The following is a 57,671-nucleotide window of genomic DNA, read 5'->3' as shown; positions in this document are numbered from 1 at the left end:
CATTCAAACGAAACCATAAAGCTGACATCTTTATCTAGCAAGGGAGGATGCGGTTGCAAAATCGGTCCGGCTGATTTAAAAGAAGTCATAGGAAACCTCCCGCTAGCGGAACGTAATCCAAATTTGCTTGTGGGCATCGAAACAAGCGATGATGCAGGTGTATTTCGAATAAGCGACGATTTGGCATTGGTTCAAACCGTAGATTTTTTTACTCCAATCGTAGATGACCCTTATTCTTTCGGACAGATTGCAGCGGCTAACGCAATAAGCGATATTTATGCAATGGGCGGGAAGCCATTAACGGTATTAAACATTGTTGCTTTTCCCATTGCAACGCTAGACAAGCACATTTTAACAGATATTTTACGTGGAGCAGCAGATAAGGTGAAAGAAGCGGGAGCTACCCTTGTAGGCGGACATTCCATTGACGATAAGGAGCCTAAGTTTGGACTTGCAGTAACGGGTTTGATTCATCCCGATCAAATTAAAACCAATGCAGGCGCTAAGCCTGGTGACAAGCTGATTTTGACAAAGCCAATTGGTGTAGGCATTATGACAACCTCGATTAAGAAGGAACAATTAAGTGTGGAGGAAATCGAGCGTGTTACTCGAGTCATGGCTACATTGAATAAGACGGCGGCAGAAATTATGAATAAATATGAAATACATGCTTGTACTGATGTAACGGGTTTTGGCTTAATCGGACATGCACTGGAAATGGCTAAAGGCAGTGATGTAGGAATAACGATTGTAAACGAAGCGGTACCCAAATTGCCTCGTGTCAGGGAGCTTGCAGAAAATGGATTTGTTCCTGGCGGCACGAAGAACAATTTTAAGCATGTTGAAAATGATGTTATTTTCCCGCAAGCGATGGATCAAGTTGATCGATGGATTCTATGTGATGCGGTGACCTCAGGCGGTTTATTCATTGCAGTTGCGGCAGACCAGTCTGAGCAAATGCTGAATGAGCTTAAGCAAGCAGGTGTGGAAGCTAGTATTGTTGGAGAAGCAACAGAAAGTAATGCTGGCCAAATTGTTGTTATATAAGATAAACCATTAAGGAGTCATTAAATTATGTTTCAAGACATCACAATCGAGGAATGTTCAAAGCTTCGGAAACAGGGAGAACTTGTTCTTATAGATGTAAGATCCCCATCCGAATACAATGAAGCATCAATTCCTGGCAGTCTTAACATTCCCATATTTAACGATCAAGAACGGGCTGAAATTGGAACACTCTACAAGCAAGTAAGTGTACAAGCTGCTAAAGAAAGAGGCTTGGAAATCGTATCAGCAAAGCTTCCAACGTTCATCAAAACGTTTGCTGGCATATCCGAAAATAAGGCTGTCTTTTGTTGGCGCGGTGGCATGAGAAGTAAAACAACGGCGACTGTACTATCTCTTATGGGAATTAGGGTCTATCGAATAACTGGAGGATATCGCGCATATCGTCAATATGTTGTTGAACGATTGAATGATATCTGCTACGAGCCTCAGTCATTCATCATACACGGAAATACAGGCAGTGGAAAAACCGCTATCCTGCATAAAATGAAACAAAATGGCCATCCTGTTTTGGATTTAGAAGGGCTGGCTGGTCATAGAGGGTCGATTTTTGGTGGAATAGGTTTAAAAGCGCATAATCAAAAAACGTTTGATTCGTTACTGCTTGATAATATACATGAGAATGAGAAATTTTCCTATGTATTGTTTGAAGCGGAAAGCCGCCGAATTGGCAATATTACGGTTCCGGACCTCATGATGGAGTTGAGAGCAAAAGGGCATCACATTAGCTTGGAGATGACTCTTGAAGCCCGTGTTAATCAAATCATCGAAGACTACAAGCCTTGGGAAAATATAGATGAGTGTATGAGGTCATTCCGAAAGATTAAATCCCGTATTCATACCCCTGTTGCAGCGGAAATAGAAGCATGCTTGATAAGTGAAAAGTATCATGCTGCTGTCGAGCTGCTGCTCACTTATTATTATGATCCAAGGTATTCGCATTCGACGAGCGAACATGATGAACAAATCTCTTCTATTGTGAGGGCAGCAAATACGGCTGAGGCAACGATCAAGATTGAACAGATAGTAAATTCGTTAATGGAACGAAAATCGATGGAGCAATAGCAAATGAAAGGCTGCCGCAAATGATTGCAGGCGAGGGTGCAAAGGAGAAAGCTATGAACCAGATTTATTTGGACTACAACGCAAGTACGCCAATCGCTCCAGAAGTTCTTGCAGAAATGTATCCATATCTGCAAGGAAACTACGGCAATCCTTCATCTAGTCATTGGGCGTCCGTTTCGACAAAGGAAGCTATTTTGGAGGCGCGCATAAAAGTTGCTGCTTTACTCCGTTGTTTTCCAGACGAGGTGATCTTTACTAGCGGGGGAAGCGAATCCAATAATCATGCCTTAAAGGGCGTATTCTTTGCTCATAAAGAAAAGGGTAATCATATCATTACGACAACAGTTGAGCATCCAGCCATTTTGAATCCTTGTTCATTTCTAGAGCGCTTGGGAGCAGAAGTTACCTATATAAACGTAGATGAAGCTGGCCGCATATTGCCGGAAGCTATTGAATCAGCCATTAACGAGCGAACGATTCTAATCTCGGTTATGCATGCGAATAATGAAGTTGGGACGATTCAGCCCCTCGGTGAAATAGCCGAAATAGCAAAAAAACATGGCATATTGTTCCATACGGATGCTGCACAATCCGTTGGCAAAATCCCGGTTCATGTTGATCAATTAGGTGTCGACTTGGCAACGATAGCGGGACATAAACTATATGCTCCGAAAGGAATTGGGGCATTGTATGTGCGAAGGGGAACCAAGATAGAACCCTATAGTCATGGAGCCGGTCATGAACATGGCATGCGCGCAGGAACAGAAAATGTTCCTTACATCGTTGCATTGGGAAAAGCCGCAGAAATGGCAATGCTCATGCAAGATAACAATGAAATGAGTAGATTAAGCGAGTACTTCTTAGAGCGATTGGTTGCGAAATTTGGTCATCTTATCAAGCTGAATGGTCATCCGACTAACCGATTGCCTAACACCTTGAATATAAGCTTTATAGGCTTAGATGCTAATGAAATTCTGAACAAGATTCCCAAAATCGCAGCGTCCACTGGATCAGCCTGTCATGCCGGTATGACAACAATCTCCCCAGTATTAAAAGCAATGCAGATCGATGAAACTGTGGCCCGAGGCGCTATTAGATTTAGTCTAGGAAAGTATACGAATAAGAATGATATTGATCAAGCAATTATGCTATTGGAAGAAGCCATTATCGTCTAAGCTGATGCAGGAAATGCTCTAAACACTTACTATCGTGCACAATCGCTTGACTTGGAGTTAACTCCAAGGAGTACACTACAGCTGAAGGAAACAATATCTATTTGAAAGTGAGGAACGATTAAATGGAATATGTGAAACTCGGTAATACAGGCTTGGATGTATCTCGGCTATGTCTTGGCTGTATGAGCTTTGGTGTAGCGGAGCGGTGGGTGCATCCTTGGGTACTTGATGAAGCGAGCAGCCGTCCAATCATAAAAAAAGCATTGGATTTAGGCATCAACTTTTTTGATACTGCGAACGTATATTCAGACGGAACAAGCGAAGAAATTGTGGGTCAAGCTTTAAAGGATTATGCCAATCGAGATGAAATCGTCCTGGCGACAAAGGTTCATTTTCGGATGCAGCAAGGCCCAAACGGTGCTGGTCTTTCTCGAAAGGCAATCATGAGTGAAATAGATAAGAGCCTTAAGCGACTCGGAACGGATTATGTAGACCTTTATCAAATTCATCGCTGGGATTACAATACACCCATAGAAGAAACGATGGAAGCATTACATGATGTTGTGAAGGCTGGAAAGGCAAGATACATTGGCGCTTCAGCCATGTACGCATGGCAGTTCCTAAAGGCATTGCATGTAGCTGAAAAAAATGGATGGACTCGGTTCGTATCGATGCAAAATCATTTAAATCTCATCTACCGTGAAGAAGAGAGAGAAATGCTTCCGCTTTGTAAGGAAGAAAAAATTGGCGTCATTCCTTATAGCCCGCTCGCCTCAGGTAGATTGACACGTGATTGGTCAGAAACAACGCATCGTTTCGAAACCGATCAAGTTCAAAAATCTAAATACGATGCGACTGCAAATACTGACCGATTAATTGTAGAGCGGGTTGCAGCCATTGCCGAAAGACATGGTGTTCCCCGTGCTCAGATCGCGTTAGCCTGGGTACTACATAAAGAACCAGTAACCGCACCAATTATTGGCGCTACAAAAATGTCGCATCTCGAAGATGCAGCAGCTGCAATTTCCATTAAGCTAACGCCAGAAGAAATTGCATCGCTGGAAGAGCCGTATGTTCCACATCCAGTCGTTGGGCCTATTACGATGTAATGAGTGTTTAATATAAGGAACAACAAGAACGCCCGATCGATTTTTTCGGGCGTTCTTGATCTTAAATTAGGGAGTGAAATCTGCATGTTGATAGCCGAAGCAAGCGCGAAATTTGATTTATCACCGGACACTCTCCGCTATTATGAACGGGTCGGGCTTATTCCACGGGTGAACCGGAATAAAAGCGGAATCAGGGATTATACGGAGGAAGACTGCAGATGGGTTGAATATATCAAATGCATGCGTGGTGTAGGTCTTCCTATTGAGATTTTGATTGAATATGTTGCGTTGTATCAACAGGGTGATGAAACCATCGGAGCTAGGAAAGAGCTTTTAATCGAGCAGCATAAACTGCTAGCCAAAAAAATGGAAGAGATGAAAAAAGGATTGGAACGTATGGATGATAAAATTGCAAGATATGAACAGACAATATTAAAAAAAGAAAAAATGTTAAGTAGATCTAAGACACAATAGTCCATCCCCCCTCGTTTTATTGACATTGATTCATGTAGGGCTTCACATAAATATTCGGTTAATAGAAAAATTCAGATGAATGTGATAATTTATTAATTATGACTTGCATTTGAAAAGGTGGTTTGTAAACGTTATGGAGCTCGTTTTTCCAAAGGTAGAGACTGTGGAAGAAGTCTCGGCTTTAGCGCAATTGGCATCGGAAATTTGGAATGAATATTTTGTAAGCATTATAACAAAAGAACAAATTGATTATATGGTGGATAAATTCCAATCGGATCATGCGATTACGAATCAAATTGAAAATCAAGGTTATGAATATTTTTTCATGAATATACATGGCCATAATATCGGCTACTTGGGGATAAAACAAGAAGAAGACAAGTTGTTTTTAAGCAAGTTTTATATACGCAAAGAGCATCGCGGAAAAGGTTATGCAAGTCAGGCTATGGCGTTCTTGGAAGCGATATGCAAAGATCGAGGGTTAGGTATGATATGGCTCACGGTAAATCGTTATAATGATACAACGATTGCTGTGTATGAGAAAAAAGGGTTTAAATCAGTTCGTACTCAGGTGGCTGATATAGGTAATGGTTTTGTGATGGATGATTTTATAATGGAAAAAGAAATTGGATTGGAAGAAGTCGAGTAACAAGGGGGGTTTGGTGAATGGAGAAGTTTGAGTTCATGTTGAACAAATATGCTGAATTAGTCATTAAGGTTGGTGTGAACGTTCAAGTGGGGCAAGTGCTTATCGTACATGCTCCGATTGAAACGGCTGAACTAACCCGATTAATTGTAGCAAAAGCTTATGAGGCAGGAGCCAAATATGTCATTGTAGAGTGGGATGACGATGCGATTACTCGCGTTCGGTATGAGAAGGCATCAGATGATTCCTTCGACTATTATCCACAGTGGCTTGCCGACAGTATGGTGCATTTTGCTGAAGAAGGCGGAGCTATACTGCATATTAAAGTGCCTAATCCAGAGCTGTTTCGCGGCATCGATTCTGCAAAAGTATCGGCTGCGGTCAAGTCCGCGGCTGTCGCGCGAGAAGAATATTCAAAGTATACGCGGAACAGCAAAATTAGCTGGTCGCTGATCAAGGCGCCAACTCGCGCATGGGCGGATAAAGTGTATGCCGATCTTCCGGAGGAGCAGCGTGCGGATGCGATGTGGGAAGCTATTTTCCACATGGTGCGAGTAAATACAGATGATCCTATTGCCGCTTGGCGTGAGCACATTAATCATTTGAAAACAAGCCAGGACCTTCTTAATGCGAAACGCTATAAGAGTCTGCATTATCGCGCGCCGGGAACGGATCTGCGAGTACAACTGCCTGAAGGACATATTTGGCGTGGCGGCGGCGGGGAAAATGAGAAAGGTGTTTATTTTGTTGCGAATATGCCAACTGAAGAAGTGTACACCATGCCTCATCGTACCGGTGTGAACGGCACGGTAAAAAGCACATTGCCTCTCAATTTGAACGGCAGGTTAGTTGAAGGAATCACGTTTACGTTCAAAGACGGCAAAGTGGTGGCTTATGATGCCGAATCGGGACTTGAACATTTAACTTCATTGCTCGAAACGGATGAAGGTGCATCCTATCTCGGAGAGATGGCATTAGTGCAACATGATTCGCCAATATCGAACTTGAATAGAGTATTTTATAATACAGGCATTGACGAGAATGCTTCCTGTCATTTTGCACTGGGAAGTGCTTATCCTGTCAACCTGGAAGGTGGAACGAAGCTCTCCAAAGAGGAACTACTGGAGCGAGGCGCTAACGTAAGCCTTACACATGTTGACTTCATGATTGGTTGCGCCGATCTCGATATTGATGGAGAACTGCCTGACGGCACAATCGAGCCTGTCTTTCGTCAAGGGAATTGGGCTTATTAAATGTAAATTATGGAAAAGTTACTGAGTCGTGTGCTCTTGAAGCGCTATAGAGAAAGGTTAGCATATCAATTGATGTGCTAACCTTTTTTTGTTAATTACAGTGTTACCTTAGAATAAGAGGAACCAGAAGCCCGCGCCTCTACCATGGAAAAACCCGACCATAAAAGCTCGGGTTTTTATTTGTTGTACGCCAAAAATTGGCGTGAACTATAGCATTTAAATTCAAAAGATGGCTCGCATGGTTGAACTATCTATTGCGTCTAAATAAAATCTTGGTATGATTCCTTTATGAATGTTAACGGCAAAAGCCCTCCGTTAAGAAGTTGAACAATCTGATCCGAGTCTCTGTTATTTTGGTTATATTAATTAGCATCGAGAAGTTTTCCTAGATGGTGAAGAAGGGGATATCCTATGAAATTGCAGGCTGCCGGCAAAGCGAAGTGGTTCGTCTATCAGAAAATTGTCATCGTATTTATCGTGTTTCTTGTTCCCCTCATTTCGATGAATATTTGGGTCAATTACAAGGGCATGTCGTTTTCGAAAAATACAATGCTGGATTCCGCCGAAGCGGGAGCATCCTTTTATGCGAAGCAGCTGGACAAGGAAATGTATTTTATTCGCAATCAGCAATTAGGCTTTATTAACGGTGAAGATTTGCAAAAGCTTAGCTTCAGGGGAGGAAGCCTTGGGAAATATGATGAGGTTAGACTCATTGAGCAAGTGAAGGATCGATTGAGCTTTCTTATGAATTCGAGCGAGTACGTACTTAATGCAGGCGTTTATATTGCTTCAGAGGGTAAAACCATCTCGATTTCGAATGGCGTTACCAACACGCCAAATGATGAATACGAGCTTATTTCTAAGCTTATAGGCGTTGCAATCAAGCCCTCTTTTTACCTAGATGGTGATCGGATCTTCTTTATTGAGACGGCAAATAATGATGGCATTTGGTCGTATATCGAAATCTCTAAAGTGAAGCTGCTCGAAGAGCTGCATACCATTACTACCCTTTATCAGGAGTCAGAGGTTTTGCTTGGGAGTGAGGGTTTGGGGAGTGTGTTTGCGACGACGCAAGATGAGCAAGCTATTTCTGTACAGCAGCAGCTGGTTAAATTACCTAATGAGCAAGATGACAATATGTCCAAAATGGAGAAGGTAAACGGCATCCGTTATTTTGTTATCCATAATTTTGTAAGCTCTTTAAATCTGTCATTAATTATGTATGTGAATCAGAACGAGATCACTAGATCATTAAGCCAGTTTTATACGCTGTATTATCTGCTGTTCAGCATTACCATTATCATTCTTTTGCTTTATTCATTCTCCGTTAACGTCATGATCCATCGCCCATTGTCCAATCTAGGCAAGGCGTTTCGTATGATAGAAACAGATAATCTGAACTTAGTTATCGAATCTAAGACAAAGGATGAATTTCATTATTTATTTCAAAGCTTTAATCGGATGGCACATCGCTTGAAGGTTTCCATAAAGGAAAACTATGAACAAAAGATAGCGCTGCAGCACTCGGAATTAAAGCAGCTGCAATCTCAAATTAACCCTCATTTTTTATACAACAGCTTTTTTAACATTTATATGATGTGTAAAGTAGGCGATTCGGATAGTGCGGCAGAGCTCTCCCAAAAGCTGGGAAGCTATTATCAATACATTACAAGAAGCGGTTCTGATGAAGTGCTGCTTAATAAGGAATTTCAGCATGCGCTCGATTATTGCGAGATTCAATGTATTCGCTTTTCCAACCGTATTTCGTATGAATACACGGAGATTTCAGATCAATTGCATACCGTTTACGTTCCAAGACTTATCATTCAGCCGATCGTAGAGAATGTATTTGATCATGCCTTTGAAGATGGTACGATGAACGGAGTTGTCTATATTGGAGCCAGTTATCAAGATGATATCGTACGCATCACCGTAGAGGACAACGGCAGTTTATTAACAGATGATAAAATGGAGCAGTTGCAGGAGCAGCTTGCAGTCAAAACGAAGCAGATTGAGAAAACGGGATTAATTAACGTCAGCAATCGGCTAAAATTAATTTATGGAACGGACAGCGGCTTATTTGTCTCCCGAAGCCAATACGGCGGATTAAAAGTGGAGCTTATCATACATCTTGAGAATAAGGGGGCACAATAATGTACCGATTGTTAATAGTAGATGACGAGCCTGTCATTGTGAATGGCCTAGTGCAGCTTTTTCAGGGAAACAAAGACTTTGAGCTGGATATATGCAAAGCCTATTCCTCTGGTGAGGCGCTTGAAATAGCAAAAAAAACGAAACTGGATATTTTGATCAGCGATATTCGTATGCCTCAGAAGAATGGCCTGCAATTGGTCGATGAGATGGTATATTATTGGCCCGCATGCCGAGTCATTTTTCTTACAGGGTATAGCGAATTTGATTACGTATACGAAGCGTTAAAGAAAAACGTAGAAAACTATATTTTGAAAACAGAAGGCATTGAGCCTATTTTCCAAGCGGTAAAAGAGGTAATAGGCAAGCTGGAAGAAGAGAAAAGCGTTAAGCTGCAGCAGGAGAAGGCGCAAAGGCATATTCAAATCGCCGAACCTTATCTCAAAAAAGAAATGATGGAAGCTATGCTTGGCGGAGAGCCGCTTCCTTCTCTATTGACGGAGTCCATTTATGCAGAAGTGGAATTTGGCATTGCTGCTGAGCGCCCCGCATTCTTCCTGGTAGGACAAGTGGATCGGCTTGAGGTTCAAAATTTAAAGGTGCTGGAATCGGTGCAGAGGATTTTTGACAATCATTTGCCGGCTTCCATAGCGAGAGAGAAAGCTATCTACAATGGCAGCTCACTTCTATGGATTCTTCAAGCGGATGAGGAATTATTGGGACGTTTTCTAGGGAATCAGCCAGATGAGAATACGAAGGAGCAAGGCATCGCATCCTATATGAAAGGCATTCTTGAGCTTGTACAGAATGAATGCGTTGAGGTTCTCTCGGCTTCGGTTTCATTCGGCATTTCTGGAAATTTGTTAGGAAAGTGGAATACGCTCCATCATCAGGTGGAAGCTGTTCGTGCAATGATTCAGAAAAGAGCGGCATTTGGCCAAAAAATGGTTATTGTTGATTACGAAAAATCGAATGCTTGTGAAACCGATATGAGCGGAGAGATGAAGCAAGAAGAATTTAAACAATTGCTTATCGAACAAATTCATCAATATGTTCATAACAATCTGTCCAAGGATGTGTCTCTAACGGCTATTGCGGACGAGGTGCATTTTAATCCATCCTATTTGTCTCGCTATTATAAGCAGATCACAGGACATAATCTATTAGAGTACATTCAATCTACAAAAATGACCGTTGCCATCGATCTGATGATGAATACTTCCTTGAAATTAAATGAAATTGCGAGTAAGGCGGGTTTTGACTCGGCTTCGTATTTTACGACTTTTTTCAAAAAAATGACGGGTCTTTCACCTCAAGAGTATCGAAATTCGCAATAAGTAAAAAATTCAAAAGCGATGTAAAAAAAGTGAAATTGAAACCGCTTTCCCTCTCGAAATATAATAAACACAGGGATCAGGGCTACTAACATTATCAAAAGGGGGAAGTGTTCCATATGAAAAATTATAAAACAATGAAGATGATTTTGTTGTTATCGCTGTCTGCTTCAGCCATTACAGCATGCTCCAGCCAAGGAAATGACAAAGGAAACACATCCACATCTAAACCGTCAACAGAGAACAACCAGACTGAAGCCACTCCGCCAGATCCATTCGGTAAATACGCTGAACCGGTTACGGTTACAGAAGTGCTTGGATTTAATCCGCCTGAGGATTCAAGAACGCCAAAAGGAATTACACCAGATCAGAATGCTTACTTTAAAGATTTAAAAGAGATGATGAACATTGAAGTGAAATATAAATGGACCGTGCCTTCCAGCCAATTTGAACAAAAGTTCTCACTTGCGATGGCATCGGGCGACCTGCCTGATATTTTGGAGCTGGACCCGAAAAACTTCGAGAAGCTGAAAAAGCAAGATATGCTCGCTGATCTGACAGAAGCATATGAGCAATATGCATCGCCAACACTTAAGAAATATATGGAATCGGATGGCGGCTTTGCAATGAAGACTTATAACGCAGACGGCAAACAGCTGGCCATTCCAGCTTTTGAAGATCCATTCCTATCCACGCAATTGCTTTGGATTCGGAAGGATTGGCTGGATAATTTGAACTTGCAAGCGCCTACGACAATCGATGAGCTGGAGAAGGTTGCAGAAGCATTTGTGAAAAACGATCCGGATCAAAACAAGCAAAATGATACTTATGGTATTTCATTGCAGAAAACGTTGTTTTTCTGGGGCTTTGATGTAAGAGGATTATTTAACGGATTCGGAGCTTACCCATCCATTGGTGATGCTCAGACGGCTTGGATCAAAAATGGTGAAGATAAACTAATACCGGGTCTTATTCAACCTGAGGTGAAGACGGCGCTTAGCAAGCTGCAGTCTTGGTACCAAAATGGCATTCTCAATAAAGAGTTTGCGCTGAAGGATGAGAACAAAGCAGTAGAAGATCTTACTTCGGGCAAGGTAGGTATTTCCTACGGAGAATGGTGGTACCCGAACTGGCCGCTTAATTTAAATATTGACAAAGATCCGAAGGCTGAATGGATTGCTGTTCAAATTCCAGGGCTGGACGGTCCAGCAAAATCACTCGTTCCGAAAATTCGCGCTGGCAAGGTTTTCGCTGTAAACAAAAAAGCGAAAAATCCAGAAGCTGCAATTAAAATGATCAACTTTTATATCGAAATGGGCAACAAGCAATATTTAGAGAAAAACAAAGCCGAGAATGGTTATGTATACAACTGGTTTAATCCACGTATCTACAACCCGGCTCAAATTGAAACCATCTATACAGAAGTGAACAAAGCGCTCGACGCTAAACAAACTGAAATTACGCTGGATGACGAGAACTACAAGAATGTAGCGGATGTATTCAAAGCAGGAACTGATTTCCTCGCAGGCAATACAAAGGATGCTTCCAAAGGCGTCAACTGGGGCCAATATTACAGCCGTGCAGCAAAAGATGGCGGCTGGGGAACGACGCGTAAAATTAAAGAAAGCGGAGCGTTTGTAAACAATGAATTCTACGGCCTTCCTACAAAAACACAAGTAGAGAAGGGCGCTCAGCTGGATAAGCTCATGCAGGAATCCTTTACAAAAATCATTATGGGCGCTTCCATTGATGAATTTGATAAGTTCGTTGCAAGCTGGAAATCGCTAGGCGGCGATGATATTACAGCAGAAGTTAATGCATGGTACGGCGAGCAAGCGAAAAATTAAATCTTAAATCAATCAAAAGCGGGAGAGACGAGTCGAGGAGTCGACAACTCCTCCCGCTTTAAAATTAGCAGCTGGTTAGGAGGGTCATCTATGAGAACGCTGAAAAAAGAATATGTACTACATTTGATGTTACTGCCCGGTGTTATCGCTACTTTGATCTATGCATACGGTCCTATGGCTGGCCTAGTGATGGCTTTTCAACAATTTGAACCATTATCCGGTTTTTTTAAATCTGAATTCGTAGGCTTTGACAATTTCCGTTACGTATTTGCGTTGCCGGATTTTGGTCAAGTGCTTTGGAATACGATCATTATTGCGATTTTCAAAATGATCCTGTTTTTGCTTGTTCCTCTTATTCTTGCGTTATTGCTAAATGAAGTGACAAGAAAATGGTTCTCACGTTTCATTCAATCTGCCATCTTCCTTCCGTTCTTTCTGTCATGGACCGTGCTTGGCGGAGTCGTCATTGAATTGTTCTCGCTGAGCGGACCTGTTAATGGCTTGTTAACCGAAATGGGATTTCAGCCGATTATGTTTATGCTCGACAATGACTGGTTCCGAGGCATTGTCATTGGATCAGATGTGTGGAAAGGCATGGGCTACAATATGATTGTTATGCTCGCTGCCATTGTGGGCATCAATGCAACGCTATATGAAGCAGCAGAGGTTGATGGAGCAGGCAAGTGGAAGCAAGTGATGCACATTACGCTTCCAGGCATTTCCCCCATACTCATTTTGCTAGGCGTATTAAGCTTAGGCGGAATTCTAAATGCTGGCTTCGAACAAATTCTAATTATGTATAACCCGACCGTTTATGAAGGCGCAGATATCATTGATACATTCGTTTATCGACTAGGGATGTTCAGCCAGCAATTCGGACCGGCAGCGGCAATCGGCCTTTTTAAATCGGTCATTTCATTAGGGTTAGTATCCATTACCTACTATGCGGCTTATAAACTTAACAACTACAGAATATTCTAGAACGGAGGTAATACAGTGATACACAAACCATCAATCAGTAGAAAGCTTTTTGTCGTGTTCAATACGTTGTTGTTAACAGCGATCACGCTGCTTGGCATTATCCCGTTTATTCATTTACTCTCCATCTCACTTAGCTCGAATACGGCTGCGATGGCAGGAGAAGTTAAGCTTTGGCCTGTCGGCTTCTCTTTGGATGCCTATCAATACTTGGGGGAGAAGGTTGAGTTCTTCCGATCATTATGGGTATCCGTACAGCGGGTCGTGCTTGGGACGGCTGTTAATATGCTGCTTGTATTTATTACCGCTTTTCCGCTTGCGAAATCTAATCATCAGTTTAAATTTAGAACTCCTTATGTATGGTTCTTTGCGATAACGATGTTTTTCGGCGGCGGGTTGATTCCTACGTATATCATTGTCAAAGATACAGGCATCATTGATTCGATTTGGGCGCTCGTTTTGCCGGGTGCTTTGAATGTATGGAATATGGTGCTCATGTTGAATTTCTTCAGATCCATTCCTAGAGAACTGGATGAGGCAGCGACAATTGACGGTGCGGGACACTGGCGTGTGCTTTGGCAAATTTATTTGCCTGTATCGCTTCCTTCGATTGCAACGATTGGCTTGTTCACGATTGTTGGGCATTGGAACTCTTGGTTTGATGGCATTCTTTACTTGAATTCACCAGAAAAGTACCCATTGCAAACGTATCTGTCTACATTAATTATGTCGATTAATGCCCAAATGTCTTCCATGTCTATTGAGCAGCTTAAAGTGATGGACAACTTAAGCGAGAAGACACTTCGAAATGCGCAAATCTTTATGGGTGCTTTGCCCATTATGCTCGTATATCCGTTTCTGCAAAAGTATTTTGTTAAAGGCATGACCGTAGGAAGCGTCAAGGAATAGATAGACTTACAACATCGAGGAGAGATTAATTATGAAAAAAGTAACGGTTGCCATAATTGGAGCGGGCTTGCGGGGTGTCAACTATTTGGAATATGCTCTTGCTCATCCCAATGAGCTGCAAGTTGTAGCTGTTGCAGAGCCGGTTGCAGAGCGCAGGGAGAGCTTCCAAGCTAGACATAACATTGCAGATAATATGTGTTTTGAGAACTGGGATGATTTTTTCGCTATGCCAAAACTAGCCGATGCCGTACTCATCTGCACGCAAGATAAACAGCATTTCGATCCGACAATGAAAGCACTTGAGGCAGGTTATCATGTGCTGCTTGAGAAGCCGATGTCTCCCGATGCCAAAGAATGTTTGCTTATGGGAGAAAAGGCGTCTCAGTTAAATCGAGTGTTTTCGATATGTCATGTGCTTCGTTATACGAATTTCTTCTCTACCATTAAAGAATTATTAGAAAAAGAAACAATTGGTAAATTAATGTCTATCACGCATAATGAAAATGTAGGGTTCTGGCATCAAGCGCATAGCTTCGTAAGAGGAAATTGGAGCCGGAAAGAGGATTCCAGTCCAATGATTCTAGCGAAGTCCTGTCATGATCTGGACATCTTGCTCTGGTTGGCTGGTTCGGAATGTGTTCGTGTATCCTCCTTTGGCTCACTTTCACACTTTACATCTGATCAAGCGCCGGCAGGAGCACCGTTACGCTGCTTGGACGGGTGTCCAGTGGCAGACGAATGTCTCTACTACGCGCCTAATTACTATTTAACAGAGGATACCAATTGGCCAACTTCGGCAATTAGTAATGATCTGAGCTATAGTGCGCGTTATAAGGCGCTTGAGGAAGGACCTTACGGCAGATGCGTCTATCATTGTGACAACGATGTTGTTGACCACCAGGTTGTGAATTTGGAGTTTGCGAATTCCGTCACTGCAGCATTTACGATGAGCGCATTTACTAGAGATGTCAGCCGCACAATCAAGCTTATGGGAACCAAAGGTGAAATCCGCGGCGCCATGGAGAAAAATGAAATTGAAGTGATCCATTTTGGCAGCGGCAAGATTGAGAGAATCTCATTTGAAGACATGGGAGGTCATGTTGGCCACGGCGGCGGTGATATGGGTTTACTCAAGGATTTCTTAAAGCTGGTAAGAGAAGATGGCAAGAGTGAGGGGCTTACCTCGGCAAGTCAATCCGTTCAAAGCCATTTAATGGCCTTCGCGGCGGAGCAATCAAGAGTGGATGGAAACAGCATCAATCTCAAAGATTTTGCAGAAAGCATTCTAATTTAAAGAGGTGCAAGATGTATGAATAATCCAGTTCAATTTGAGACGAAACTACTAAGCTCGTTGACAAAAGTATTCGCAGATGAGACGCCAACCGAACAAGCCTTTCAAAGCGCTTCTGCGCTTTTCGGCGAGACCTATTCCTTCCAAGTCGCATACACCTCAGATACGCTCTTAAAAAATATAAATGTAAACATCGACTCCGACCTTGCAGACCGTATTTTGATTAGATCTGTTGGTCTGGCTCCTTCGGAGATGCCATGTTTTCAAAATCCAGATGATAACGTCCTGCGCACGACACCGGGACTATATCCAGATCCATTATATGAGCTGAATCAACAATCCATTAATGCAGTACCTGAGCAGTGGCGTTCCATTTGGGTGAGCGTGGAGCTTGATGAATCTGTCGCTGCGGGTGTTCATTCCATTCAATTCTCCTTCCAATCAGAGGAAGGGGAGTCCTTAGCGGTATCCGATACATTTCAATTGACAGTCATCCCTGCGGCATTGCCCACGCAGCAGTTAATTCACACGGAATGGTTTCATGTGGATTGTATTGCAACGCAGTATGGTGTCGAAGTTTTTAGTGAAGCGCATTGGAAGCTTCTGGAACGTTATGTGGACGCAATGGTCAAGCATGGCATGAACATGGTATTGACACCACTTTTTACACCGCCGCTCGATACCTTTGTTGGAGGAGAACGTCCAACTGTCCAATTGGTGAAAGTTGACGTGGAGGGAGATACTTATACATTTGGCTTTGATCAGCTTACGCGGTGGGTAACGATGTGCAAGAAGCTGGACGTGAAGTACTTTGAGTTTTCACACTTGTTTACGCAATGGGGAGCAAAGTGCGCTCCAAAGATTATGGGAACGGTACATGGAGAAGAGAAAAAGCTATTCGGCTGGGAGACGGATGCATCCTCTGAAGCTTATCGCAGCTTCTTGGATCAATTCCTGCCGAGCCTTGATCGTTACTTGAAAGAAAATGGACTAGCTCAGCAAAGCTGGTTCCATATTTCGGATGAGCCGGACCTCAGTCAATTGGAATCCTATCAGGCTGCCAGCCAAATCGTGCGTAAGCATTTGTCTGATTATCCTATTATGGACGCGCTGTCTGATTTGGATATGTATGAGCGGGGCCTAGTGCAAAGACCGATTCCGGGAAACAATCATATCGAACCGTTTCTGGAGTATGGCGTTCCGGATTTATGGACTTATTATTGCTGTGCGCAGCATCAAGAAGTATCCAATCGTTTTTTTAACATGCCTTCCTCTAGAAACCGGATTATTGGGCTTCAGTTGTATAAGTTTGGATTGAAGGGCTTCCTGCATTGGGGCTTTAATTTCTGGTATTCGCAGTACTCCATCGATCAGAAGCTGGATCCCTATCGGTCAACGGATGCAAAGCTTGCGTTTCCTTCGGGAGATTCCTTCTTGGTTTATCCTGGCGAAGAGGGTCCAATCGAGTCAATTCGCTTGGAAGTTCTCTATGAGGCGATGCAAGACTTGCGCGCACTCGAGCTGCTAGAGCAGAAGATTGGCAAAGAACAGACGATAAAGCTGTTGGAAGAGGGTTTGCAAGAACCATTGACGTTCTCTGTTTATCCAAAAGGCAGTGGGGAATGGCTGTTAGCGGCAAGAGAGAGAATCAATCAGGCTATAGCGAGTCATTATGCTTAATGATTTAACTATTTTATAAGGCGGGAAATAGATGACTACATTTAATTATTCAGGATCTTCATTTTATTATAATGATCAGCCGATACGTCTTCTCTCAGGAGCTTTTCATTATTTTCGAACTGTACCTGAGCATTGGCAAGATCGACTTGCAAAATTAAAAGCATGCGGGCTCAATACCGTGGAAACGTATGTCCCATGGAATCTTCACGAGCCGAAGAAAGGCCAATTTTATTTTGAAGGCATGGCGGATATCGTTCGTTTTATTGAGCTGGCTGGAGAAATCGGGCTGCATGTTATTGTTCGCCCGGCGCCTTATATTTGTGCGGAATGGGAATTTGGCGGATTGCCAGCTTGGCTGCTGGCGGACCCTGATATGCGTCTGCGCTGCTATCATAAGCCGTTTCTAGATCATGTAGATGCTTATTATGATGTGCTGCTTCCGAAATTAAAACCGCTCCTATGCACGAGTGGCGGGCCGATTATCGCGATGCAGGTCGAGAATGAATATGGAAGCTACAGCAATGACAAACGCTACTTAATTCATCAAAAAGAAAGCATGATTGCTCGTGGAATAGACGTTCTGCTATTTACTTCCGATGGACCTGAAGATGCGATGCTGCAAGGCGGTATGATCGATGGTGTTCTGGCAACGGTGAATTTTGGTTCTCGGCCAGCAGAAGCATTCGAGAAGCTTAAGCAATATCAACCGGATGCGCCATCTATGTGTATGGAATATTGGAACGGTTGGTTTGATCATTGGGGGGAGGAGCATCATACCCGTCCCGCTGAGGATGTCGCAAGTGTGCTTGATGAAATGCTTAGTCTGAACGGGTCCGTTAATTTCTATATGTTCCATGGCGGAACAAACTTTGGTTTCTACAACGGAGCGAACGGCCATACGGCGGAAAGCTATGAACCTACGGTGACTAGCTATGATTATGACGCCTTGCTAAATGAATCCGGTGAACCGACCGCTAAATATTATGCGGTGCGCGATATTATCTCCAAATATGTGGATGTACCTGCATGTGAATTGCCAGCTCCGATCGCTAAGAAAGCGTATGGACAAGTGAAAATGACCGAGCAAGCTTCATTAGCGGCTAATTTGGACAACATCTCTGCACCTATTTATACGGCATACCCTGAGACAATGGAAAAGATGGGGCAGGATTACGGATTTATTCATTATCGTACGTTTATTAGCGGACCCCGTCCTAAAGATCAGTTTTTCTTGCAAGACGTGCATGACCGCGCACAAATTTTCCTTAACGGACAGCCGGCTGGTGTTCTGGACCGCGTTCATACCGATGTGAAGATAGAATTTGAAGTGCCTGCTGAAGGAGTAGAGGTCTCTATCCTTGTTGAGAATTTAGGCCGAGTTAATTATGGGCCTTATATGAAAGACCGGAAAGGGATTACCGAAGGGGTACGTTTTGGGCGCCAGTTCTTATCGGATTGGACGACGTACACGTTACCGCTAACGGACTTATCGGGTCTGCAATTCGGGAGCATCACGGAACAAACAGGTCCGAGCTTCTTCCGAGGAACGTTAATTGTGGATGAGCCATGTGATACTTTCCTCAGTCTGGAAGGTTGGACCAAAGGTGTCGTGTTCATCAATGGTTTCAATCTGGGTCGTTATTGGGATATTGGACCGCAGAAGAGATTGTATGTGCCAGGTCCATTATTGAAGCAAGGCGATAATGAGATTATTATCTTTGAATTGCATGAAACGACGGATAGTACCGTTAGCTTCTTGGATCAACCTGATTTAGGCTCTTAAAATAAGACAACTATAACTTGAATTGGATAACCAGTATATATTGAACGGAAATAAATGACTTGGGCAAGAGCGTAGGCACAAATGTGCTTGCGCCCTTATTCATAATTTCAACAGGCTGCCATTACCTCAACTTCAATAATGACTCCCTGCCGAGCAGCCAAAGAAGCTTTAAGCAGGGGGGATATTCAGACTATCGAGCACGCCGGAATTCATTTGACATTATCAAGTTCAGAGCATCAAGGATATAAGGTTGTGTATCATGAGAATCCGCTCCACAGCCTTGTTAATTCAGCTAATGAATTTTTTACAGATATCGCATTTTTAGAGTCCAATGCTGATCTGGATGAGGTTAGGCTTGAAATGCGAGCTCAAATTACTTATGCGATTTCTCAAGGGATTAGATGAACTGAAGCAATTAACAAACTGTTGTATGGAAAGGGAAATTGAATTCCGCTTACTCTGTGATTTGGATATAAAGCAGCTCTTCCTAAAGGAAAACATCAAGCTCATTTCGTGGAAGGACATTCGTGACCTACAACGTTCAATTAATGGGTAACTGCGTATTGCTTAACTGTGATCATTCCATAAATAAAGTTGAAGCCCGATAGCTTGGTTCTAGAGTCTATCGGGCCTCATAATGAGATTATTTACAGTGTTTATGAAGGAAGACGAAGCAAACTAGATGCTGCTTATTCTAGTTTTGGCTGCGTTGTTTCTCCTGCTTTTCCAAGTAATTGCGCATCCGGCGCATATTTTCTGGTGCGTCCATAGGGTCAGCGGCTATCATTTCAATGATACAGAGTCTTTCTGCACATTCCCTCTCCGCTTGGATTATAGCCTGATCAAGCTCTCCATAGGTACGTACTGTCACGGCAAACGCATCGCCTCCAAACACTTCGGCAAGCTTAGTGTATGACCAGCGCGGAATTTCGTTATATTGTTGATTCTCTGTTTTGACATTTAAATATTTCTCGATGGTGTAACCATCGTTGTTCAAGATGAAGATAATAGGCTTGCATTCATAATAGAGCATGGTGCTGATCTCTTGGGCTGTCAACTGCAAGGAGCCGTCACCTGTAAATAACAAGACCCGCCGATCAGGTGCAGCGATATTGGCACCGTATGCGGAAGGTGTGGCATAACCGATCGCCTCCCAGCCACCTTGCGCAATGTATGTTGCATTGTGCGGCAGTCTCACCTGCGCCATCCCGTTGTAAAACGTGCCGGTCTCGGCGACCACAATATCCCCTTCCTTCAGCAACTTCTGAAAACGCGGGTAATAATTGGCCGCAGTTAGTGGGTCTCCGGCACTGCCAGTTATTTGGTCGTATGGGAATGTCGTTTTTTCCGTTAAACCTTGGCCTATGTATCCAATATTCTGCACCGCAAGCAGCATGTCGGCTGCGAACACATTCGGATATTCCGCTTCTGCGACCTTGACCATGTCCGGTTGAATATTGATTGTCACGAGCGGGTTTAGCTTCGCAGTGAAGTTTGCGGTATTATTGTCCGCCCATACCATGCCTACCGCAATGACACAGTCTGCATTTTCGACTGCGGTTTGGACTTCAGAACTTCCAAATGAACCTTCGAACATCCCAATATAATTCGGATGGGTTTCGTCAAATGCCCCTTTGCCGAACATCATTGTTGCAACAGGTACGTTCATCGCGTCGGCTAGCTGCCGAACTGCTGTTACGAGGTCGAAACGCATGGTTTTGACATCAACCAAAATGACCGGCCGATGGGCACGCCCCAGCAGTTGGCGGGCATATTCCGTTGCTGTCTGAAGAGTTTTCAAATTGGACATTGGACGCTGGGGTACCGGCTCACTTCGTGTCATGATCGGCATGGTCACTAAATCATCAGCCACAACGAGGTACACTGGCTTTTTCTTTTCCTTCGCAATACGAATGGCGGCAGGAATTTCAATCTCAGCGTTTTCCGGTGTCAGTACTGCAGTATAAGCCGTAATCTGCTTGTACACTTTGTGGAAGACGTCAAAATTCCCATCCATTAGAGTGTGATGCATCAGCTTATGCTCCTTTTGATCCTTATCGGGAGGCGCACCTACGATATGAATTAGCGGCACATGCTCGCTGTTAGCTCCCGCTATCGCATTGCAAGCACTAAGCTCTCCGACTCCGAAAGTCGTAATAAGAGCGGATATGCCTTTAACTCTTGCATAACCATCCGCCGCATAACCTGAGTTTAATTCGTTCCGTCCACTCATAAACCGGATGCCTTTATAGCGCTCCAGCGTATCCAATAGTGTAAAGTTATAGTCTCCAGCAACGCCAAAAATTTCGGTAATGCCCTCCAGCTGTAGACAATCGAACAAGTACTGGCCTACTGTTTTTTGAGTCGTGCCAGTTTGCAGGTTAGCGCTGCCCGCCGCTGTCATCGTTTTCATTTTCCGCTCACTCCCAGTTCTTATCAGTCTGATCCTGTATAAGATTCCCATTTCATTGGACTGGTTATTCACTAAGGGTTTGTTCTCGTATGCAGTGTGCATGTTGTAGCATGTTGTGTGATTGGTTTGGGCGTGAACCGATAGTATGGTGTAAATAAGCGCAGAAGTGCACTTGTTTTTAACGAATGAGATGGAAATGATGAAAATAGGAGTACAAATGCATCTAGTTGAGCAGATTTGAGAAGGAGTTGGTTAAATAAGTGCATTTATGCGCTTATATGAAGCCGCTGCTGACAGATGTGCTCATTTAGAGAGCATGCTTTCAATCAGCTATTGTATTAAGAGATATCATCTTAGTATTCAGGTGATATTCTGCGATTGAGAGTTTAGGTGTAAGAATAGGCAGCCGAACTTTAGTTAATTTTAGACAAATGCAATTGGTTGGCCACACGCCGAAATTTGATAAACGAAAAAACTCTCCACGGAATGATATAACCGAAAGCTACTAGCATGAATAAAGCTGTTTTGCCTTGAGGATCCAAGTCGGACAATTCTTGACGCAGAGCAAACCGTATGAACACAATACCTATGAAAGCTGCGATAAATCCCCAGTTTTTTTTGGAATAAATCAAATTGTCTTCTCTCACTTCATAATTAGTCGTCCAAATCAATGGGATGGAAAAGATAACGCCAAGCCCGAAGGCTATTCCAAATGCCCAAGCCGGCTCATTCACGTTCGGGTTGAAAATTAAAGAAAGGCCAGGGATTATGAATAACAGAGGAATCAGCAATCGAATCCCGTTCCCCCGTATTGGACGGTACATGCTTCTCGTCCTTCTCCACAAAACTAAAACGGCTATAAAAGCGATCATCATATAAAAAGTGTTTCCGTTCATTTTCTCGCTCACCTCATCGATTTGATACTTTTATCTTAAGTGTTTTGGCATGCCTTATTTAGTGATAAAGGTAATTTTCTTGATATGACGATAGTCATTTTATGKGGGAGCCATTTGGAGTATATTTCTTAACTCAGCGTGTGATGGTGTTTTATGGCTGTTTCTGGCTATTTTTCATCATCAGAAGTAAAATCATTGCGAGAGAGCTAAACTACTGGATAAAGCGAAATTCCGATAGAAATCTCGGTTGAGAATGGGTGATCGATCGGTAACAGTAAGATAAGCGAGGGGCTGATTGGATAAACGATGAAAAAATCTGTTGAATTAATCTCTGTTTTTTATCAGCTGCATAATAAGTTTCCATATTTACATTCGTATCATTATTCTCGCAACTTTAATGAAAACGGCAGTATAGAGCAAAGCTTCAAGATTATTTTATGTGACTATCCTTATTACGAGGATGATAAAAAGTTAGCTATAACTTTTTCTAACGTAATCGATTTGAAAATAGGGAATACCGGAGGCATTGTTGGATTATTTATTGACATTGCAGATATATCAAATTACCAATGGGAAGGTATGAAATATAAGGTTAAAGAAGAAGAGGAAGAAACTTTTACGTTTTATTGTAAATCATTTGAATTTGAAGTTTTTTAGAAACATAATTTCGAATGTCCTAAGTATCTCAGCCTAAAATTACAAACAAGCTGACACCGCTTCACCGGGGTCAGCTTGTTTTCATTTCTTTTAACTGTTACTTTGCCTTTTCTGTTAGCATTTTCACGGCACGAATCATTAATCTGCCGTAAATGTTAAGTCTATCAATGAGTCTATTATTACAGGTTAAGGAGAACAATGTAAGGTTATAAAAAATTGTTTTTCAAGATGAATTAATTTTTGAATCAGTTTTAGTCTGGCAGCTCAGATACGAATCAGAATCTGGAGCAGATTCTGGAATCAAAGCCGGATCTAATCCTGCTTCAACAGTATTTTACCGATCAGGCGGGATACGATGAACTTAGTAAAATTGCTCCAACGCTTCCTTTTACTCCGGATGATTGGAAAACCAATATAACTGAAATCGGAAAAATATTGGGGCTGGAGGAAAAATCAGAGGCGGTAATTCAGGCGTATGAGGATAAAATAAATGAAGCTAAAGCAACGATATCTTCTGCTGTTGGAGCGGACAACAAGGTAGTCTTTATTCGTCCATCAGTCAAGGATCTGCAGGTGTTTTTCCCTAGCTTTAACAAACTGATCTATGAGCAATTGGGTTTAGTTCCTGACACGAGTATTGCAGCGTTTCAGAAGGAATCATCCGATAATTGGGGAATGAATACGTCGCTGGAGAAGCTGCCTACGATTACGGCAGATTACATATTTGCCATTTATGGTGGATCGATCGACACAGCGGAGGATTTCGCGAAAGAGGAAGCTGCTTCAGCGGAAGTTGAGAAGCTTAGTGTTTGGAAGTCGATGCCTGCTGTCAAGGAAAATCATGTGTTCAAAGTATCGGCTAGACATTGGATGTCTTCGGGACCAATTGCTGAGGGCAGAGCCATTGACGATGTAGTGGCTGCGGTTACGAATAAATAATAAAATGAGTTCCTCGAATCAAAGGTCGCTTAACTGAAGCGGCCTTTGATTTTGTTCAATTACATGACGTTATTATCCGCTGAACCATCATGTATTAGAGTTACTCTACGCTTTTCCTCATATCCATGAATCTTATTCCTTGTCTGGAGCTTCCTGCTATTCTAGTTTCCAGTTTGACCCCTGGTTCTACAACCCCATAGCTTTATCCGTGCCGAGCATGCTAATTCTTGTCAGCTGAAGAGCCATGTAATTAGCGCTGTATTTCACTCCGTTGTCATACCACTTCTCTACTACCCCAATAATAGAAGAGCAGAGATAATCCAAAAGAACGTCCATGGGAATAAGCATCTTTTGTTCGAGCTTGAAATGGGAGATGATAATGAACTGGCTTTCTCTAATAACCTCCAGCATACGGCTTCGAACTGCATTATCCTCAATTCGCTTGAACATAATCGTGTAAAATCCTGCATGAGTTTGAAGATGATCGAACAACGTGACGAAATAAGGATGAGGACTGTCTATCGTATTAGAAAGTACGGAATGGCTTACTCTAGAGGCTTCAAGCTCTTCGGATAGCAAGGTTAGCTTCTCTTCAATAACGGCATGAAGGAGATCGAATTTATCTTTGTAATGGGCATAAAAGGTTGATCGATTAATTTCGGCATGTTCCGTTAAATCGGCTACAGAAATATCAGGAAATCCTTTTACTCTTAGAAGGGAAACGAAAGCTTCCGTTATGACCTTCCGTGAGCGGATAATTCTACGGTCTTCTTTCGATGGCTGCAGCATGTTTTTAACCTCCTTCAGATAACAAACAAAATGGTCATATATGTTGTTTAACCAACAAATAGAAGTCCATGTTTAAGCGAGCAATTTCCATGAATTTAATTCATACCAGTAATAAAAAGGTGGAATAGATATATTCTATTGTTGTTTGTTTTTGAGTAATCAAACATAGATCGTTGTTTTGTTGTTTAAAGGACATAAGAACTAAAATTGATGGTTGAAAACATTGAAGAAATTGGATAATATCACAACATGAATAAAAACATAGTATTCTTATCGGAAAAAGAAGTCAAGGAGAATCCGTTCAATGACAACGAGAGGTGAAAAGTTTCTAAAAAGCCTTAAGGATGGTCGGAAGATTTGGCTTGAAGGCCAAGCGGTGGATGATTTGCCCACACACCCCGCATTTCAAGGCACGCTCAAAACCATCACAGGACTATTTGATTTGCTGGATGATCCGCATCGCAGAGATGAAGTTGGATACTTGCAGCCATCATTAGGCCGATATGTTCACAGTTCGTTTCTAGTCCCTTATTCGAAGGAAGATATTTTAACAAGAAGCAAAGCTTTTACCTGTTGGGCGAAAGAAACAAATGGCATTATGAGCCGTTTATCCGATTACGGAAGGTCCATGATTACGGGATGGTACGCGGATAGAGCGGAAATCAGCAAGAGGGATTCGGGATTCCAAGCGAAGATCGAGAAGTATTACGAATCGGCCAGAGATAACGACTTGTTCCTTACGACGGCTATACTGGACCCGCAGATCGATCGTTCCCGTGAACTGAGCGATGAGCGTATTTCAGAAAGATTCCTTCATGTTGTGAAGGAAACGAGCGAAGGCATTATTGTGCGCGGAGCGAAAATGATTGCGACAGGAGCGCCGTATACTCACGATTTCATTATTTTCTCCTTTTTGCAGCTGAAGAAGGAGAACAAGGAGCATTCGCATGTACTCATTGTTCCGGCAAATTCGAAAGGGCTGCATATTGTTTGCCGGGAATCGTTCGCAGATTCGAGAGAAAAGGAACATATTTTGAGCTCCCGATATGAGGAAATGGACGCCGTGCTGTTTTTCGACGATGTTCTGATTCCGTGGGAACGCGTATTGCTTTATGGCGACTCAGAATCTGTATTGAGTCTGCGGAACAACAAAACGGCGAATTCGCTCGCTTTCCATCAAACGGTTGTGAGGTCCGTCGCAAAGCTTGAATTCGTAACAGGACTTGCTTTCGCAATATCGGAATCCATTGGGGTAACTGGCTTTCTACACATTCAGGAGAAGCTTGGCGAGCTGCTAACGCAAGTCGATACGATGCGCGCGCTGGTGATCGCTTCTGAGACAAAGTCTGCGCAAAATGCTTCGGGAGTTTGGTTGCCTGAGATTTCCTTCATCGATACGGCAAGGAATATTGGAACGAAGATTTATCCGAGAGCGATTGAGATTCTGCAGCAAGTCGGAGGAGGAGGGTTCGTTCAAACCCCGTCCAGTATGGAAGACTTCTATGGTCCGATCTCCAAATTCATGCATCTGTATTTCGAAGGCGCCTCTGTCAGCTCGGAGAAAAAGGTAAAGCTGTTCAAGCTGGCATGGGATTTAATCGGCAGTCCGCTCGGCTCGCGCCATGAATTGTATGAACGTTTCTACGCAGGCGATCCCGTTCGCTCGTACGCGAATCAGTATTTGAACACAAATAAAAGCAGTTATATCGATCCGATTTGGAAGCTATTACAGGAAACGAGCAAGGGATAGATGATCAAGATGATCAACCTATATCAAAATACAAGCCGATTAGACCACTAAAGGCACCTTTCTCCAGCTACATGGGACAGGTGTCTTTTCTATTTGAGAGGAGATTGAATATTTTGGAAGTTTTCTGGTTTATTCCCACACACGGCGACGGACATTTTCTAGGCACTAGCGAAGGTGCTAGAGCGGTTAACTACGCATACACCAAACAAATCGCTCAAGCAGCTGATGAGCTGGGTTTTGGCGGCGTACTTCTTCCGACGGGCCGCTCATGCGAGGATGCATGGGTTGTCGCTTCAACGTTAGTTCCTGCTACGGAGAAGCTGAAGTTTTTAGTTGCTGTAAGACCGGGCTTGATGTCTCCTACTTTGGCGGCAAGAATGGCGGCAACGTTGGATCGCTTCTCCAATGGGCGGCTGCTTATCAACGTTGTGACCGGCGGCGATAAGGCCGAGCTTGAAGGAGACGGTGTTTTCCTAGATCACTCCGACCGCTACGGTTTAACTGGTGAGTTTCTCGAAGTATGGAAACGAGTGCTGCAAGGAGAAGAAGTGGATTTAGAGGGAGACCATCTTAGCGTAAAGGGCGGGAGAGTGCTTTATCCTCCTCTTCAAGCTCCTTATCCGCCACTTTATTTTGGGGGATCTTCGGATGCCGCAATGGAGATAGCAGCTGACCACATCGATGTTTATCTGACATGGGGCGAGCCTCTGGAGCAGGTTGCTGAGAAAATGACCAAAATGAAGCGACTAGCGGAGGCTGCCGGAAGAACGATCAAGTTCGGAATAAGGCTGCATGTTATCGTACGCAGAACAGAAGCAGAAGCATGGCAAGCGGCTGATGAGCTTATTTCACATGTCGATGATGAAACCATTGCGAGGGCTCAGTCCTCTTTTGCCAAGATGGATTCGGAGGGACAACGCCGGATGGCTGAGCTGCATGGAGGGGATCGAAGCAAGCTTGTGGTAAGTCCTAACCTATGGGCTGGGGTCGGATTGGTTCGCGGTGGAGCAGGCACTGCGCTTGTAGGAGATCCCGATCAGGTAGCCGCTCGCATGCTGGAGTATCAAGAGCTCGGCATTGAAACCTTCATTCTATCTGGATACCCTCACTTGGAGGAGGCATACCGGGTCGCGGAATTGTTGTTTCCGAAGCTTCCTTTGCAAAAGAAGGAGCAGGTGGATCAACCGCTCTTCATAAGTCCATTCGGCGAAATGATTGCCAATCAGATTATTCCGAAGAGTACAACGACCTCCTCGCGCTAAGCATGACCGCTCTTTCGAATCTGGAGAAAAGAGAATATCAAGGAGGGTAGAGCGTGGAACAAACTACTTTAGGCAGCCATCTGCAAATCAAGAAAACGGCTAAGCGGTACGGAAATAAGCAGGTTCTACAAGAGGTGGAGCTTGAAGGAAAACCGGGGGAATTCATTGCCATCGTAGGAAGGAGCGGCTGCGGGAAAAGCACTTTGCTTCGATTGGTGGCGGGTCTTGAGAAGGCATCAGAAGGCGGCGTATATATCGACAGCGAGGAAATTGGGTTTATTCACCCGGATACTCGGGTTCTGTTCCAGGATGCTAGACTGCTCCCATGGAAAAGTGTACTGGAAAACGTCAGAGTCGGCGTTAAGGACGGAGTCATTCAGAAAGCGGAGAAAGCGCTCGAACAAGTGGGGCTAAGCAGTCGCGCATCCGAGTGGCCCGGCGTGTTGTCCGGTGGGCAGCGCCAAAGGGTGGCGCTGGCCCGCGCCTTAGCAGGGAATCCCAAGCTGCTGCTGCTTGACGAGCCGCTTGGCGCGCTGGATGCCTTAACTAGAATCGAAATGCAGCAATTAATAGAGCGATTATGGACGGAGCAGAAATTTACGGCACTGCTGGTCACTCATGACGTTGCGGAAGCGGTGCAATTGGCGGATAGGGTTATTCTCATTGAGCACGGGAAGATCGCATTCGACGTTAGGATTACGTTGTCGCGACCGAGAGAGCATGACAGCGGATTCGCCTATTACGAGAAATTAATTCTTGATCGTATTCTGACTAAAGAGAAACCCGAATCGCCAAACGGAAATACCGGTAAAAACGATAACTATACCATTTAAGGGGATATGAGCATGAGAATAGGAAAAGGCAAGCAAATCGCCTTCGCGATTGTTATGGTTTTGGTCATATTACAGTTGGCGGGCTGCGGCAACGGCACGTCGAAGGAAGCATCATCAAGCGTTACGAAGCTTAAGCTGGATTATGCTTATTATAATCCGGTTAGCCTTGTGCTGAAGGAGAAAGGTTTTTTGGAGGAGGCGCTTAAAGCAGATGGCATTCAGGTGGAATGGGTACTTAGCGCGGGAAGCAATAAGGCATTGGAGTATTTGAATAGCAAAAGCATAGATTTCGGCTCTACGGCAGGCGCCGCGGCATTATTAGGCAAAGCAAACGGAAATCCCATTAAGTCGATTTACGTTTATTCTACGCCGGAGTGGACAGCTCTTGTCACAAAAGCTGATTCTACGATTACCAAGGCTCAGGACTTGAAAGGCAAGAAAATCGCGGTTACCAAGGGGACGGACCCGTATATTTTCCTGCTGCGCATTCTGGATCAAGCGGGGTTGAGTGAAAAAGATGTAGAGCTCGTTCAACTGCAGCACGCGGATGGAAAAGCAGCTTTGGAAAAAGGTGAAGTCGATGCGTGGGCGGGATTAGATCCGTTTATGGCGCAGACCGAAGTTGAGCAGGGCTCCAAGCTCGTTATCCGCGACGCTTCCTTGAATACTTATGGGGTGCTTAACGTAAGAGAGTCGTTCGCGAGCGATAACCCGGAGTTGACGGAAAAAGTGATTGAAGCTTATGAACAGGCACGGAAATGGGCCAGCGGCAATGTAGAGGAATTCAAAAAAATCGTAAGCGAGCAATCCAAGCAGACGCTGCCAGTCGTAGAAAAGGTGATCGAAAGAACCGATCTTTCTAATCCTATTATCGGCGATACACAGAAGAAAGCCCTTAATGCAGCGGGTAGCGTCTTATTGAAGAGTGGAATTATTCCTGATAATACGGATGTTGCCAAAGTTGTAGATGAACTGATCGATTCGGAATACTTCACAAAGATCGCACAATAAACGGAGGTCATCGATTTGAAATTCACGGACAGTCGCATTTTTCAAATCGCTTTGGGATTCCTAGTTCCTATACTCCTACTCGGTGCATGGCAATATGCTTCCGTTACAGGATATGCAGCTCCCAATTTACTGCCGCCGCTTACCCGGATTTACGGTACCTTCACAGACCTGCTCACATCGGGCGAGCTGGGTGATCATTTATTTATTACATTGTACCGGGTATTCGCTGGTTTTGTTGCAGGTTTGGCAGTCGCGTTGGTACTAGGCATTCTAAACGGATACTTTCGGTTTTTCCGTTATTTGTTTGATCCGATGCTTCAAGCACTCAGAAATATTCCCTCTATGGCATGGGTTCCGCTATTTATTTTGTGGCTCGGTATTTACGAGACGTCGAAGATCACTCTTATTGCCATTGGTGTATTTTTCCCTGTCTATTTGAATTTGCTGACAGGCATTATAAATGTAGATCGCAAGCTGATCGAGGTAGGATGGGTACATGGGTACAAAGGCTTCCGATTAATCTGGCATTTTTTTCTGCCGGCTACGCTGCCTTCCTTGGTCGTTGGCATGAGAAGTGGGCTCAGCATGGGCTGGATGTTCGTCGTAGCAGCGGAAATTATGGGTGCCAGCAAAGGGCTCGGGTTTCTTATGACCGACGGTCAAACGACGGGACGTCCGGCAATTATAATGACAAGCTTAATTTTGTTTGCCATATTCGGCAAGCTAACCGATATGGGGATGGTTTGGATAGGTTCCAAGCTGCTGTATTGGCAAACCGATTTTGGAACAGGGAACGACAAAGCGCGTAATGGATGAGTTCATTGAAGGGCAGCTGAGAGCAGCTGTCCTTTTTTTTAATTTGAGAGGCGGTTTGTGAAATTCAGGATTACTAATTTGATTAATCGTCAATATATAGTATATTAGACTATGGAAATTATCAACATATAGTTTGGAGATGGGTTTATGAAATCAATTTGTATTTTTGCTGGATCAAATTTAGGGGAACATCACGATTATAAAGCGAAAGCTGCTGAGCTTGGTCATTACATGGCTAAAAAAAATTATCGATTAATCTATGGCGGATCTAAAATAGGTTTAATGGGTGAAATCGCTAATGCTGTCATGACTGGTGGCGGTGAAGTGATCGGAGTTATGCCTAAAGGATTGTTTAGAGGAGAAGTGGTGCATAGAGAATTAACTCAGTTAATAGAAGTAGAAAATATGCATGAACGCAAGGCTAAAATGAGTGAACTAGCTGATGGCTTCATTGCTTTGCCTGGCGGTTTTGGGACATATGAGGAGCTTTTCGAGGTTTTGTGCTGGTCACAGATTGGCATACATAAAAAGCCTGTAGGTATTCTAAACATTAGGAATTATTTTGATCCTTTTGTTCAATTGATTAATCATAGCATTAAAGAAGGGTTCTCCAATGATTCACATCTGAGTCTAATCAATGTTTCCAGTGAACCATTAGAACTTTTATATCAATTGGAAAGCTATATTCCTCAAACGCTAGAACAAAAATGGAAGCAGCTTAACTAGATGGAGGCGCCCGCCTTCGAGCCTGCTGTCTGGAAAATGGAAAACCCGATTCAATGAGATCGGGTTTTTTGACTTTTTCCCGGAAATGCAAAGACTAATTAATATGTATTTTAATCATTTTAGGAAGTCTGCACATCTGAAAAGTCATCACTATTCAAATTTACAAATAATTTAAGCGCTTATACTTAAAATAATTAATGAATTCGTTTTTCTTATAGAAACGGGGAGGAAAAGTGTGAAATAAGGAGAAAAATTTGAATTGGACAGGTAAATAGCTCTGAAATTCGTAGAAAAATCCTTGGAAGTGATTGACAGGGCTTTCCTTACAGGATAAACTCTTTTTTGAAGATTAAAGCGTTTAAACTTTTATAGAGCGTAAATTCGAGCTGGAAGAGGGGGTGGAGCCAAGAGTGATTGTGAAAACTAAATATTTATGACAGCGCATTCAAAGAATTGGACTTTTTGATCATTCGTTTTCATTATGGAAAAGAAAAGAGGTTAAGTATATGCATAGCAGAAACAAACGGAAAAAATCATTTCATGTAATGACTTGTATATTATTAACGTTCATCATGTTGACCACCACTTTCTCTAACTTTGTTGCTGCCGCGGATGAACCAGCTGCTGTGAGTAACGGAGCAGAGAAGGTTGCGGAATGGATATTTCCGAATGAAGGGGATAATGGCATCTCCATAGCAACATGCGGTGCTTACGGAGCGGCTTCCTTGTTCCAAAATGTCGGTGGAACGTTTGAATACTATAGCGGGAGCAACAAGGATCTTAGCTATCAAGGCTGGAGCGGTGATTTTAGCCAAAAATATTGGCTTGCTACGATCTCAACTAAAGGCTATAAAAATTTAACCTTGTCATCGGAGCAAACCTCTTCCGGCTCCGGACCGCGTGATTTTAAACTGCAGATGAGTACGGACAGGACAACATGGACGGATGTGCCAAGCGGTGCGGTTAAAATGACTAAAGGAGTATACAGTTGTCCGCCTAACGATGAATGCAAACTGAAAAACGTTGCGATTCCAAGTGAAGCGAATGATCAGGAGCTTCTGTATCTTCGCTGGGTCGTCAGCTCGGGACAGAATACAAATGGCAATAGTGATGGAATTGGAGGCGGAGGCTCCAGCAAAATCAGAAACATTCTGGTTCAAGGGGAGCGTATAGATAACTCGGCCATTCGTGTACCCACTATTGATCTGGTTAAGCTTCCAAAGGACAAGGCTGAAAATGTATCGGTGGATGCGCCGTTGACCGTGAAGTTTAATAAGGCTATTTCTTTAGACACCGCATCTGCTGTAAGCATTGTCGACAATGAGAATAAACCATTAGCCGGTGTTTCACTGGAAGTTGTAGGTGGAAACACGCTTAAGATTAATCATCCTGAGTTTAGTTATGGCAAAACGTATACGATCTCTGTTCCGAAATCATTAATCAAAGGTACAGACGAAGTGACTCAGATTCGTGATTTGGCATGGAGCTTTAGCATACAACAATCGCCTTTCTTGCCGAAAATGATCAATATGACATTTAACGGTGATCCAAAGACGAGTATCGCTCTAGCATGGTATACCGATACGATGACAGACTCTGTCGTTCAAGTTGTTGAGGCTTCGAAAATGTCAGGGGATGTCTTCCCGGCAGATGGAGCGGTCAGCTATAAAGGAACGGCGGAGGAAATTGAAACCTTTATGACAGAAGCTGATCGTGATTCCAAAACATTCACGAAATTCATTAGTCATAAAGCAATCGCAAGAGAGCTGAAACCAGGTACAGCGTATAAATTCCGAGTTGGCAATGGAGAAGAAGGCAGCTGGAGCTCGATTGGTTCATTTACAACGGATACAGCAGCTAACCAACCTTTCCGCTTTATTGCAGGATCGGATTCGCAGGCTTCTAATAAGTCTGATTTTGAACCGTGGGCAGATACGTTTAGGAAAGCAGTCGATTATACTCTCGATCCTAAATTTCTGATCAGTGCGGGCGATTTGGTCGACAATGGAGATTTGGAGGAGCAATGGCAGTGGATGCTGGGCTTAGCACAGGATTCTCTCACAAATGTTCCATATGTACCTGTACTTGGCGGTCATGAAGTGAATGATTATGACGGTGATGTAACGACGCCTAATAATAATTTCTATAATCACTTCAACTTGCCTAAGCAAACGGTAGCGGGTACGGATGAAGGTTCTGTCTATTCCTTCGAGTATGGCGACGCGCTCTTCATGGTATTCAATTCCCAATATGAAGGCGGACTTGCAGCGAATGGGAAAGATGTAGAATGGGCGGATAAAGAGTTCTGGGATCAAGTGAAATGGATGCAAAACACAGTAGCAAAAAGCGATAAGAAATGGAAGTTCGTCACTTTCCATAAAGGACCTTACGGAGCTGGCGACAATTCAGCGCAATGGGAAGATGAGCGGGTTCAATTTTACAAAAAGTATCTCATTCCTGAATTTGACGAAATGGGAATCGATATGGTGTTCGAAGCCCATGATCATATGTATATGAGATCATTCCAAATGTTAAATGATGAGATCATTAAAGATTTTAAAATCGACGAGGAAGGCAATGCCATCGATCCTAAAGGGACAGTCTACCTGATGTCTAATGCGTTCGGAAATAAATTTTACGAAAAAAATAATCAGCATTATATTGATGAAAATGGAGATGCGCAAGAAGTAAAGGATGAGAATGGCAATCCCATTCCTTATGATGATTACTTTGCTGAGATTGACACTCAACCATTCAAGAAAATGTTTACGGATGTGTCTATTTCGGATAAAGTACTTGCTTTTACCGCATTCACAGCAGCTGTTGCAGATGAAAAAGCTGAAAATACAGTTGGCAAGGGATTGAAAGCTTATGATGATTACGGAATCAGAAGAACGGACACGAAGCCGGAGAAGGTAGAGAACGTCAAGGTGAAGGTGGAAGGAGATAAAGCGATTTTGTCTTGGAAGAAGCCTTCTACAGGAACAGAGCCGGTTAGAGGATTTAGAATCTACGAGAAGAACGACAAAGTAGCAGCACACTGGAGCGAATATATTTCAGCAACTGGCAATCAAACGGAATACAGCTTAGAAATTAAAGACATCAATCCTAATAAGAAATATGATTTTATCGTTAAGGCTGTTGGAACGAGAGACAACTCCGCTCCGGTGGAAGTTACAACGATTGAAAATGGTGCCGAGAACGAGCCGCCTTCAGCACCAACAAGCTTAACGGGTAAAGCCGTATCTCCGTATCAGAACGAATTGACTTGGGCGGCATCCTCTGGGAACATCATCGTGGCAGGCTATAATGTGTACCGTGATGGTGTGAAAGTTGGCGCAACATCAAGCTCGAAGCTAACCTATTCCGATACTGGTTTAGCTGCAAACAGCACTTATACGTATGAAGTGAAAGCAGTTAATCGAGAGGGACTCGAATCGCTTGCAAGTAATTCGATAAGCGTGAAGACGAAGCCAGCTGCTGCGGGTGAAGGCCCGCTTAAAGCATTCCCTCAGCATACCGCTTATGCGGACGGCACGATTAAGCCAAATCATATCACGCAAGCTGATATGGATAATACCGTGTCGAGATTATATGACGAGTGGAAAACGAAATATTTGAAAGAGAATCCATATACGTCAGGCCAATATTATGTGTGGTATGCGGATGGAGACTGGTTTGAAGAGAATGAGATTACAGTTTCTGAAGCTCATGGCTACGGAATGCTGATCACCGCTTTAATGGCAGGCCATGATAAAGATGCGAAGAAGTATTTTGACGGCATGTATCGTTATTTCAGAGCACATCCAAGCGAAATTAATCCAGACCTCATGGCTTGGCAGCAAGCTGATAATGGTAAAGCAATTATTGACATTAACGGTGTAGATTCAGCTACAGATGGAGATATGGATATTGCTTATGCACTTCTTCTTGCGAGTGAGCAATGGGGAAATGATGGGGAAATTGATTATTTGGCTCAGGCTCGTAAAGTAATAAAAGCCATTATGGATAGTGAAGTCAACCAAAAGGATTGGGTATTAAGAATTGCCGATTGGGCAACTAGCGGCGAGTATGAGAATGCTACCCGTCCTTCGGATTTCATGCTGCAGCATATGAAGGATTTTGCTGTTGTTTCCGGCGATGGCCGTTGGAATCAGGTAGTCGACAAAACCTATAACGTGATGGAAAGCCTTTATAAAAATTTCAGTCCGAACGCTGGTCTGCTCCCAGACTTTGTCGTGAAGGATACTGACAGCGGAAGCTTTATACCTGCACCGCCTTTCTTCCTAGAATCAGATACGGACGGCGATTATAGCTACAACTCATCCCGCACCCCATGGCGCATAGGCACAGACTATCTCATTACAGGGGAAAAACGTGCAAAAGATCAGTTAAGTACATTAAATGAGTGGATTCGTAAAAAGACGGATAACGATCCACAAAATATTTTAGCAGGCTATAAATTGGATGGCTCGGAAGCGATAGCTGATTATCAAGATATCACCTTCTCAGCTCCGCTAATGGTTAGTGCAATGATCGATTCATCCAATCAAGAATGGCTAAATAAGCTATGGGATCATAATACGGCTGTTAAAACGGAAGATGATTTATATTTTGGAAATAATCTCCGTTTGCTCAGCATGATTGTCGTATCCGGCAACTGGTGGACACCAACTATCGTTGATACGGATGCGCCTACTGATCCATCGAATTTAAAAGCAGAAGCGGTTTCCAGCACTCAAATTAATTTGACATGGTCTGCTTCTACTGACAATTTGGGAGTAGCAGGCTACAAGGTTTTCCGCAATGGTATTGAGCTGGCAACAACAACAAGTACATCTTATAGTGATACAGGGTTAAGCTCGGAAACAGCATACCAGTATTATGTCATCGCATTCGATCATGCGAATAATTTCTCCAAGGCAAGCAATGCAAGAAATATTACGACACCTAAAGCGCCAACTGGCGGTAATTCAGGCGGCGGTACTGGTATAACAGAGATTGTATCTACGAATGGAAAAGCAACAATACCGGCTGGTTACTCAGCAAAGGTGAGTTTAGGTGAGAAAATTAAAGTCACGATCCCAACTGGAGCAACAGCTCAGGAAATGATGTTGACCATTGAAGAGCTGCTGGATATGGCTAAGCTTTTCACAAAAGACGATATTCCTCTCAGCTCAGTTTTTGAAGTGTTGAAAAATAGTTCGGGTAAATTCAGCAAAAAGGTTACACTCGTCTTTGAATTTAATTCATCGTTGCTTAAAGAGAATCAAACGGCAGCTGTATTCTACTTCGATGAGACAAGCAAGAAATGGGTATCTATCGGAGGCAAGATAAACGGTAATAAAATTGAAGTTGAAGTGGATCACTTTACGAAATTTGCTGTTTTGGCAATAAATAAAAATCAACTGAGCTTCAAGGATATTGATGGTCACTGGGCACAGCTGAATATCCAAAAGGCAGTGGCAGAAGGCTTTGTAAATGGTTATTCAGACGGCACATTTAAGCCGAATATTTCGGTAACACGTGCGGAGTTTGCAGTGATGATGATGCAAATGCTGAAGCCGCAAACAAGCGGAAGCGAACTGCAATTTAAAGATAAGTCTGCTATTGGCGCGTGGGCGGTTAAGGCAGTAGCTCAGGCTGTTGAGGCGGGTATTCTTACAGGTTATGAGGATGGCAGCTTCCGTCCAAATGCAAGCATATCAAGAGCCGAGATGGTTGCTATGATCGCAAAAGTTACTGGCCTTGATGCAGAGGCAACCGGTAAAACAGGCTTTGCTGATGACAGTGCTATACCTGCATGGGCTAAGAAGGCTGCGGAAACGGCGAAGAAGCAAGGAATTGTACAAGGACGCAGCGGTAATAAATTTGAGCCAGCTGGCGTTGCTACCCGTGCTGAAGCGGTTACTGTGCTGCTGAAATTGAAAGAAGTTATGGGGAAATAATATCTGAGCTTTACCGTCATTTATACTTTGCAACGGAGCCGCCTTTTGAGGCGGCTCCGTTTTATTAAACAAACCTCCGATTTGTCTTCTTCCCATCACAGCTATGCTTGCTCATTCTCAGTTGTATTCTCCTGCTTATTTCTACTCTCGCCCGGTCCTCGAAACAGTAATATACCTAGAATGAACAAGGGTACAAAAATCGTGAAAATCGTAGCAAAGGGTGTCCAGTTTTTGGTGAGGAAGTCATTGATGGAAATCGTGTTTGTGTAACATAACAACGCTAGAGCGATCAATCCAAATCCCATGGGAATGACATATGGTTTCGGATCCTTCAATTTGAATAGCTGGCAGAGCCCAATCAACGATGCATCAAACGTCAGCACAATCTTCATCACGATGGATAAAATCCAAATGAACATCATAATCCCTTCAATACGTTCAAGAAAATGGCCGATGTTAATATTTTTCGCCAGCACGTAGGCCGGAAATAATTGATTAGCGGTGACGGAAGCTCCCATTACGCCTATACATCCCACAGTAATGATGATTAGCACAATTCCACCGATGACGGTCCCCCATACAAAGCCTCGTCCTCTTTTTGCTGATTTTGCTACATAAGGATAAATCATGAGCAGCACAATCATTTCCTGAAAGCCGGAAAAGGAGAAGCCAGCTTTTATAATGGGCTTAAAACCGTATTCCAGTATGGGTTCAAAGTCTATAAAGTCTATTTGAGGGAAGATAGGTATGATAAGTAAGCTGAGCATAAAAAATAAGATCGGAAAAAATATTTGCACCGCACGGGAATAAACGACCATGCCTGCTCGTACGGCAAATATAACAATAATGACAAAGATAATGAGTAATATTTCAATCGGCGTTTCCGGCAAGGTTTGTGTGGTTAGGAAAAAACCGAGATCCCCAATCATCAGAGAGGTGAGCAAGTAGAAAAAAGCGATAAAACAGAGACCGAATACATTGCCGATCCACTTTCCAAAAGCAAGATGGCACATCTCAATGAGTGTTTTGTCCCCATATCGGTTACCGAGACTGACATAAATAAGGACGCTTAGAATGTTGAGTCCGATTCCTACTATGGCTGCGAGCCAAGCATCCTGTTTCGCTACCAAAGTAAGTCCTGCAGGCGTAATGAGGATGGAGGTGCCAATCATGAAAAAAATGACTAATATCGTGAAAGTGCGAACACTTAAAGTATCTGGCTTCATCATCGGTCTTTTCCTTTCAAGACATCAAGGAGTAGATTGCACGAGCGTAAGGAGATATTATTTTTTCTATCCATTCCAAAGGGTTAGGCGGTATGTTCATATACATGAAAGCCAGACTGCCAGAGGTTGCTGTTATCATAATGAATACAACCAGTAGAAGCTCTTTCATCCTGCGCTTGCCGAATAGGGGTGGGATTTCTACAATGGAAACCCATGTCCATGCACCGATTATACCTATCCATAACCACATAGCTGCCGCCACCTATTTTTTAATTGTGCTTCTAACAGACTGTACCGTAGTACCAATTCGCCGAATAGTGCACTGGGATTGAACGGTGATATTCACATTTTCGAATATTTTATCCCAATCGTTAATGCCATGCCACATTTTCGGGTTGGAACGATGAAGTGCTGAACCAAATCCAAATATATCTGTTTTAACTTGCTTTTGAAATTTGTGAAGCGTGCGGCTCAGTATATCTTCCAGTGTCTTATCGGCCAGCTTGTTTAGTTTGGCTAACGTTTCCGGCTGAGTGATATCAAGCTCACAGCTAATGTCTGTTATATCCTGCTCCGTTTTTAAAATGACTTCGAATGCAGGAGTTTTATTTTTCGTATTTACGCGTATATCCGTATGAGAATGGACGACTTGAAGACTTATGTTCCCTTTGCTCTCTGGACAAGCGATTGTGCCAGTTGTTTTGACGATATTATTTTGAATATAATTGAGCACCTTTGTGTCGTTTTCATTCAGCCAGCCTACCATACGATCCCGTTTAAAAGCGGCCATACCGGTGTATTTGAGGATGACCTTTGGTTCAACATTTACAGCATCAGTTATTTTATCGCCTTTTGAAGGACTGCCTTCGATTTCTATAGCGGTTAAAGTCGCTCCTTTTCCTTGCTGGGATAAATCTTGAATAAGCCTGTCCAATGTGATTTTTCCGGTTGCAGCCCATACTCGGTCAGAGGTCTCCAGCTTGGTGTACAAGTTATTCGCAGGAATCGGATCTATAGGGCTGTACATGTTTAAAATTTCACTTGCTGTTGTTTTTTTAGCTACGATGAGATAAAAGTCTGTTCTCATCTCACGGTTTCTTGCGATAAAATCGAGCGGCTTGCTGATTCCGCTGCGAGCTACATCCTCGCCTATAATTAATATCCGCAGGTGTGAGTAATATAGTTGTCGTGCCGCCTTAACCGTCATTCTGCTGAGGGCATCCGGTACAGAAACACCTGTTGCTTCATAAGAGACTACTGGACTGAAGTTGTTTGATCCTGCGTGTTTATTGCTTACCTGACCTGGATTAACAATTTGAGCAGTTACATTGTATTTATCGCCTTTCTTATCGATGGCAAGCCCTACCACGATACTAAGCTCATTTAACTCATGTCTGCTCCAGCAAGCAGTCATGAGAACGGCGGAGATTAGAAGAACGACGACGACAAGAGGGAGCCTGACAGATGATGTAGAACGTATCATGATTTTTTCTGCCTCACTAGATTTTTTGGTTTAAGGCTTTTGGGGCGTGTAATCATGGAGCGCAATGGCATACGAAAAAGAGTATCTTTCTGATCTGTACTGTTGAAGGGAGCCAGTGGCGCCATATAAGGAACGCCAAATGACGTGAGGCTGCATAGATGAAAAATGATCCCAATGATACAGATAAATACGCCGTACAATCCAAAGGATGCTGCCATGATCATCAGTAAAAAACGGATAATTCGAGCCGCAATGCCTAGATTAAAAGCAGGGAGTACGAAATTCGAAATGGCCGTTATGGAAACCACAATTACCATGGCAGCGCTGACGAGGCCAGCTTCTACAGCGGCTTGTCCGACAACCAGTGTTCCTACGATAGAGATCGATTGTCCAATCGTTTTTGGCATTCGTACACTGGCCTCACGGAGAATCTCAAAGGTAATCTCCATGACCAGCGCTTCTATAAAGGCTGGGAAAGGAACGCCTTCTCGCTGGCTGGCTAGATTATAGAGCAATGTCGTTGGAAGCAGCTCCTGGTGAAATGTTGTAATCGCAATATAGAAAGAGGGTGTAATGGTAGCTATAAGAAAACACAAAAAGCGGAGCAAACGAATCAGTGTGCTGAAATCCGTTCGTTCGTAATAATCCTCGCTTGATTGAAAAAACTGCGTAAACAGTGCAGGAACGAGCAGTGCAAATGGAGTTCCATCCACCATAATCGCGACTCTTCCCTCCAGCAAACCAGCAGCAACCACATCAGGTCTCTCCGAATTAAATATGGTTGGAAAAGGTGAATATTTCTTATCTTGAATATGCTCTTCTATATAGTTGCTTTCAAGAATTCCGTCGATATCGATTTTCTGCAATCGTTCTCTAACCATTTCAAGCACACTATCTGAAACAAGATTTTCGATATAAATGACCGAAACTTCTGTCTGAGTGACACTTCCAATTTTATAGGTCTCAAACCAAAGGTGCCGACTGTTGATTTTTCTGCGAATCATAGCGGTGTTCCAACTTAACACTTCAGTAAAACCTTCACGGGGACCGCGCACCACGGATTGAACGTTAGGTTCTTCAACCGAGCGAGCTCTAATATCTTTTGTGTCAACAGCAAGAGCTTCAGCACAATCATCAAGAAGCAAGATGCTGTTTCCAGCAAGCAGCATATCAAACATTTCATTAAATGATTTGAGATCAAATATGGCTCCTTCAGGAATGACACGATCTTTGTAGTAATCCATCAATTCTGTCGAATCAGAATATTGATTGCTCTCATTGTTTCCCGAGTAGACGGATTGAAGCATAGCATTTGAGCTCGATAGCCCAGCAATATATACAATGGCTCCTTGGATGGACACATTCTTTGCTAAATCCACTTGGAATTGACGCAAAATCAGGTCGGGACTATGGCCAAGATTATCCTGCAGCTTTTTTAAATTAGTTTTTAAATCCTTTTGCAACAGCTGGTCATCAATATTGTCTGTTGAATTAATCATCTGAGTACCTCTGATCTGATGGTTAATATGGTATCGTTTAGTTAGGATATCCTCGTTTCCCATATAGATACATATTTATTGCGGCAACAGGATTATTAAGGGAAGTGAGGAGGTCAACTCCATTCCTCAAATTCACGAATACCCACACGATTAAAATCCCAACTAACCATAAAACAGGAAATTCGCCGTTTACATTCCTACCCTTGCTTACTAGAATAGGGATATTTTTTATAAAATTTAAGCCAAATGCTGAATTACTTTGTCTAATAGGTATAAGAAGAAAAATAAAGAGGGTGGGTATCAATTATTAGATTAGTAGAAAAAGCTCAAAAGGGTGACGATAAAGCCTTTTTAAAGCTATTCCAAAAATATGAACAAGATATATATCGCATGGCTTATGTTTATGTCAAAAATAAAGATGATGCTTTGGATATCGTTCAAGAAGTGGCATATCGTTCATTTAAAAAGATAGATACATTAAAAAAACCAGAGTATTTTAAAACATGGTTAATTAAAATTTCCATTAGTTGTGCTATTGATTGTTTAAGAAAAAACAATAAGGTGGTTCAACTAAGACCAGAGCATGAGGAGTTAATTGATCCTTATGTTGAAATTATCCCTCTATCATTAACACTTGATCAATTATTGGATGAGTTAAATGAAGATGAAAAGAGTATTGTCATTTTAAAATTTTACGAAGACTATTCATTTAAAGAAATAGCCGAGATGTTAAATATTCCATTAGGGACGTCAAAATCAATATTATATCGTGCATTAGATAAGCTTCGTAAACAAGCTAAGGGGGTTGGGATTTGTGAATAATATAGTAAAGCAAGAATTAGATAGAATCGAGATTCCAAAAGAATTACATGAGAGAGCGAAACTTGGGGTGAAAATGGCGAAATCGGAACAACTAAAAAGGAATTTTAATAAGCGGTTAGTTTTTCCCTTAGTAGCTTCTTTATCTCTAGTTTTTTCGATTGGAGTAGGAGCAGCCACTATGCCAAGTTTTAATAATTTATTATCTATCGTTAGTCCACAAATTGCGTTAATGCTCCAACCTATCGAAATGAGTAGTGAAGATGATGGTATTAAGATGGAAGTAGTCGCTGCGATGAATGATGATGAAATGGCAGTTATATATGTGACTATGCAAGATCTTACAGGCAATAGAATAGATGAAACTCTTGATCTTTATGATGATTACTCGTTTTCTGAAGGTCATATGTTTAATATTCAAATGGTAGATTACGATGAAACCACTAATACTGCGACATTACGAATGCAAGCTAACAGTGGCGAGCGACTTAATAATAAAAAAATAAGTTTTCGAATCAACTCTTTCCTAAGTCATAAACAAACATTTGAAGAAGTGAAGGTTAATGCTAATCTTATGGAAGCAAAACACAATACACCTCAAACGATATCATTAGATTTAAATAATAGTCCTGGTGGCGGTGGGAAGATTTTTGAAAAATTAGAGGAACAAAGAACAATACAGGTTTTAAAGCCAGACGAAAGCAAACTTTATCTTCCAGAAATAAATTTTATGCATATATCTAATTTAGGTTTTATTGATAATCGACTTCACATCCAAACGAAATGGACCAGAGATGATATAGATAGTCATGGATATTTTTATTTTATTGATCCTTCAGGAAATAAAATACATACTTCCAATGTATCTTTTGGAATTGATGATTTAGGAAATACGAATTACGGGAACGAATATGTCGAATATATCTTTGACATCGATAATTTAAACATAAACGATCTGAAACTAATGGGGTATTTTGTATCTAATAACAATTACACAGTAGGCGACTGGAATACTACATTTAAAATGCGGTCGGTTAGTGAAGAGAAAAATACAGCCTTTTCCAAGGGTTTTGGGACGTGGATGGCCAATCGTATGACCGTTTCACCATTAGGAGTAACCTTATATGGAATTGGTGAATTAAATAACTCTAGTAAAATTACAGTAACGGCTAAAATGAATGACGGCACAGTTCAAACATTTGATTCTATGACTAGCTATAGTGATAATGAGAAGGTTATAGCGAAATTCATACCTGCTTTGCCTTTAGATATTTCAAAGATTGAGGCCATCACTATCGATGGAGTGGAAATCGATTTTTAATGGTTGGTGTAAGATAAAGAGTTTTTTGAAAAGTAGATGATAAACGGGAGAGTGGAGCAACAGCTGCGGCAGTTGCTCCATTATTTAGGTTAGCCAGTAATCATCAAGATGAAAATATGAGTTTTATGTTCAAAATATTCAATACGCACAAAATAATTCTAATTATTTACAGTTCACCAAGTTGTTGGTACTATACTGTAGGAGGTGTTCGAAGCAGCGTACCGCTTTTTGTATCATTCAATCATAACTTATTAAGGAGATGAATTGATTTATGAGCACACATTTGACTAAATTACTCACAAGCGCAGCTATGCTAGTTCTGCTAGCTTCAACTGTCGCTTATGCAGCACCAGCATCAAAATCCGAGAGCGAAGCACCGCATTGGAGCTATGAAGGCAGCACTGGACCAGAGCATTGGGCCCATCTTAATGCGGAATATGCTGCTTGCAGTGCTGGAGTGGAGCAATCACCAATCGATATAGATAGCGACGAAGCAAATAAAAATGGCAACAAAACGAAGGTGACCGTCCATTACAAACCAACCTCCTTTACCTTCGGCAATAGCGGACATACCATTCAAGCCAATACATCTTCAGCTGCCAATCAGTTGACAATAGGCGATACTAAATACACATTGGCTCAATTCCATTTCCATACACCGAGTGAACATTTAATAAACGGAAAAGCATCCCCCTTGGAGCTGCACTTTGTACATAAGAGCAAGACTGGAAATCTAGCTGTGCTAGGCGTACTTATTAAGGAGGGTAAAGAAAACCCGGCCTTGACTGAAATTTGGTCCAAGCTGCCAAAAACAAAGACTGCTGCTGATTTTGTTTTGAAAAACAAAATTGATCTCAGCAAGCTTCTTCCTAGTGACCTGGACGCTTATCGCTACCAAGGATCACTGACGACTCCGCCTTGTTCCGAGGGCGTGAAGTGGACTGTTCTAGAGAAGCCTATCGAAATGTCGAAAGCTCAAATAAAAGCATTTCAAGCCATATTCCCTGATAATCATCGTCCTGTTCAACCCCAAAATAAACGTACCATTGCTGAAATAGAAGTAAAAGCAATTTAATATAGGAGAACAATGTAAGTATCCTAATATGCTGCAGTGGCGAAAACAAATTTAGGTCTTTATACACAAAAAATGGTAATAAATGCATCCTTGTGTCATAAGCTTAGGTCGTTGGGGTTGGGTGCAAGACCTATTTTGAGCGTAAAAAATATTAGTTCTAAAATAGCAGTGCAAAATAATAACGTTTACATTATGATTGATTCATAGAACATTCCTCAGCTACAATCCGATTTTAGAGCCTTTCATCTCCACCACACTTCGGTACAAACATCCGGAAAGTTTTGGCTTTTTACCAAACCTCACACCTTCCCATGAACCCAAACCATACCCAATTTACTTTCACTGCTCATTTTTTAATGCGTGTATAAGCTCTTAGGAGTTTATATAAATTCGGATTCTTAAGGAGTTGGTCGCTTAAAAGTGAACCTATCTTTATAGACGTCGCTGCTAATGATGAGAGGGGGGAAATGATACTGATATCCGCATGCTGTTAGGAAATGGATGGATTCTAAAACCAGACCAAAAACCTAGGAGGTAATGTGATGATGAATCAGATTCATATGAGTTCGAGTTTGAAAAAGCGTGTGATGGTTGCTTGTCTTGTTCTGCTGCTCCTATTAACCAGTATGATTGCTTTCGTTAAGCCTGTTTCTGCACATGGTTATATCGATAATCCTGCAAGTCGGGCGATACAATGTAAAAATGGACTGAATACGAACTGTGGCGCAATTATTTATGAGCCGCAAAGCCTCGAAGGATTAAAAGGTTTTCCAGCAGCTGGACCTGCAGATGGTAAAATCGCCAGTGCCGGCCTTGCTGCCTTCGCCAATCTTGATCAACAAACAGCTACACGCTGGAATAAGGTCAATATTAGCAGCGGTACCAATACATTTACTTGGAAGTTCACAGCCCGTCATGCGACGACAAGTTATCGCTATTTTATTACCAAGCAAGATTGGAATCCTAATGCTCCGCTTTCACGTGCACAGCTTGATCTGACTCCGTTCTGTACGGTACAGGGGAACGGTCAACAGCCTCCTGCAACGTTGTCCCATACCTGTAGTGTACCAGAGAGAACTGGTTATCAAATCATCCTTGCTGTATGGGATATTTATGATACACCAAACGCTTGGTATAACGTAATTGATGTTCAGTTTGGCGCTTCAGACAACGTTGCCCCAACTACTCCAACGAACCTTACAGCAGGTACAGTCGGTACAACAACAGCTTCACTATCATGGGGAGCTTCAACGGACAATAATGGTGTCTCAGGTTATGAGATCTATTCCGGCTCTAACACCTCGCCAATAGCAACCGTTCCGGGAAATCAATTAAATGTCAACCTGACGAATTTGATTGCAGGAACCACCTATAACTTAACCGTCAAAGCGTTTGATTCCTCCGGCAATCGATCTCCAGCCAGCAATAGCGTACAAATAACGACGGTTCAGATCCCGAACGACACAACTCCGCCAACTAACCCGTCTGGGCTTCATGTTATGGGAGCGGCTGGCTCAAACTCACTTACGCTGATGTGGAACGCCTCAACGGATGCATCTGGCATCGCTGGTTATCGCATTTATGTCGGTTCAAATGTCGTTGCAACCGTAACGGGCACAGCTACAGAGAAGCTCGTTACGGGTCTTGCTCCTAATACTTCCTATACGTTCACGGTTCGTGCTATTGATCCATCTCAAAATGAATCAGGCAACAGCAATGCAGTCACCGCTACGACGGCTCAAGGGCCAAGCGCTACACCATGGGCTGCTAATACGGCATATGCAGCGAATGCTCTAGTCTCATACAATGGTGCGACGTATAAATGTATCCAACCGCACACTTCGTTAGCAGGCTGGGAGCCTAGCAACGTTCCCGCGTTGTGGCAGCTGCAGCCATAAACTAATTATGCCCTCGGAGTTGAATGGGAGCTCCGGGGGGCTTTTTTGTTTTAGATGAAAATAGTACAAAAAACTAAAACGAGCTGCAGCAAAATGATGATTAGATTAATTTTTTGAATTTTAGGTTAAAAAGTCCTAAATAAGTGGTCGGTTTTGAATAGAATTAATCCATATTGGTGTATGAATTTGTCGCAATTCAATGCCGAGGTTCAAAATCAGATGATTCTTGCTACCTATTCGAAGGGTATTCGCGAAATTATATTGAAAAATAGTGTAAATGATCTACTCTATTTTCGTTGACAGATTCTTGCTAGAGCATGATAATAATTGTAATTTATAGGAATTGGAGGGATAAACAAGAATTTGTTTTTATTTGGTCAGAATTTGTGAAAGTGAGGATTCGGATGCTCCTCATACATTAAACCTTTAAAGGAGTGTAGTAATGTTCGATAAAATTGCTGATATTTTGTGCACGATTAAAGAAGACCAGCCGGAACTCCGCCATTCCCTCTCCCCTGAAACGAATCTGAACAATGATATTGGCCTTGATTCTTTGCAAATGATCCAGTTTATGCTCCAAGTCGAGGATCAGTTGAATGTGGCCATTGACTATGACGAATTCGATTATGAGCATCTCCAGTCGATCGGAGCTTTTATTCAGTTTGTGAAAAGCTGCCAGCCGCAAGGCCAGTCGTTGTACGAAGATGCTAAATCGTAAAGCCGACGTGATGGTGAAAATGGTTATGGGTACCTTCGACCCCGAAACGAGGTGGAGAGATCCTGATCTTGCCCAGCTGCCTGCTATGCCGGACAAGGATAGTGAGTCCATTGTCCGATGCATGGATGAGCTGCTCTTTCCGTTTTGCGGGCCTAATGATATCCTCTACAGCCGTTGCAAAATCAACCCAGCACTGCATGAGTATTTGAATGGGCTAGGTTTTTCGTTTGGAGCTCGTTATCACTATGATTTGAATGATGAGAAGGATCCCTTGCCCGAACCGGACTTATTTAAATCTTGCATGTTCAGACTAGCGGCCGATCAAGCAAGGCTCACCAAACCGGCAAACAAAGTGCTTCAGACAACCGGTTCCGGTTTCCACGAGGGTGTGGTTTTGCAGCAGATGAAATCACAGGGTGAAGAGAGGTTCTCAAGCGCTGCCAAAATGGTGTCCCCGTACGCCATAACATCGGATACGGAAGCGTACCTATACGCCGCCGCACCTAGCGGTTCCTTGCCAGATCTAGAGACGGTTGTACGTGTTAATTCAAAGCTGTATTCCAACAGGCTCTTGGTTAGAATAGGCGAGAAGTGTTACGGCATAGAGGCGAACAGCGCAGCAGAAATAGAGACGGTCGGAAGTGCTCTATTGAAGAAGGGGCACTATTTATTGAAAGATCCCTTCGGCGTTGCTGGCAAAGGCAATATGCTCATTGACAGCGAATCCATGCAGCGAAGAATAACGGATCACTTGCATAAACAGGAGGAAAGAGGTTTGCGCTCTCAATTCCTGCTTGAGCCGCTGCTAAAGAAAAAGACCGACTTCAGCTCTCACTGGCTCATCAAGGAGAGTGGCGAGGCGGCGTTCATTTCAGTTCAGCGGATGATTAATCACCAGCAAAACTATAGCGGGTCTATCAAGGCGGATGATGTTTTTATCAGCATGCTGGAGAATGCTGGATATTTCAACGTGATGGGGAAGGCGCTCCGGCTGCTGGCGGGAGACGGCTACCACGGCTTTGTCTGCTTTGACTCCATGATATTGGAGGACGGAAAAGTCGTATCGATTGTAGAGATTAACGCCCGCAAGTCCATGGGACTTATTAACGCGTATCTCGATAAATGTTGGGAAACGTACGGACATAGCGGCTGGCTAACGTTTTTATCCCTCGGATTACCGGAAGGCTTCGAGTTTGACACTCTACTGCACGCATTGCGTGCATCTGAAATTCTGTTGACAACCCCCTCAGGATACGGGGTTGTTCCTCTATCATCCAATACCGTAATGATAAACGAGATTCTGACTCGCCGCCGAATGGCGGAGGGAACGCAAAACAAACGAGGCATGCCGAAGGGACGGCTTTATGTCTCAGTCGTAGGCCGAGATGATGAACACCGCAGCGAACTGATTAACAGCTTGCGACAGGTGCTCGCCGACTTATCCGTTAAAGTGTACAACTAAATTTGGAACGCGGGAGCTGAGCATGAATTCATCTTCAGTTATTTTGCTGGCGTCGGGTAATTCGCTCGGCGCGTACATTCCGGCTATGCATCTGCATACGTACCTGCAAAGCATAGGAGTCGAAACGGATATTTACGTTCTGGAGAGCTTGTATGACGAAAAAGTGCGAAGCAGGATCAGATCCACCAAAAAAGCATTTCATGCGGATTTCGCCGTTGCTCTTATGGGGCATAAGCTGGCCAAACCCGTTGACAATTCCTTGGACGAGGTAGAGGTTCAGAGACTGCTGAAAGCTTGGAAACAGGCCGATGTCACCCGTTTTGCGGTGTTTACGGGTTTCTGGCTGCCTATACTGGAGAGTTACAAGGCAGATTCTAACAAGCAATTGGACATCCGGCTGATTCGAATGGATGCGTGGGATACCCCGTCGTTTAAGGTACATAAGCAGTTGTACCCCGTCTATAAGAACGTTTGGTTTTACGAGCTTCAAAAAATGTTTCCGGGCAGTTACATTGCTTCAGACGAAGCGGAGCCTTTGCCTTTCTGGCAGCGTGCCGGACGCATTCTGATCCATGGCGGTGGCTGGGGAATCGGCACCTATGCCAAGACGATCTCAGAGCTTCGAATGCTCGGACACCGTCTGGATGTCATTGTTTACGATCCTTCAGAGGTGGAGGAGGATGACGGGACCACGCGATATTTTGGGACGGAGGTCTCCTGGGATCCGTGGAGCAGCGACAAACAAGGGAGACATTCTTTCCCGCCTATGCTTCAGTATATCCGTGAAAACGGAATTCTTAGGGAGTATCCCCTCAAGGATTACTCAGCTTATACCGAGCTGATGCGCAATTGCTGGGCGATCATCAGTAAGCCGGGGGGAGCGACTTTGAACGATTCGTTGTCGCTTGGAATCCCATTTGTCATGTTGGAGCCGTTCGGCGACCATGAGCTTCATAATTCAACCTATTGGGAATCTTGTGGATTCGGAATCCGCTTTACGGAGTGGAAAAACCAACGTTTTTCGGAGCATTTGCTCGAGGAGACTTGCAGACGATTATTAGAGCAGCGGTCAAAAATTAACCATTTCGGGAGGATCACCTATGCAGCCGAAAACAGCAGTTACGTTTGACCAAATCACGTTTCGTAATATGAAAAGAACGCTCGTTCCGCTCGCGGAAACCGGAAGGAAGCGCAGAGATGATCCAACTTATGCAGCACCCGTGCCTTATGAGATAGGAATCAAGCTTAATAATGGCTGCAACCTACGCTGCACACACTGCTTTGAGTGGAATCCGGATGGCTTCCATCACGGTTTTGCCAAAGAAGTGAAGAAAGATGAAATCGATATTCCCGTCGTGGAGAAGATTTTGGCTGAAACGAGAGCACGCAAATCACGTGTTTTCCTGTGGGGCGGCGAACCGTTATTTTACTCCAAATTCGATGAGCTGGCAGAATTGCTATCCAAAGAAGAACGTTACACGACGATTTGCACGAATGCGATTCTCATTGAGCAGAAGCTGGATTCCATTCTGAAAATGTCAGAAAATCTGGTCATGCTGGTCAGCCTTGAAGGCTTCGAGAAGGAAAATGACGCAATCCGAGGTAAAGGCACGTTTAAGAAAGTAATCCATGCAATCCAGCTGCTGCTAGATCTGAAAAAGCAGGGTATATATAAAGGCAAGGTTTCTGTGGCGTTGACGGTTAACGACCAGATGGTCGGCAAGCTTTACAGCTTTATGGAATTTTTTGAAGAGATGGGCGTAGATTCTGTCTATTTCTGCTTCCCCTGGTATATCCCTTCTGATACGGCGGATAGAATGGACACTTATTTCGATGCTCATTTCCCGCACCTTGCCTCCCGCTTTGCAGACGATCACAAGAATAGTTGGCACTCCTTCACGTTTCACATCTCGCCAGATAATTTTGATATTTTGCTCGAAGAGCTTAAACGCGTGAATTCCCGAATTTGGAATGTGCGTGTCCGTTATCAGCCTGCGCTGGAGCCCGAAGAGGTGGAAGGATTTATCCGGGGCAGCGAGAAACCGGCTATGAATCGTACGAAGTGCTTTTCGATCTCGAATCGGATGGATGTGATGCCGGACGGCAAAGTGAATCCGTGCAAATTTTTCCCCGAATTCAGTGTTGGGAATTTGTACGAGGAAAGCGTAGCCGATATTTTTCATGGTGAAGATCTTCGGAAACAGCGCGAAATTGTTGCCTGCGGTTTAATGCCGATATGCTCTAAGTGTGTGCTGCTGTACAACAATGGAGTTTAAGCCAGGAGGAACAGGGATGGGCTATATCCGTGTGCGGGAGCTGCACAAATCGTTCGTGTACTACCGGAAAGCTGCGGGGCTTAAAAATTCGCTGAAAAATTTATTTGCTCGCAAGTCGCTGGTAAAGGAAGCGGTCAAATCGCTCTCTTTTGACATAGGCCCCGGCGAATGCGTCGGATTTCTCGGACCAAACGGGGCGGGTAAAACGACAACGCTCAAAATGCTGTCTGGCATTCTCTATCCGACAGGCGGAGAAGCCGATGTGTTTGGTTATGTGCCATGGGAGCGGAAGAATGAGTTCAAACGGCTTTTTTCCATTGTGATGGGGCAGAAAAATCAGCTCTGGTGGGACCTTCCAGCTAGTGAATCGATTTATTTGAACAAATGCATTTATGACGTCGAGGATGCTCTCTACCATCGGAGTCTTGCTGAGCTATCGGAAATGCTAGATGTGCAGGATCTTCTGAACGTGCAGGTGCGCAGGCTATCGCTGGGCGAACGGATGAAAATGGAGCTGATCGCCGCGCTTATCCACCGCCCTAGCCTGCTTTATCTCGATGAACCGACGATCGGGCTTGATTTCCCCTCCCAGAAGAAGGTTAGAGAGTTTCTGAAATACTACAATGAGCAGTTTGCTGCGACGATTTTGCTTACGAGCCATTACATGAAGGATGTGGAGGACCTCTGCAAGCGGACGATCATTATTAATGAAGGAAGCCTTCTGTACGATGGCGATCTTCACAAGATCAACGATCTGTTTGGCGAGCAGAAAATTATAAGGCTGCACTTCTCCGAACCTGTTGCCCAGCAGCGGCTGGCCAAATTCGGGAAAATGGTAAGCGGAGACGAATACAACGTTGTTCTAGAGCTGCCCAAGCATCGTTTGAAGGAAGTGTCGCGCGCCGTTCTCGATTCGTTTCCAATCATCGACTGGACGATAGAAGACGTACCGATCGAGGAGAGCATTTCCATGCTCTATCGCAAGGAAGCTGTAGGATGAACAGACGCAGATTGTACATGGCAGTTTTTAGGGTGGGCGTCCAGCATTCGATGGAATACCGATTTCATTTCTTTCTTGGTCTTCTTGGGGCTGCTTTTCCAATTCTCGTTCAATATTTTATTTGGACGGCGGTGTACGAACATTCCGGCAAGGCGGCGTTGTTCTCGTATTCGTATGGTCAAATTATTTTGTATACGATCTTGGCAGGGCTGGTGTCCAAGCTGATTGCTACCCAGTTTGAGCACGAGATTGCCGGCGATATTAAGAATGGCGGCCTTAACAAATATTTGATTAAGCCAGTCAGCTACTTCGGGTACCGGCTGATGTCCTTTTTCGGTCAAAAAGCGATCTATTACGGTATTACTGCACTTTTGCTTATTTGTATGATCTGGATTTCAGCCGCTAGGGAAGTGCTGGATATCCAGATCGTACGTATAATCTTGTTCGCTGTGACGCTGTGGGGTGCGCTTTTGCTCAACTTTTTGATCGCCTACTGTATTTGCGCCAGCGCGTTTTATTTGCATGAAATCTCATACTTTTTTGTGATTACAAGTTTGCTGGTCAATATTTTGAGCGGCGGTATGTTCCCTTTGGAAATTTTCGGAGAAAAGGTTGTAAAGGCGCTTCAATATACTCCTTTTCCGTATACCATTTATTTTCCGGTGAATGTTCTGAGCGGTAAAACAGAGACGATGGCTATGTATCAGGGGCTGTTTATTCAAGCTGGATGGATATTGCTCTTCTTGCTCATTTCCCGTCTGACGTGGCGCGTATCCATAAAGAAATATTCGGCGGTCGGGGGGTAGCAGACGTTCCGTATGTTTAAAATTGCGAGAAAATATTTGCGCCTGTACGGTATGTTTATCAAAAATTGTCTCATCGCTCAGATGGAGTTTCGGGGCAATTTTGTGATGAGCCTGCTTGTCGAATCTGTCTATCTGCTTGCCAAGCTTTTGTATGTGCTCGTCGTGTTCCGCACTGATCTGCATGTAGAAGGCATACCGCCCGAAGGGCTGCTTCTATTTATAGGCCTGCACACCGTCGTTACGGGAATTTATGTCGGGTTGTTTTTTACAAATTTCATGAAAATTCCTGAGTATATTAAAGATGGCTCGCTTGATTTGATGATTACGAAGCCCGTTTCCTTGCAGTTCATGGCATCATTGCGATACGTCGATCTGGCGCTGCCAATTCCCGATATTTTGGTCGGTTTCACTATGATCGGTATCGGCTGGCATGCGATGGATATTCCGTTGTCATTCGTTCAACTTGCGGGATTTGCCTTAATGCTGCTGGTCTCCGTTGTCATCACGTACTGCCTAATGATTATCCCAGCGCTGCTTTCATTCTGGTTCGTCCAGACGGGGGCTATGTCGGATATCGCCCATTCCGCCTGGGATGCCAACAATTTCCCAATGGCTATTTATCCTGTTTGGGTCCGCAGAATCGGGACCTTCGTTATTCCGCTGTTCCTTATTACTAATTTCGGACCGATGTTCCTGCTTGGACAGCTCAGCTGGTTATATGCAGGACTGGTGCTGATCGGATCGCTTTTGCTCTTCGCAGCTATACGGCTGCTTTGGAAACGGGCTGTGAAGGGATATAGCAGCGCGAGCAGTTAAAATGGTTTTGCAATCATAAGGAAATTACAAATAATAAGTATCTATATCCCATGCCTAAAAAAGGAAGTGTCATCGCATGCCGGACATGGCGACAACGCAAGGCCGTACCTCGATAAATTGCGTATTTCAGGAGCCAGATCGAATTGAGCTTATAGAGGAACAGGTGCCAAAGCCAGGACGAGGACAAATTTTATGTGCAGCCAAAAAATCACTAATAAGTACAGGAACGGAGCTGGCTTGTCTAAAGGGGCGTTTCGATGAAGGAACGGTCTGGTCATCTTGGGTTCGGTATCCATTTTATCCCGGTTACTCGATGGCGGCTGAGGTGCTGGAGACAGGCATTGGAGTGGAGGGAATAAAGCCCGGCGATCGGGTCATCTGCCCGGCTGGTCACCGACAATATTTCCTCGCAGACTATAAGGAAGCGGCAATTATACCAAATTCAATCCGTGACGAAGAGGCGGTTTTTACACAGATCGCGAAGGTTGCTCTTCTAGGGATTCTGCGCGCAGAACCTGCTTTTGGTGAAAGAGTGGGAGTTGTTGGACTTGGTCTTATCGGACAGCTTGTCATTCAGTATCTGAATGCCAGTGGTGCAAGGCAGATTATTGCGATTGCTCCGGAAAGCTCCCGCCTGAACCAAGCCCTTCGAAGCGGTGCGACCGATCTGCTGAATTTTACGGTTGCCGAAGCATTCGGAGCGGTAGAACAGCTTACCGATGGCAAAATGCTGGACACAATATATGATGTGACAGGTTCTTATGCGGTACTGCCCTACTGTACGCAGTTAACACGCGACCTCGGCAAAGTCATTTTGCTAGGTGACTCGACAGAGCCTTCAAAACAGACGATTGGGCCCAAAGTCGTTTTTAATTCGGTCAGCATATTAGGCATTCACGGCCGAATGATGGAAGGTTTTAATGGCTGGACGGAAGAGGATATGAACATGTTCATATTCGAATCGATCCGTCGTGGGAAATTGGACGTCGCAAGCCTCATCACGGAAGAAGCAAGCCCGCTCGAAGCTGTATCGGTTTATTCCCGGCTCTCCGGGAGTAAGCCTGATTTGTTAGGCGTTTTATTCGATTGGACGCAATTGTAACGTCAGAGGAGGAATGCAGGTGAGAGCTTGTAGCCAGCTTACGATGAAAGAGAAAATTGGGCAGCTGCTCATGGTAGGTTTCGAGGGACTTACGCCGGATGCGAATATTGGCAACCTCTTGCAAAACCATTTCATTGGGGGAGTCGTGTTCTTTTCCCGTAATTTGGACAACCCTGAGCAGGCATTTGCTTTAACGAAGAAACTCCAACAAACGGCTGCGGGTGCAACAGGCATACCGCTATGGATCGGAACAGATCAGGAAGGTGGCATGGTCGTCCGATTAAGACACGGAATTGCACAGCTGCCTGCGGCGATGGCTTTGGGAGCGGCACGTGATCCTTTGCTGCTCTATGAAGCTGCAAAGGGAACGGCAAAGGAGCTGAAGTTGCTGGGCATCAATATGAATTTCGCGCCGGTGGTCGATATTAACGTCAATCCGCGAAATCCGATTATTGATGTCCGGGCATACGGCGACGAAGCTGAACTTGTCGCTGAGCTCGGGATCGCCGCAATGCTTGGCTTTCAGGATGGAGGCATCGTCTCTGTTATTAAGCATTTTCCTGGGCACGGCGACACGGAGGTAGATTCGCACGCTGAGCTGCCGGTTGTTAGGCATTCTCTTGAGCGTCTGCGGTCTGTCGAGCTTGTACCGTTTCGGCGCTGTGCGCGGGCAGGGGCCGAAGCCGTAATGACTGCCCATGTCGGGATTCCATTGCTAAGCGGTGGTTTGTCTGTTCCAGCCACACATTCTCATGAAGTATTGACGGGTCTGCTGCGGGAAGAGCTGGATTTCAAGGGGATTATCGTGACGGATTGCATGGAGATGAATGCGGTAACGCAAGGCATTGGTGTCGGGGAGGCAGTCGTAAGAGCCGTACTTGCTGGAGCAGATCTTCTTCTCGTCAGCCATACGTACGAAAGCCAGCTGGAGGCGGCAGCTGCACTGGAGCATGCGGTAGCAGATGGGCGTCTGCCTGAAGCTCGGATTGATGCTTCCGTGGAGCGCATTCTTCTCCTAAAGGAGCTCCGCATCGGAGAGCTGCGAGAGCGCAGCTGGGAAGAAACGCGGACCTATCTCGATCATTCGCAAACACTTCGGACGATTAAGCTGCTTCGCGAGAAAAGCATCACCTCGGTGAACCGTGAACCGAATTTTTGCCAGTTGTCTTCCGAAGTCGACACGCTTGTGCTTTGGCCGCAGATGGCGGCTGCTTGCAAGTCCGAGGATGAACCGATATACGATGATACCCTCGGCAGCTTTCTAAATCCTTTAATGAAGGCAAAGTTCACGGAGCGTTTGTATAGGACTAGTCCGAGTACGGATGAGATTGCGGACTTGGTCTCCGAAGCGGAAGGGTATGGGCAGATCATCGTGGGAATATTCCATACGGCTTCTAATCACGGGCAGACCGTTTTGGTTCGAAAGCTTTTGGCAGGTGGGAACAAAGTCATTCCAATCTCCCTTCGCAACCCCGTTGATCTAGCGGCATTTCCAGAAGCTAAAGGTTTCCTAGCCTGTTATGAGCATCATCCGCTAACATTGCAGGCCCTTTCTAGCGTTTTACTGGGCAAGCTTAAGCCTGAAGGAACTTTACCGGTTACGCTTCCCGATTATTCATTAGAAGGAGGCGAATCATATGAACGCGGTACAGCTTCCCGTGTTGAATCCGCCACTTAAAGGATTTTTACGATGGGCCTACACCCTTTCAATCACCAGCGTCCACGAAGAAACGATTCCTTGGTATTACAGCAACTTTATCCAGTTATCCTGCACCACAAAATTTCTGGAGGACGGCAGGCAATATTTTATCGATTTTTTTCGGGGCAAGCCAAACGAGCTGAATTTCAATAACCCGTTTCTTCTAACATGCTCTGTGAATTATACGATTCTAGATAATTTGGCATTGGATGACTGGCCGAAATTTTTCGCGGATCAGATCCGCAGCGGCTATTACTGCATTGTGTTTGTGGATGAAGCCAAGCTGTCACCGGCAGCTTCTTATCAGAAAGAGCCGTTCCCTCATCATCTTTTTCTGTACGGTTTTGACTGGGAGGAAAATAGGTTCGATGCTTCCATGTTCGATCATACAGGGGTGTACCGTAATGTGAAGATCCCATTCCAAGAGTTTCAGGATGCTGCAGGTTCTATGCGAAAGCTTTTGAAGGAGAAACTCACGTCTGATCATCATACGTATTTTTACAAATACGCACCGCATTCTGCTTATCCTTTTGATAAAACGGCCGCGATCGACCAGCTGCTCGATTATGTTAATGGCGAGACTCATTTAAACCGAATTAATTACAATCCAGACGAGGAAGCTTTCGGAATCAAGGTATATGACTATCTGCAAATGTACTTTGATGCTGTAGAGCAAAATGATTCTAGGCTGGGTGACCGCAACGATGCGAGACATCTTCACGTTCTCTGGGAGCATAAAAAAATGATGAGCGAGCGAATCGGATATCTTGTAGAAGAGGGGATAATCCCTTATGAGGAAGAGCTTGTGGAAGGCTACAAGGATATAACAAAACGGGCGATGAAGCTGAGAGATCAATACATTCGCCATGTTATTCGCGAAGATAAGGAAGTATTTAAACGGTTGAGGCTCCGCTTTGACCAATTCCGAGAAGAAGAGCCTGTTCTTTTGCTTAAATTAATTAAACTTCTAGAAGTGCCATCGAACTCGAATAAGATTTATGTAGAAAGTAGATAGCAATCAAAAATATTATATGAGATGAGCTAATAGGAGGGAGCTGCCGCGAGGACAGCTCCTCTTTGATGTTCATTGTGGTTAAAAGCTTTTAATGTATAATTAATGTTAGTTGACTAACAATAACTGTGATAAAATGAGGAAAGAGCTGAAGATGATAGGTAAAGGGGGGCGAAAATGAACAAGGATCGATCAGTTGCGCTCGAACTTAGAACGCTAAGAAATATGCTGCATAGACAGGTAAGCGGGTTTATGAGTCAAAAATATGGGGATCAATTGACTGGCATGCATGGATGGGTGCTGAGGTACTTTGTTGAGAACCAGCACAAGGAGATTTTTCAACGCGATTTCGAGAGCCAGTTCACGATTCGGCGTTCGACCGCGAGTAAGATTTTGCAGTTGATGGAGAAAAATAATCTCATAACGAGAGAGTCTGTTCCTTATGATGCAAGACTAAAGAGGATTATTCTTACGCCAAAAGCTATTGAATACCATGAAGCCATTATTTTGAAATACGTTGAATTGGAGCGTGAAATTAAGAAAGGTCTATCGCAAGAGGAGATGGATACTTTTTTTAATGTGCTCGATAAAATCAAAAAGAATTTGGAGTAGTCGTTGAAGTTGTTAGAGCGGCTTTTATTATTGTAATATAGTTAGTA

At 43.6% G+C, this 57,671-nt stretch carries 46 protein-coding genes and 1 pseudogene (1 of these 47 cut by a window edge); 40 read left to right on the top strand and 7 right to left on the bottom strand.

Features of this window, described 5'->3' with window-relative positions:
- The 16 genes from selD to AB4Z45_RS16195 all read left to right on the top strand — a co-directional run.
- Positions 1-1,047: the 3' portion of a selenide, water dikinase SelD gene (selD, locus tag AB4Z45_RS16270; RefSeq protein ID WP_441910365.1), read on the top strand. 3 nt of this gene lie to the left of the window's left edge; 1,047 of the gene's 1,050 nt are visible here — the last part of the coding sequence; its start codon lies beyond the left edge, outside the window; its stop codon occupies positions 1,045-1,047.
- Positions 1,048-1,074: 27 nt separating this feature from the next.
- Complete coding sequence (gene mnmH, locus AB4Z45_RS16265) at positions 1,075-2,130, top strand: tRNA 2-selenouridine(34) synthase MnmH (RefSeq protein ID WP_441910364.1); 1,056 nt, start codon at positions 1,075-1,077, stop codon at positions 2,128-2,130.
- Positions 2,131-2,183: 53 nt separating this feature from the next.
- The gene (locus AB4Z45_RS16260) at positions 2,184-3,305 is read left to right on the top strand and encodes a cysteine desulfurase family protein (protein WP_441910363.1); all 1,122 of its coding nucleotides are present in this window, start codon (positions 2,184-2,186) and stop codon (positions 3,303-3,305) included.
- A 122-nt stretch (positions 3,306-3,427) separates the two neighbouring features.
- The gene (locus tag AB4Z45_RS16255) at positions 3,428-4,414 is read left to right on the top strand and encodes an aldo/keto reductase (RefSeq protein WP_441910362.1); all 987 of its coding nucleotides are present in this window, start codon (positions 3,428-3,430) and stop codon (positions 4,412-4,414) included.
- Positions 4,415-4,498: 84 nt separating this feature from the next.
- Entirely contained in the window at positions 4,499-4,888 is a 390-nt protein-coding gene (locus tag AB4Z45_RS16250; RefSeq protein ID WP_339204343.1) for a MerR family transcriptional regulator, read from the top strand.
- Positions 4,889-5,021: 133 nt separating this feature from the next.
- A complete protein-coding gene (locus tag AB4Z45_RS16245; protein ID WP_076267638.1) occupies positions 5,022-5,537 on the top strand; it encodes a GNAT family N-acetyltransferase in 516 nt (171 codons plus the stop codon).
- A gap of 17 nt (positions 5,538-5,554) precedes the next feature.
- On the top strand, positions 5,555-6,787 hold the full coding sequence (locus AB4Z45_RS16240) for an aminopeptidase (RefSeq protein WP_441910361.1): 1,233 nt from the start codon (positions 5,555-5,557) through the stop codon (positions 6,785-6,787).
- A gap of 411 nt (positions 6,788-7,198) precedes the next feature.
- Positions 7,199-8,941, top strand: coding sequence for a sensor histidine kinase (locus AB4Z45_RS16235; RefSeq protein WP_441910360.1), 1,743 nt, complete (start codon positions 7,199-7,201; stop codon positions 8,939-8,941).
- Positions 8,941-10,275: a response regulator transcription factor gene (locus AB4Z45_RS16230; RefSeq protein ID WP_441910359.1), complete on the top strand. Its 1,335-nt coding sequence runs from the start codon at positions 8,941-8,943 to the stop codon at positions 10,273-10,275. The genes AB4Z45_RS16235 and AB4Z45_RS16230 overlap by 1 nt, the downstream gene beginning before the upstream one ends.
- Before the next feature lie 116 nt (positions 10,276-10,391).
- Positions 10,392-12,119 (top strand): extracellular solute-binding protein, encoded by a 1,728-nt coding sequence (locus AB4Z45_RS16225; protein WP_441910358.1) that lies wholly within the window; start codon positions 10,392-10,394, stop codon positions 12,117-12,119.
- Positions 12,120-12,209: 90 nt separating this feature from the next.
- The gene (locus AB4Z45_RS16220) at positions 12,210-13,100 is read left to right on the top strand and encodes an ABC transporter permease (RefSeq protein WP_441910357.1); all 891 of its coding nucleotides are present in this window, start codon (positions 12,210-12,212) and stop codon (positions 13,098-13,100) included.
- A gap of 18 nt (positions 13,101-13,118) precedes the next feature.
- Positions 13,119-14,006 (top strand): carbohydrate ABC transporter permease, encoded by an 888-nt coding sequence (locus AB4Z45_RS16215; protein ID WP_430060443.1) that lies wholly within the window; start codon positions 13,119-13,121, stop codon positions 14,004-14,006.
- Positions 14,007-14,037: 31 nt separating this feature from the next.
- Positions 14,038-15,300 carry a Gfo/Idh/MocA family protein gene (locus AB4Z45_RS16210; RefSeq protein ID WP_441910356.1) on the top strand — a complete coding sequence of 421 codons (1,263 nt, stop codon included), beginning with the start codon at positions 14,038-14,040 and terminating at the stop codon, positions 15,298-15,300.
- 15 nt (positions 15,301-15,315) lie between these two features.
- Positions 15,316-16,977: a DUF4091 domain-containing protein gene (locus AB4Z45_RS16205; RefSeq protein ID WP_441910355.1), complete on the top strand. Its 1,662-nt coding sequence runs from the start codon at positions 15,316-15,318 to the stop codon at positions 16,975-16,977.
- A 31-nt stretch (positions 16,978-17,008) separates the two neighbouring features.
- Positions 17,009-18,760 carry a beta-galactosidase gene (locus AB4Z45_RS16200; protein WP_441910354.1) on the top strand — a complete coding sequence of 584 codons (1,752 nt, stop codon included), beginning with the start codon at positions 17,009-17,011 and terminating at the stop codon, positions 18,758-18,760.
- Between the two features lie 120 nt (positions 18,761-18,880).
- Positions 18,881-19,165, top strand: a complete 285-nt coding sequence (locus tag AB4Z45_RS16195; protein ID WP_441910394.1) for a ChbG/HpnK family deacetylase — start codon at positions 18,881-18,883, stop codon at positions 19,163-19,165.
- Between the two features lie 289 nt (positions 19,166-19,454).
- Here AB4Z45_RS16195 and AB4Z45_RS16190 read toward each other — a convergent pair whose 3' ends face one another.
- Together AB4Z45_RS16190 and AB4Z45_RS16185 are read right to left on the bottom strand one after the other, a co-directional pair.
- Complete coding sequence (locus AB4Z45_RS16190; RefSeq protein WP_441910353.1) at positions 19,455-21,173, bottom strand: alpha-keto acid decarboxylase family protein; 1,719 nt, start codon at positions 21,171-21,173, stop codon at positions 19,455-19,457.
- A 413-nt stretch (positions 21,174-21,586) separates the two neighbouring features.
- On the bottom strand, positions 21,587-22,069 hold the full coding sequence (locus AB4Z45_RS16185) for a CcdC family protein (protein ID WP_441910352.1): 483 nt from the start codon (positions 22,067-22,069) through the stop codon (positions 21,587-21,589).
- 306 nt (positions 22,070-22,375) lie between these two features.
- Between AB4Z45_RS16185 and AB4Z45_RS16180 the strand changes: the two genes are divergently transcribed.
- Positions 22,376-22,726, top strand: a complete 351-nt coding sequence (locus AB4Z45_RS16180) for a hypothetical protein (protein WP_441910351.1) — start codon at positions 22,376-22,378, stop codon at positions 22,724-22,726.
- Positions 22,727-23,002: 276 nt separating this feature from the next.
- A pseudogene (locus AB4Z45_RS16175) lies at positions 23,003-23,665 on the top strand (ABC transporter substrate-binding protein); the annotation flags it as partial.
- Positions 23,666-23,851: 186 nt separating this feature from the next.
- On the opposite strand, the gene AB4Z45_RS16170 reads toward AB4Z45_RS16175, so the two are convergent.
- The gene (locus AB4Z45_RS16170; RefSeq protein WP_441910350.1) at positions 23,852-24,454 is read right to left on the bottom strand and encodes a TetR/AcrR family transcriptional regulator; all 603 of its coding nucleotides are present in this window, start codon (positions 24,452-24,454) and stop codon (positions 23,852-23,854) included.
- 304 nt (positions 24,455-24,758) lie between these two features.
- Here AB4Z45_RS16170 and AB4Z45_RS16165 point away from each other — a divergent pair, with 304 nt between their 5' ends.
- From AB4Z45_RS16165 to AB4Z45_RS16135, 7 genes are all read left to right on the top strand, one after another.
- Complete coding sequence (locus AB4Z45_RS16165) at positions 24,759-26,204, top strand: 4-hydroxyphenylacetate 3-hydroxylase family protein (protein ID WP_441910349.1); 1,446 nt, start codon at positions 24,759-24,761, stop codon at positions 26,202-26,204.
- 113 nt (positions 26,205-26,317) lie between these two features.
- Complete coding sequence (gene ssuD, locus AB4Z45_RS16160) at positions 26,318-27,466, top strand: FMNH2-dependent alkanesulfonate monooxygenase (protein WP_441910348.1); 1,149 nt, start codon at positions 26,318-26,320, stop codon at positions 27,464-27,466.
- A gap of 53 nt (positions 27,467-27,519) precedes the next feature.
- Positions 27,520-28,299 (top strand): ATP-binding cassette domain-containing protein, encoded by a 780-nt coding sequence (locus AB4Z45_RS16155; protein ID WP_441910347.1) that lies wholly within the window; start codon positions 27,520-27,522, stop codon positions 28,297-28,299.
- Between the two features lie 12 nt (positions 28,300-28,311).
- The gene (locus AB4Z45_RS16150) at positions 28,312-29,310 is read left to right on the top strand and encodes an aliphatic sulfonate ABC transporter substrate-binding protein (protein WP_441910346.1); all 999 of its coding nucleotides are present in this window, start codon (positions 28,312-28,314) and stop codon (positions 29,308-29,310) included.
- 15 nt (positions 29,311-29,325) lie between these two features.
- Positions 29,326-30,126 (top strand): ABC transporter permease, encoded by an 801-nt coding sequence (locus AB4Z45_RS16145; protein ID WP_441910345.1) that lies wholly within the window; start codon positions 29,326-29,328, stop codon positions 30,124-30,126.
- A 147-nt stretch (positions 30,127-30,273) separates the two neighbouring features.
- Positions 30,274-30,852: a TIGR00730 family Rossman fold protein gene (locus AB4Z45_RS16140; protein WP_441910344.1), complete on the top strand. Its 579-nt coding sequence runs from the start codon at positions 30,274-30,276 to the stop codon at positions 30,850-30,852.
- A gap of 506 nt (positions 30,853-31,358) precedes the next feature.
- Positions 31,359-36,800 (top strand): glycosyl hydrolase family 8, encoded by a 5,442-nt coding sequence (locus AB4Z45_RS16135; RefSeq protein WP_441910343.1) that lies wholly within the window; start codon positions 31,359-31,361, stop codon positions 36,798-36,800.
- Between the two features lie 101 nt (positions 36,801-36,901).
- Here AB4Z45_RS16135 and AB4Z45_RS16130 read toward each other — a convergent pair whose 3' ends face one another.
- The 4 genes from AB4Z45_RS16130 to AB4Z45_RS16115 are packed head-to-tail and all read right to left on the bottom strand — an operon-like array spanning position 36,902 to position 41,008.
- Positions 36,902-38,029 carry a GerAB/ArcD/ProY family transporter gene (locus AB4Z45_RS16130; RefSeq protein ID WP_441910342.1) on the bottom strand — a complete coding sequence of 376 codons (1,128 nt, stop codon included), beginning with the start codon at positions 38,027-38,029 and terminating at the stop codon, positions 36,902-36,904.
- Positions 38,030-38,042: 13 nt separating this feature from the next.
- The gene (locus AB4Z45_RS16125) at positions 38,043-38,276 is read right to left on the bottom strand and encodes a hypothetical protein (protein ID WP_441910341.1); all 234 of its coding nucleotides are present in this window, start codon (positions 38,274-38,276) and stop codon (positions 38,043-38,045) included.
- A 12-nt stretch (positions 38,277-38,288) separates the two neighbouring features.
- Complete coding sequence (locus AB4Z45_RS16120; RefSeq protein ID WP_441910340.1) at positions 38,289-39,509, bottom strand: Ger(x)C family spore germination protein; 1,221 nt, start codon at positions 39,507-39,509, stop codon at positions 38,289-38,291.
- Positions 39,506-41,008 (bottom strand): spore germination protein, encoded by a 1,503-nt coding sequence (locus AB4Z45_RS16115; protein ID WP_441910339.1) that lies wholly within the window; start codon positions 41,006-41,008, stop codon positions 39,506-39,508. Before AB4Z45_RS16115 ends, AB4Z45_RS16120 begins: the two co-directional genes overlap by 4 nt.
- A gap of 303 nt (positions 41,009-41,311) precedes the next feature.
- Between AB4Z45_RS16115 and AB4Z45_RS16110 the strand changes: the two genes are divergently transcribed.
- From AB4Z45_RS16110 to AB4Z45_RS16040, 15 genes are all read left to right on the top strand, one after another.
- Complete coding sequence (locus AB4Z45_RS16110) at positions 41,312-41,830, top strand: RNA polymerase sigma factor (RefSeq protein ID WP_441910393.1); 519 nt, start codon at positions 41,312-41,314, stop codon at positions 41,828-41,830.
- Positions 41,823-43,148: a hypothetical protein gene (locus tag AB4Z45_RS16105; protein ID WP_441910338.1), complete on the top strand. Its 1,326-nt coding sequence runs from the start codon at positions 41,823-41,825 to the stop codon at positions 43,146-43,148. Before AB4Z45_RS16110 ends, AB4Z45_RS16105 begins: the two co-directional genes overlap by 8 nt.
- A 271-nt stretch (positions 43,149-43,419) precedes the next feature.
- Positions 43,420-44,223: a carbonic anhydrase gene (locus tag AB4Z45_RS16100; RefSeq protein ID WP_441910337.1), complete on the top strand. Its 804-nt coding sequence runs from the start codon at positions 43,420-43,422 to the stop codon at positions 44,221-44,223.
- A 545-nt stretch (positions 44,224-44,768) separates the two neighbouring features.
- Positions 44,769-46,121 carry a lytic polysaccharide monooxygenase gene (locus AB4Z45_RS16095; RefSeq protein ID WP_441910392.1) on the top strand — a complete coding sequence of 451 codons (1,353 nt, stop codon included), beginning with the start codon at positions 44,769-44,771 and terminating at the stop codon, positions 46,119-46,121.
- A gap of 442 nt (positions 46,122-46,563) precedes the next feature.
- Entirely contained in the window at positions 46,564-46,839 is a 276-nt protein-coding gene (locus AB4Z45_RS16090) for an acyl carrier protein (RefSeq protein WP_441910336.1), read from the top strand.
- 25 nt (positions 46,840-46,864) lie between these two features.
- Positions 46,865-48,301, top strand: coding sequence for a hypothetical protein (locus tag AB4Z45_RS16085; protein ID WP_441910335.1), 1,437 nt, complete (start codon positions 46,865-46,867; stop codon positions 48,299-48,301).
- A 22-nt stretch (positions 48,302-48,323) separates the two neighbouring features.
- Entirely contained in the window at positions 48,324-49,430 is a 1,107-nt protein-coding gene (locus AB4Z45_RS16080) for a hypothetical protein (protein ID WP_441910334.1), read from the top strand.
- Positions 49,402-50,577: a radical SAM protein gene (locus AB4Z45_RS16075; protein WP_441910333.1), complete on the top strand. Its 1,176-nt coding sequence runs from the start codon at positions 49,402-49,404 to the stop codon at positions 50,575-50,577. The genes AB4Z45_RS16080 and AB4Z45_RS16075 overlap by 29 nt, the downstream gene beginning before the upstream one ends.
- A gap of 16 nt (positions 50,578-50,593) precedes the next feature.
- A complete protein-coding gene (locus tag AB4Z45_RS16070) occupies positions 50,594-51,577 on the top strand; it encodes an ABC transporter ATP-binding protein (RefSeq protein ID WP_441910332.1) in 984 nt (327 codons plus the stop codon).
- Complete coding sequence (locus tag AB4Z45_RS16065; protein WP_441910331.1) at positions 51,574-52,383, top strand: ABC transporter permease; 810 nt, start codon at positions 51,574-51,576, stop codon at positions 52,381-52,383. Before AB4Z45_RS16070 ends, AB4Z45_RS16065 begins: the two co-directional genes overlap by 4 nt.
- Positions 52,384-52,395: 12 nt before the next feature.
- Positions 52,396-53,199: an ABC transporter permease gene (locus AB4Z45_RS16060; RefSeq protein WP_441910330.1), complete on the top strand. Its 804-nt coding sequence runs from the start codon at positions 52,396-52,398 to the stop codon at positions 53,197-53,199.
- Between the two features lie 76 nt (positions 53,200-53,275).
- Entirely contained in the window at positions 53,276-54,301 is a 1,026-nt protein-coding gene (locus AB4Z45_RS16055) for a zinc-binding dehydrogenase (RefSeq protein WP_441910329.1), read from the top strand.
- 19 nt (positions 54,302-54,320) lie between these two features.
- Positions 54,321-55,979 (top strand): glycoside hydrolase family 3 N-terminal domain-containing protein, encoded by a 1,659-nt coding sequence (locus AB4Z45_RS16050; protein ID WP_441910328.1) that lies wholly within the window; start codon positions 54,321-54,323, stop codon positions 55,977-55,979.
- Positions 55,939-57,015 carry a hypothetical protein gene (locus tag AB4Z45_RS16045; protein WP_441910327.1) on the top strand — a complete coding sequence of 359 codons (1,077 nt, stop codon included), beginning with the start codon at positions 55,939-55,941 and terminating at the stop codon, positions 57,013-57,015. The genes AB4Z45_RS16050 and AB4Z45_RS16045 overlap by 41 nt, the downstream gene beginning before the upstream one ends.
- A 174-nt stretch (positions 57,016-57,189) precedes the next feature.
- Positions 57,190-57,624, top strand: a complete 435-nt coding sequence (locus AB4Z45_RS16040) for a MarR family winged helix-turn-helix transcriptional regulator (RefSeq protein ID WP_076267676.1) — start codon at positions 57,190-57,192, stop codon at positions 57,622-57,624.
- Positions 57,625-57,671: the final 47 nt, after the last annotated feature.

The sequence above is a fragment of the Paenibacillus sp. MCAF9 genome, assembly GCF_052114265.1.
GTDB lineage: Bacteria > Bacillota > Bacilli > Paenibacillales > Paenibacillaceae > Pristimantibacillus.
This window is presented reverse-complemented; position numbering and strand designations above follow the sequence as displayed.

What these genes read in the sequence shown, in the direction of transcription:
- mnmH (WP_441910364.1), top strand. Translation starts at nt 1,075, where the DNA reads ATGTTTCAAGACATCACAATCGAGGAATGTTCAAAGCTTCGGAAACAG.
- AB4Z45_RS16260 (WP_441910363.1), top strand. Translation starts at nt 2,184, where the DNA reads ATGAACCAGATTTATTTGGACTACAACGCAAGTACGCCAATCGCTCCA.
- AB4Z45_RS16255 (WP_441910362.1), top strand. Translation starts at nt 3,428, where the DNA reads ATGGAATATGTGAAACTCGGTAATACAGGCTTGGATGTATCTCGGCTA.
- AB4Z45_RS16250 (WP_339204343.1), top strand. Translation starts at nt 4,499, where the DNA reads ATGTTGATAGCCGAAGCAAGCGCGAAATTTGATTTATCACCGGACACT.
- AB4Z45_RS16245 (WP_076267638.1), top strand. Translation starts at nt 5,022, where the DNA reads ATGGAGCTCGTTTTTCCAAAGGTAGAGACTGTGGAAGAAGTCTCGGCT.
- AB4Z45_RS16240 (WP_441910361.1), top strand. Translation starts at nt 5,555, where the DNA reads ATGGAGAAGTTTGAGTTCATGTTGAACAAATATGCTGAATTAGTCATT.
- AB4Z45_RS16235 (WP_441910360.1), top strand. Translation starts at nt 7,199, where the DNA reads ATGAAATTGCAGGCTGCCGGCAAAGCGAAGTGGTTCGTCTATCAGAAA.
- AB4Z45_RS16230 (WP_441910359.1), top strand. Translation starts at nt 8,941, where the DNA reads ATGTACCGATTGTTAATAGTAGATGACGAGCCTGTCATTGTGAATGGC.
- AB4Z45_RS16225 (WP_441910358.1), top strand. Translation starts at nt 10,392, where the DNA reads ATGAAAAATTATAAAACAATGAAGATGATTTTGTTGTTATCGCTGTCT.
- AB4Z45_RS16220 (WP_441910357.1), top strand. Translation starts at nt 12,210, where the DNA reads ATGAGAACGCTGAAAAAAGAATATGTACTACATTTGATGTTACTGCCC.
- AB4Z45_RS16210 (WP_441910356.1), top strand. Translation starts at nt 14,038, where the DNA reads ATGAAAAAAGTAACGGTTGCCATAATTGGAGCGGGCTTGCGGGGTGTC.
- AB4Z45_RS16205 (WP_441910355.1), top strand. Translation starts at nt 15,316, where the DNA reads ATGAATAATCCAGTTCAATTTGAGACGAAACTACTAAGCTCGTTGACA.
- AB4Z45_RS16200 (WP_441910354.1), top strand. Translation starts at nt 17,009, where the DNA reads ATGACTACATTTAATTATTCAGGATCTTCATTTTATTATAATGATCAG.
- AB4Z45_RS16190 (WP_441910353.1), bottom strand. Translation starts at nt 21,173, where the DNA reads ATGAAAACGATGACAGCGGCGGGCAGCGCTAACCTGCAAACTGGCACG.
- AB4Z45_RS16185 (WP_441910352.1), bottom strand. Translation starts at nt 22,069, where the DNA reads ATGAACGGAAACACTTTTTATATGATGATCGCTTTTATAGCCGTTTTA.
- AB4Z45_RS16180 (WP_441910351.1), top strand. Translation starts at nt 22,376, where the DNA reads ATGAAAAAATCTGTTGAATTAATCTCTGTTTTTTATCAGCTGCATAAT.
- AB4Z45_RS16170 (WP_441910350.1), bottom strand. Translation starts at nt 24,454, where the DNA reads ATGCTGCAGCCATCGAAAGAAGACCGTAGAATTATCCGCTCACGGAAG.
- AB4Z45_RS16165 (WP_441910349.1), top strand. Translation starts at nt 24,759, where the DNA reads ATGACAACGAGAGGTGAAAAGTTTCTAAAAAGCCTTAAGGATGGTCGG.
- AB4Z45_RS16150 (WP_441910346.1), top strand. Translation starts at nt 28,312, where the DNA reads ATGAGAATAGGAAAAGGCAAGCAAATCGCCTTCGCGATTGTTATGGTT.
- AB4Z45_RS16140 (WP_441910344.1), top strand. Translation starts at nt 30,274, where the DNA reads ATGAAATCAATTTGTATTTTTGCTGGATCAAATTTAGGGGAACATCAC.
- AB4Z45_RS16135 (WP_441910343.1), top strand. Translation starts at nt 31,359, where the DNA reads ATGCATAGCAGAAACAAACGGAAAAAATCATTTCATGTAATGACTTGT.
- AB4Z45_RS16130 (WP_441910342.1), bottom strand. Translation starts at nt 38,029, where the DNA reads ATGATGAAGCCAGATACTTTAAGTGTTCGCACTTTCACGATATTAGTC.
- AB4Z45_RS16125 (WP_441910341.1), bottom strand. Translation starts at nt 38,276, where the DNA reads ATGTGGTTATGGATAGGTATAATCGGTGCATGGACATGGGTTTCCATT.
- AB4Z45_RS16120 (WP_441910340.1), bottom strand. Translation starts at nt 39,509, where the DNA reads ATGATACGTTCTACATCATCTGTCAGGCTCCCTCTTGTCGTCGTCGTT.
- AB4Z45_RS16115 (WP_441910339.1), bottom strand. Translation starts at nt 41,008, where the DNA reads ATGATTAATTCAACAGACAATATTGATGACCAGCTGTTGCAAAAGGAT.
- AB4Z45_RS16100 (WP_441910337.1), top strand. Translation starts at nt 43,420, where the DNA reads ATGAGCACACATTTGACTAAATTACTCACAAGCGCAGCTATGCTAGTT.
- AB4Z45_RS16095 (WP_441910392.1), top strand. Translation starts at nt 44,769, where the DNA reads ATGAATCAGATTCATATGAGTTCGAGTTTGAAAAAGCGTGTGATGGTT.
- AB4Z45_RS16090 (WP_441910336.1), top strand. Translation starts at nt 46,564, where the DNA reads ATGTTCGATAAAATTGCTGATATTTTGTGCACGATTAAAGAAGACCAG.
- AB4Z45_RS16085 (WP_441910335.1), top strand. Translation starts at nt 46,865, where the DNA reads ATGGGTACCTTCGACCCCGAAACGAGGTGGAGAGATCCTGATCTTGCC.
- AB4Z45_RS16080 (WP_441910334.1), top strand. Translation starts at nt 48,324, where the DNA reads ATGAATTCATCTTCAGTTATTTTGCTGGCGTCGGGTAATTCGCTCGGC.
- AB4Z45_RS16075 (WP_441910333.1), top strand. Translation starts at nt 49,402, where the DNA reads ATGCAGCCGAAAACAGCAGTTACGTTTGACCAAATCACGTTTCGTAAT.
- AB4Z45_RS16070 (WP_441910332.1), top strand. Translation starts at nt 50,594, where the DNA reads ATGGGCTATATCCGTGTGCGGGAGCTGCACAAATCGTTCGTGTACTAC.
- AB4Z45_RS16065 (WP_441910331.1), top strand. Translation starts at nt 51,574, where the DNA reads ATGAACAGACGCAGATTGTACATGGCAGTTTTTAGGGTGGGCGTCCAG.
- AB4Z45_RS16060 (WP_441910330.1), top strand. Translation starts at nt 52,396, where the DNA reads ATGTTTAAAATTGCGAGAAAATATTTGCGCCTGTACGGTATGTTTATC.
- AB4Z45_RS16055 (WP_441910329.1), top strand. Translation starts at nt 53,276, where the DNA reads ATGCCGGACATGGCGACAACGCAAGGCCGTACCTCGATAAATTGCGTA.
- AB4Z45_RS16045 (WP_441910327.1), top strand. Translation starts at nt 55,939, where the DNA reads ATGAACGCGGTACAGCTTCCCGTGTTGAATCCGCCACTTAAAGGATTT.
- AB4Z45_RS16040 (WP_076267676.1), top strand. Translation starts at nt 57,190, where the DNA reads ATGAACAAGGATCGATCAGTTGCGCTCGAACTTAGAACGCTAAGAAAT.